At 70.6% G+C, this 57,671-nt stretch carries 53 protein-coding genes and 1 pseudogene (1 of these 54 running past the window's edge); 39 read left to right on the forward strand and 15 right to left on the reverse strand.

Features of this window, described 5'->3' with window-relative positions; genetic code table 11:
• Positions 1-66: 66 nt before the first annotated feature.
• Positions 67-1,098, reverse strand: coding sequence for a helix-turn-helix transcriptional regulator (locus tag FCN18_RS26200; protein WP_112275750.1), 1,032 nt, complete (start codon positions 1,096-1,098; stop codon positions 67-69).
• 86 nt (positions 1,099-1,184) lie between these two features.
• Here FCN18_RS26200 and FCN18_RS26205 point away from each other — a divergent pair, with 86 nt between their 5' ends.
• Positions 1,185-1,640, forward strand: coding sequence for a cupin domain-containing protein (locus FCN18_RS26205; RefSeq protein WP_112275752.1), 456 nt, complete (start codon positions 1,185-1,187; stop codon positions 1,638-1,640).
• Positions 1,628-2,038: a DUF1304 family protein gene (locus FCN18_RS26210; RefSeq protein ID WP_228714139.1), complete on the forward strand. Its 411-nt coding sequence runs from the start codon at positions 1,628-1,630 to the stop codon at positions 2,036-2,038. Before FCN18_RS26205 ends, FCN18_RS26210 begins: the two co-directional genes overlap by 13 nt.
• 104 nt (positions 2,039-2,142) lie before the next feature.
• On the opposite strand, the gene FCN18_RS26215 is transcribed toward FCN18_RS26210, so the two are convergent.
• Positions 2,143-3,573 (reverse strand): Na+/H+ antiporter NhaC family protein, encoded by a 1,431-nt coding sequence (locus FCN18_RS26215; RefSeq protein ID WP_137096365.1) that lies wholly within the window; start codon positions 3,571-3,573, stop codon positions 2,143-2,145.
• A gap of 140 nt (positions 3,574-3,713) precedes the next feature.
• Here FCN18_RS26215 and FCN18_RS26220 point away from each other — a divergent pair, with 140 nt between their 5' ends.
• Positions 3,714-5,156: an amidohydrolase family protein gene (locus tag FCN18_RS26220; protein WP_137096366.1), complete on the forward strand. Its 1,443-nt coding sequence runs from the start codon at positions 3,714-3,716 to the stop codon at positions 5,154-5,156.
• A gap of 186 nt (positions 5,157-5,342) precedes the next feature.
• Here the strand turns inward: FCN18_RS26220 and FCN18_RS26225 are convergent, their stop codons facing one another.
• Positions 5,343-7,019: a bifunctional 3'-5' exonuclease/DNA polymerase gene (locus tag FCN18_RS26225; protein ID WP_112275758.1), complete on the reverse strand. Its 1,677-nt coding sequence runs from the start codon at positions 7,017-7,019 to the stop codon at positions 5,343-5,345.
• 95 nt (positions 7,020-7,114) lie between these two features.
• Here FCN18_RS26225 and FCN18_RS26230 point away from each other — a divergent pair, with 95 nt between their 5' ends.
• Positions 7,115-8,740 (forward strand): acyl-CoA synthetase, encoded by a 1,626-nt coding sequence (locus FCN18_RS26230; RefSeq protein ID WP_137096367.1) that lies wholly within the window; start codon positions 7,115-7,117, stop codon positions 8,738-8,740.
• 19 nt (positions 8,741-8,759) lie between these two features.
• On the opposite strand, the gene FCN18_RS26235 is transcribed toward FCN18_RS26230, so the two are convergent.
• Positions 8,760-9,611 (reverse strand): hypothetical protein, encoded by an 852-nt coding sequence (locus FCN18_RS26235; protein ID WP_112275761.1) that lies wholly within the window; start codon positions 9,609-9,611, stop codon positions 8,760-8,762.
• A gap of 221 nt (positions 9,612-9,832) precedes the next feature.
• Between FCN18_RS26235 and FCN18_RS26240 the strand changes: the two genes are divergently transcribed.
• The 5 genes from FCN18_RS26240 to FCN18_RS26260 all read left to right on the forward strand — a co-directional run bounded on the left by FCN18_RS26240 (position 9,833) and on the right by FCN18_RS26260 (position 15,149).
• Positions 9,833-11,020: a S8 family peptidase gene (locus FCN18_RS26240; protein WP_112275763.1), complete on the forward strand. Its 1,188-nt coding sequence runs from the start codon at positions 9,833-9,835 to the stop codon at positions 11,018-11,020.
• Positions 11,021-11,104: 84 nt separating this feature from the next.
• Complete coding sequence (locus FCN18_RS26245) at positions 11,105-11,857, forward strand: SDR family oxidoreductase (protein WP_112275765.1); 753 nt, start codon at positions 11,105-11,107, stop codon at positions 11,855-11,857.
• Between the two features lies 1 nt (position 11,858).
• Positions 11,859-12,521, forward strand: coding sequence for a histidine phosphatase family protein (locus FCN18_RS26250; protein WP_112275767.1), 663 nt, complete (start codon positions 11,859-11,861; stop codon positions 12,519-12,521).
• Positions 12,522-12,530: 9 nt separating this feature from the next.
• Entirely contained in the window at positions 12,531-13,466 is a 936-nt protein-coding gene (locus FCN18_RS26255; RefSeq protein ID WP_112275768.1) for an SMP-30/gluconolactonase/LRE family protein, read from the forward strand.
• Between the two features lie 135 nt (positions 13,467-13,601).
• Positions 13,602-15,149, forward strand: a complete 1,548-nt coding sequence (locus tag FCN18_RS26260; RefSeq protein ID WP_228714140.1) for a DHA2 family efflux MFS transporter permease subunit — start codon at positions 13,602-13,604, stop codon at positions 15,147-15,149.
• Between the two features lie 83 nt (positions 15,150-15,232).
• On the opposite strand, the gene FCN18_RS26265 is transcribed toward FCN18_RS26260, so the two are convergent.
• Together FCN18_RS26265 and FCN18_RS26270 are read right to left on the reverse strand one after the other, a co-directional pair.
• On the reverse strand, positions 15,233-15,853 hold the full coding sequence (locus tag FCN18_RS26265) for a TetR/AcrR family transcriptional regulator (protein WP_112275772.1): 621 nt from the start codon (positions 15,851-15,853) through the stop codon (positions 15,233-15,235).
• Between the two features lie 13 nt (positions 15,854-15,866).
• Positions 15,867-17,576: a GMC family oxidoreductase N-terminal domain-containing protein gene (locus FCN18_RS26270; protein ID WP_113644076.1), complete on the reverse strand. Its 1,710-nt coding sequence runs from the start codon at positions 17,574-17,576 to the stop codon at positions 15,867-15,869.
• Between the two features lie 125 nt (positions 17,577-17,701).
• Between FCN18_RS26270 and FCN18_RS26275 the strand changes: the two genes are divergently transcribed.
• From FCN18_RS26275 to FCN18_RS26305, 7 genes and pseudogenes are all read left to right on the forward strand, one after another.
• Positions 17,702-18,472, forward strand: a complete 771-nt coding sequence (locus FCN18_RS26275) for an ABC transporter ATP-binding protein (RefSeq protein WP_137096368.1) — start codon at positions 17,702-17,704, stop codon at positions 18,470-18,472.
• A gap of 3 nt (positions 18,473-18,475) precedes the next feature.
• Positions 18,476-20,356: an FtsX-like permease family protein gene (locus tag FCN18_RS26280; RefSeq protein WP_137096369.1), complete on the forward strand. Its 1,881-nt coding sequence runs from the start codon at positions 18,476-18,478 to the stop codon at positions 20,354-20,356.
• A 131-nt stretch (positions 20,357-20,487) separates the two neighbouring features.
• Positions 20,488-21,417 carry a LysR family transcriptional regulator gene (locus FCN18_RS26285; RefSeq protein ID WP_228714141.1) on the forward strand — a complete coding sequence of 310 codons (930 nt, stop codon included), beginning with the start codon at positions 20,488-20,490 and terminating at the stop codon, positions 21,415-21,417.
• Between the two features lie 130 nt (positions 21,418-21,547).
• Entirely contained in the window at positions 21,548-23,062 is a 1,515-nt protein-coding gene (locus FCN18_RS26290) for an APC family permease (RefSeq protein WP_228714142.1), read from the forward strand.
• 105 nt (positions 23,063-23,167) lie between these two features.
• Positions 23,168-24,145, forward strand: a complete 978-nt coding sequence (locus FCN18_RS26295) for an aminotransferase class IV (protein WP_228714143.1) — start codon at positions 23,168-23,170, stop codon at positions 24,143-24,145.
• A 279-nt stretch (positions 24,146-24,424) separates the two neighbouring features.
• Complete coding sequence (locus FCN18_RS26300; protein WP_112275780.1) at positions 24,425-25,249, forward strand: siderophore-interacting protein; 825 nt, start codon at positions 24,425-24,427, stop codon at positions 25,247-25,249.
• 11 nt (positions 25,250-25,260) lie between these two features.
• A pseudogene (locus tag FCN18_RS26305) lies at positions 25,261-26,493 on the forward strand (serine hydrolase domain-containing protein).
• Here FCN18_RS26305 and FCN18_RS26310 read toward each other — a convergent pair.
• Complete coding sequence (locus FCN18_RS26310) at positions 26,490-26,909, reverse strand: Rid family hydrolase (protein WP_113644081.1); 420 nt, start codon at positions 26,907-26,909, stop codon at positions 26,490-26,492. The pseudogene FCN18_RS26305 and the gene FCN18_RS26310 sit on opposite strands and share 4 nt — an antisense overlap.
• A gap of 90 nt (positions 26,910-26,999) precedes the next feature.
• Here FCN18_RS26310 and FCN18_RS26315 point away from each other — a divergent pair, with 90 nt between their 5' ends.
• A complete protein-coding gene (locus FCN18_RS26315) occupies positions 27,000-27,500 on the forward strand; it encodes a MarR family winged helix-turn-helix transcriptional regulator (protein WP_137096370.1) in 501 nt (166 codons plus the stop codon).
• 180 nt (positions 27,501-27,680) lie between these two features.
• Here FCN18_RS26315 and FCN18_RS26320 read toward each other — a convergent pair whose 3' ends face one another.
• The 4 genes from FCN18_RS26320 to FCN18_RS26335 are packed head-to-tail and all read right to left on the reverse strand — an operon-like array spanning position 27,681 to position 32,466.
• Complete coding sequence (locus FCN18_RS26320) at positions 27,681-28,676, reverse strand: TIGR03842 family LLM class F420-dependent oxidoreductase (protein WP_137096371.1); 996 nt, start codon at positions 28,674-28,676, stop codon at positions 27,681-27,683.
• 11 nt (positions 28,677-28,687) lie between these two features.
• Positions 28,688-30,073, reverse strand: a complete 1,386-nt coding sequence (hydA, locus tag FCN18_RS26325) for a dihydropyrimidinase (protein ID WP_137096372.1) — start codon at positions 30,071-30,073, stop codon at positions 28,688-28,690.
• A 13-nt stretch (positions 30,074-30,086) separates the two neighbouring features.
• On the reverse strand, positions 30,087-30,929 hold the full coding sequence (locus tag FCN18_RS26330) for a nitrilase-related carbon-nitrogen hydrolase (RefSeq protein ID WP_112268204.1): 843 nt from the start codon (positions 30,927-30,929) through the stop codon (positions 30,087-30,089).
• Positions 30,880-32,466: an NCS1 family nucleobase:cation symporter-1 gene (locus FCN18_RS26335; RefSeq protein ID WP_137096373.1), complete on the reverse strand. Its 1,587-nt coding sequence runs from the start codon at positions 32,464-32,466 to the stop codon at positions 30,880-30,882. The genes FCN18_RS26330 and FCN18_RS26335 overlap by 50 nt, the downstream gene beginning before the upstream one ends.
• A gap of 148 nt (positions 32,467-32,614) precedes the next feature.
• Between FCN18_RS26335 and FCN18_RS26340 the strand changes: the two genes are divergently transcribed.
• The gene (locus FCN18_RS26340; RefSeq protein ID WP_137096374.1) at positions 32,615-34,861 is read left to right on the forward strand and encodes a tetratricopeptide repeat protein; all 2,247 of its coding nucleotides are present in this window, start codon (positions 32,615-32,617) and stop codon (positions 34,859-34,861) included.
• A gap of 20 nt (positions 34,862-34,881) precedes the next feature.
• Here FCN18_RS26340 and FCN18_RS26345 read toward each other — a convergent pair whose 3' ends face one another.
• Positions 34,882-35,259: an SSI family serine proteinase inhibitor gene (locus FCN18_RS26345; protein WP_112268198.1), complete on the reverse strand. Its 378-nt coding sequence runs from the start codon at positions 35,257-35,259 to the stop codon at positions 34,882-34,884.
• 35 nt (positions 35,260-35,294) lie between these two features.
• On the reverse strand, positions 35,295-36,941 hold the full coding sequence (locus FCN18_RS26350; protein ID WP_113644086.1) for a PucR family transcriptional regulator: 1,647 nt from the start codon (positions 36,939-36,941) through the stop codon (positions 35,295-35,297).
• A 114-nt stretch (positions 36,942-37,055) separates the two neighbouring features.
• Between FCN18_RS26350 and FCN18_RS26355 the strand changes: the two genes are divergently transcribed.
• From FCN18_RS26355 to FCN18_RS26430, 16 genes are all read left to right on the forward strand, one after another.
• A complete protein-coding gene (locus FCN18_RS26355; protein ID WP_137096375.1) occupies positions 37,056-38,351 on the forward strand; it encodes an aspartate aminotransferase family protein in 1,296 nt (431 codons plus the stop codon).
• 17 nt (positions 38,352-38,368) lie between these two features.
• Positions 38,369-39,865 (forward strand): CoA-acylating methylmalonate-semialdehyde dehydrogenase, encoded by a 1,497-nt coding sequence (locus FCN18_RS26360; protein WP_113644087.1) that lies wholly within the window; start codon positions 38,369-38,371, stop codon positions 39,863-39,865.
• Between the two features lie 58 nt (positions 39,866-39,923).
• On the forward strand, positions 39,924-40,949 hold the full coding sequence (gene hrcA, locus FCN18_RS26365; protein ID WP_112268190.1) for a heat-inducible transcriptional repressor HrcA: 1,026 nt from the start codon (positions 39,924-39,926) through the stop codon (positions 40,947-40,949).
• Between the two features lie 213 nt (positions 40,950-41,162).
• Positions 41,163-42,323, forward strand: a complete 1,161-nt coding sequence (gene dnaJ / locus FCN18_RS26370; protein ID WP_112268188.1) for a molecular chaperone DnaJ — start codon at positions 41,163-41,165, stop codon at positions 42,321-42,323.
• Complete coding sequence (locus FCN18_RS26375) at positions 42,320-43,072, forward strand: 16S rRNA (uracil(1498)-N(3))-methyltransferase (RefSeq protein ID WP_137096376.1); 753 nt, start codon at positions 42,320-42,322, stop codon at positions 43,070-43,072. The genes dnaJ and FCN18_RS26375 overlap by 4 nt, the downstream gene beginning before the upstream one ends.
• 554 nt (positions 43,073-43,626) lie before the next feature.
• The gene (locus FCN18_RS26380) at positions 43,627-43,995 is read left to right on the forward strand and encodes a histidine triad nucleotide-binding protein (RefSeq protein WP_112268185.1); all 369 of its coding nucleotides are present in this window, start codon (positions 43,627-43,629) and stop codon (positions 43,993-43,995) included.
• Positions 43,996-44,089: 94 nt separating this feature from the next.
• The gene (locus FCN18_RS26385; protein ID WP_112268183.1) at positions 44,090-45,136 is read left to right on the forward strand and encodes a PhoH family protein; all 1,047 of its coding nucleotides are present in this window, start codon (positions 44,090-44,092) and stop codon (positions 45,134-45,136) included.
• A 204-nt stretch (positions 45,137-45,340) separates the two neighbouring features.
• Positions 45,341-45,892 (forward strand): rRNA maturation RNase YbeY, encoded by a 552-nt coding sequence (gene ybeY / locus FCN18_RS26390; protein WP_112268181.1) that lies wholly within the window; start codon positions 45,341-45,343, stop codon positions 45,890-45,892.
• Positions 45,889-47,217 (forward strand): hemolysin family protein, encoded by a 1,329-nt coding sequence (locus FCN18_RS26395; protein ID WP_112268179.1) that lies wholly within the window; start codon positions 45,889-45,891, stop codon positions 47,215-47,217. Before ybeY ends, FCN18_RS26395 begins: the two co-directional genes overlap by 4 nt.
• Positions 47,210-47,545 (forward strand): cytidine deaminase, encoded by a 336-nt coding sequence (locus FCN18_RS26400; protein ID WP_112268177.1) that lies wholly within the window; start codon positions 47,210-47,212, stop codon positions 47,543-47,545. Before FCN18_RS26395 ends, FCN18_RS26400 begins: the two co-directional genes overlap by 8 nt.
• A complete protein-coding gene (era, locus tag FCN18_RS26405; RefSeq protein WP_112268175.1) occupies positions 47,542-48,441 on the forward strand; it encodes a GTPase Era in 900 nt (299 codons plus the stop codon). The genes FCN18_RS26400 and era overlap by 4 nt, the downstream gene beginning before the upstream one ends.
• A 126-nt stretch (positions 48,442-48,567) precedes the next feature.
• The gene (gene recO / locus FCN18_RS26410) at positions 48,568-49,431 is read left to right on the forward strand and encodes a DNA repair protein RecO (RefSeq protein ID WP_112268332.1); all 864 of its coding nucleotides are present in this window, start codon (positions 48,568-48,570) and stop codon (positions 49,429-49,431) included.
• Complete coding sequence (locus tag FCN18_RS26415; protein WP_199542686.1) at positions 49,364-50,200, forward strand: isoprenyl transferase; 837 nt, start codon at positions 49,364-49,366, stop codon at positions 50,198-50,200. Before recO ends, FCN18_RS26415 begins: the two co-directional genes overlap by 68 nt.
• Positions 50,197-50,613 (forward strand): hypothetical protein, encoded by a 417-nt coding sequence (locus FCN18_RS26420; protein WP_112268173.1) that lies wholly within the window; start codon positions 50,197-50,199, stop codon positions 50,611-50,613. The genes FCN18_RS26415 and FCN18_RS26420 overlap by 4 nt, the downstream gene beginning before the upstream one ends.
• Positions 50,614-51,621 carry a permease gene (locus tag FCN18_RS26425; protein WP_112268171.1) on the forward strand — a complete coding sequence of 336 codons (1,008 nt, stop codon included), beginning with the start codon at positions 50,614-50,616 and terminating at the stop codon, positions 51,619-51,621.
• Positions 51,618-52,343, forward strand: coding sequence for a TIGR03943 family putative permease subunit (locus FCN18_RS26430; protein ID WP_112268169.1), 726 nt, complete (start codon positions 51,618-51,620; stop codon positions 52,341-52,343). Before FCN18_RS26425 ends, FCN18_RS26430 begins: the two co-directional genes overlap by 4 nt.
• 72 nt (positions 52,344-52,415) lie before the next feature.
• Here the strand turns inward: FCN18_RS26430 and FCN18_RS26435 are convergent, their stop codons facing one another.
• Together FCN18_RS26435 and FCN18_RS26440 are read right to left on the reverse strand one after the other, a co-directional pair.
• Positions 52,416-52,847, reverse strand: a complete 432-nt coding sequence (locus FCN18_RS26435) for a Fur family transcriptional regulator (RefSeq protein WP_112268167.1) — start codon at positions 52,845-52,847, stop codon at positions 52,416-52,418.
• Positions 52,844-53,239, reverse strand: a complete 396-nt coding sequence (locus FCN18_RS26440; protein WP_112268165.1) for an ArsR/SmtB family transcription factor — start codon at positions 53,237-53,239, stop codon at positions 52,844-52,846. The genes FCN18_RS26435 and FCN18_RS26440 overlap by 4 nt, the downstream gene beginning before the upstream one ends.
• A gap of 294 nt (positions 53,240-53,533) precedes the next feature.
• On the opposite strand from FCN18_RS26440, the gene FCN18_RS26445 reads away from it, so the two are divergent.
• The 5 genes from FCN18_RS26445 to FCN18_RS26465 all read left to right on the forward strand — a co-directional run.
• Positions 53,534-54,568, forward strand: a complete 1,035-nt coding sequence (locus tag FCN18_RS26445; RefSeq protein ID WP_137096377.1) for a hypothetical protein — start codon at positions 53,534-53,536, stop codon at positions 54,566-54,568.
• A gap of 2 nt (positions 54,569-54,570) precedes the next feature.
• On the forward strand, positions 54,571-55,233 hold the full coding sequence (locus tag FCN18_RS26450) for a class F sortase (RefSeq protein WP_137096378.1): 663 nt from the start codon (positions 54,571-54,573) through the stop codon (positions 55,231-55,233).
• Positions 55,234-55,323: 90 nt separating this feature from the next.
• Positions 55,324-56,712 (forward strand): glycine--tRNA ligase, encoded by a 1,389-nt coding sequence (locus FCN18_RS26455; protein ID WP_112268161.1) that lies wholly within the window; start codon positions 55,324-55,326, stop codon positions 56,710-56,712.
• Between the two features lie 7 nt (positions 56,713-56,719).
• Complete coding sequence (locus FCN18_RS26460) at positions 56,720-57,361, forward strand: YdcF family protein (RefSeq protein WP_137096379.1); 642 nt, start codon at positions 56,720-56,722, stop codon at positions 57,359-57,361.
• Positions 57,362-57,379: 18 nt separating this feature from the next.
• Positions 57,380-57,671, forward strand: partial view of a deoxyguanosinetriphosphate triphosphohydrolase gene (locus FCN18_RS26465; protein WP_137096380.1) — the beginning only. The gene runs 986 nt beyond the window's last position; only the first 292 of its 1,278 coding nucleotides appear in the window; its start codon is at positions 57,380-57,382; the stop codon falls past the right edge of the window.

Consider the following 57,671-nt stretch of genomic DNA (forward strand, 5'->3'; position numbering starts at 1 on the left):
ACACCAAGCCCGCCTCAGCCACTACAAACGCCGCGGCTACCCACTTCCTTAACTGCCGTTGCAGTACTAGCCTGGCTCGGGGCGGAGCTTTGCCACGAGTTCGCCTCTGCTGCGGACGCCTGCCTTGGTGAAGACGGACTTGAGGTGGTCCTGGACGGTGTATGCGGAGATGGCCAGGCGGTCGGCGATGTCCGATGTGGACCTTCCGGCGATCACCTCGTGGCAGATGTCGCGTTCGCGTGCGGTGAGCCCGTACGCGGCGAGCAGCAGGCCCAGCAGTTCCGAGCCGGACGCGCGCTCCACGGTGACCACCGTGTCGGCGGCGTCCTCGCCGGAGAGCAACCTGCTGGCGCGCAAGAGGATCCAGCCGCCCGAGGCGTCGCGCACCCTGGCCCGGAACGTACCCGTGACCGCCGCACGCGCACCCGCCGCGACGGCGCGCAGCAGCACCCCGCACCGGCCTGGCGCGACCTCGTCGAGCTCCACCCGCCAGGACCCGGCCGCGGCCGTCGCCGAGCGCGGCACACCGTCCGCACCGACAACGAAGATCGCCTGCTCGTCAGGACCACGGGAGCTTCCGGTGCGGGCCGCGACGCGCGTGGCCGTGGCCAGCGCGGGAGCCACCGAGGCCACGAACTCCACCTCGCGATCGGTGAAGTCGCCGCGCCGCACCATGCCCGCGCCACCCCAGCAGGTGCCGTCGACGCGGAACACGGCACGCAGCTCGTGGCGCAGTCCCAGCGGCCGCCACACCTCGTTGACCCTGCCACTGCGCTCGCGGTCACGCAGCGGCAGGTCCGACAGCCTCGCCACCGGCGCGGGCCGGGCGGCCAGCTCGGTGAACGTGTGCGGCTCGGTGCCGTCGTACTCGTAGGTCGCCAGCAGCGGCTCGTACCGGCGCGGGATGAGAGCGGGACCGCTGGTCATCGAGCTGATCACCGTGGTGTCCGGGTCCATCGACGCCCAGCAGGTCAGGTCGGTCGGCACGACCCTGCCGACCAGCTCGATGGCCGCTCGGTGCAGTTCGGTGACGCCGAGCCCGGTGGTGGCCAGCGCGGCGATCTCGCGTCGCGCGCCGAGCGCCCGACCCTCCCACATGGCCGAAGTATGCGCCTCGCGCACGCCGCGCGGCACCCCACATTTCCGGGATGGAGCCTTCCCGCCGCGGTTCCTACCGTCGGCCCATGACCACGATGTATCTCTCCGGAGCGGGCGAGGGCGCCGAGCTGGACTCACCCGACGCGACGGTGACCGTGAAGGTGGGTGCCGAGCACACCGGCGGCGCGTACGAGCTGTTCGAGATCGACGCGCCGCGCGGCCCGACGGTGCCGCCCCACCGCACACCCTGGCTCGTCACCCACTACGTCCTGCACGGGCGCATGGGCGTGTTCGTGGACGGCGAGATCCACGACCTCGGCCCGGGCGCCTCCGTCACCATCCCCGCGGGCACGCCGCACACCTTCACCGTGCACACGCCGTCGGTGCGCTTCCTCGCGCTCAGCACGGGCGACGCCATGGGCCGCTTCTTCCGCGACGTCCACGAGACCGTGCCGCGTAACACCCCGCTGGAGAAGGCCGCTGAGCTGCTGGGCGACGTCGTCGCCCGCCACGGCGTGACGCTGGCGGAGTGGTCGCCGTGAACGTCGTCGCGCAGGTCTTCGCGGGGCTCGCCGCGTTCGTGCACGTCCTCGTGTTCGTGTGGGAGGCCCTGCTGTTCCGCCGCCCCTCGGTGCACAGGGGCATCTTCCGGGTCCCCGTCGAGGACGTGCCCGCCGTGCTGCTGTGGTCGTTCGGCGTCGGCTTCTACAACCTCTTCCTCGCCTCGGGCACGGTCCTCGGGCTGGTGCTGCTGAACACCGGCGACGAGGCTGTCGGCCGCGCCCTGGTGTTCTACACCTGCGGGTTCATGGCGCTCTCCGGCGTCGTGCTGTTCGCCGCCGACCGGATGGCGCTCGGCAGGCCGAGGGGAGCGGGGCTGAGCGGCGTCGCCGGACAACTCGGGCCACCGCTCGTCGTCTTCGCGACGGCGTTCCTCTAGTGCCCGCCGCCGGAAGTCTGTTGCTTTCGTCGGTGGATCGAGGTTAACGCAGCCAGCGGGAAGCTGGGCCACCGAATTATGTGGCGAACTTCCGGCGGGGGGCACTAGGAGAGCAGAGCGAGCTGGATGACGTACACGGCCAGCGAGGCGGCCAGCAGGATCCAGCCGCAGTAGATCATCCGCTTGAGCGCCGTTGACCTCGCGAACGCCATCGGCGAGATCATGTTGGGTCCTGGGGACGGACCGAAGGTATCGGCCTGGCAGGAGCACAGCAGCACCACCGCCCACGCCTGCACCGGCACGCCCAGCGCCTCCGCCGTGGGGCCGAACACGCGGTCGATCACGATCACCTGCGCCGCCGACGCGCCGGAGATGCCGAGCCAGCCGATCAGGGCCACCACGATGAGGAAACCCAGCACGCCGAGCGCCTTGAGATCCGAGCCGAACCGCTCCAGCAGCACGTCGTACGGCTTGAGCTCCTCGACCACGGTGAGCAGCGCCGCCAGCATCCAGAACAGCAGGAACATGTCGACGAGCCGGCCGCAGCCCTCGTAGATCGCCTTGAGGATGGCGTTGACGGGCATGCGGGCCGCGACTCCGGTGACCACCGCCATCACGATGAGGGCGACGACGGCGAACGACGTGCCCGCGCGCGTGACGACGCCGTAGGCCACCAGCACCGCGAAGGTCAGCAGGAAGGCGATCGTGCTCCGGCGCGCACTCGGCGGCAGAGCCGTGTCCTGGTCACCGATCTCGCGCTCGTCGTAGTAGTCCTCCGCCGACACGGGGTGCCGCTGGCACCAGCGGATCACCACGAAACCGACCGCGAAGCACACGATCGTCAGCGGGCCGCCCGCGGTGAGCACGTACTCGGGGTAGCTCACGCCGGAGTACTCACGGATGGCGACCATGGAGCCCACGAACGGAGCGACGAACATGCCGCACGCGCCCCCGATGAACATCATCAGCGCGGTGCTGGAGCGGGTGAAGCCCAGCCGGGCCGCGATCGGGATCACGATCGGCGCCGCGATCGCGAACGCGCCGATGAGCGTGCCCAGCGCGATCACCAGGACTCCGGAGGCGATCATGATGCTCAGCTGGGCGCGGACGGGGGTGTCCACACCGAACCGGTCCACGATCATGCGCACCAGGTACGTCGCGCCGCGCGTGCGGGTGAGCACCTCGCCCAGCCCGGCGCCGAGCATGATGATCAGTCCGATCTCGACGATGTCCGAGCCGAGCGCGCCCCCGAGCATGCTTGCCGCGTCGATCGGATCGCTGTGCAGCAGCAGGAAACCCGACACCAGCGCGGCGACGCTGGCGAGCATGATGTCGAGGCCGATGAGCACGAGGATCGCGTAGATCGCGATCGGCGCGAGACCCCACAGCGTCGGTCCGTCCACAGTGAACCCGACCACCAGGCTCATTCCGAGCGAGAGCACGGTCAGCGCGATCTGGGTCGCTCTGCGTGCAGGCGAGACCCGTTCCCCGCTCTCGGGTCGCGGCGGTGCCGCCTGCTGCTGGACGTCGGACATGGGGCGGTCTCCCTCGGTTGGTTCGTTGGCGGGGACGTTAGCTGGCTAAAGTTGCGTCTGCAAGAAGCTACGCAACAGATATTGCATTCGGGTTTCCGGCTGCCGTAGCGTCACCTCGACGCCACAGGAGGGAATCCCGCATGACCCGCACGCTCGACCTGATCGCCCGCAGCGCCCACGTCGTCGACGCCGAAGGGGAGCAGGGGGTGGCCGATGTCGGCGTCGCGGACGGCGTCATCACGGCCGTCGAGCCGGAGCTGCCCGCCACCGCCACCCGTGAGCTCGACGCCGACGGGCTCGTACTGCTGCCGGGCGTGGTGGACAGCCACGTGCACCTCACCGACCTCGCTGGCAGCGACCCGGCAGGCCGCTCGCCCGCGCACGAGCGGCTGGCGCGGGCGGGCGTGACCACGGCGGTGGAGTTCTTCGATTTCCGCACCGTGCTGGACCAGTGGCACGCGTCCGCCGCCGGGCTCACCATCCTCGGCCTGCAGGGCCTGCCCGCCTACAGCGACGGCACGCCGGCAGGCCGCGTTCGCGACGACGTCGGCGCGGCGCTTCGCGACGGCGCCATCGGGATCAAGCTGCTCGGCGGGCACTTCCCGAGCACCCCGGACGCCTCCGCGCGCGCGATCGCGGAGGGCGCCGCCGCGGGCTGCTACGTCGCGTTCCACGCGGGCACCACAGCACACGGCAGCAACCTCGACGGCATGCGCGAGGCGCTGCGGCTCGCCGACGGCAGGCCCCTGCACCTCGCGCACACCAACGCCTACCTGCGCGGCGCGGTCACCGAACTCGTCGAGGAGAACCAGATCGCGCTCGCCCTGTTGCGGGAACATCCCGAGGTGGTCAGCGAGGCACACCTGGCGCCGCTCAACCTGTGCCTCGGCGCGCTCGACGGGGATCGATTCACCGACCACATCGTCGTCAACTGCCTGCGAATGGGCGGCTACTCCACGGACAGGGCCGGGCTGTTGCGGGCCTTCGCCGATGGCTTCGCGCACTGCCTGCGGCAGGAGGCCGGGCAGGCGGTTCCGGTCACGGGCGACGCGGGACGCGAGGTGTGGGAGAGCGACCCCGCTCGCGCGTCGCTGTGCTTCCCGGTGAACCGGCGGCTCTCCGGGTTCATGCAGAGTTGCGCGCGCCGCGACGCGAGCGGGACGCTGCGCTTCGACGGCACCGGTGACTTCGTGGTGGACGCCATCTCCTCCGACGGCGGTTACTGGCGCAACCTCGTGCTGGACCAGGGGCTCGCGCTCGTCCAGTTCGGTGCGCTGAGCCTGCCGCAGCTGGCCCACAAGACGAGCCGCGCGCCCGCCGCGTTGTTCGGCCTGCCCGGCAAGGGCCGGATCGCGCCGGGCTTCGATGCCGACCTCGTCGCCGTCGACAGTGGACGGAGGTCGGTGCGGCTGACGGTCGCGGGTGGCCAGGTGATCTTCGACGGCGAGCGTGTGGTCGGCACCGGCGGCACGGTGCTCACCACCGAGCACGGCACGGCAGCGCTGCGGGCCCGCCGCATCCCGCACCGCGTAATCGACCTCGCGGACAGCGACTTCCTCACGCGCGGCACACCCGTCGCCTGACCGCAGTGAAGGCCACCATGCCTGCGCTCAACGCAGTGAAGGTGGCCTTCACTGCGCCCGCCGGGCTTCCACCGGCACCCAACCGGAGGCTCCGTGCCACTGTGCCGGGTTCCACGCAGTGAAGGCCACCTTGCCTGCGTTCAACGCAGTGAAGGTGGCCTTCACTGCGGTCGGGGCGGGAAACGGCTACTTGGCGTCGGAGTAGGCGTCCACGATCGCCGCGGGCATGGGGAAGCGCACCGGGCAGGACTGGCCGAACACCCGGGCCGTGGTCTCCGCGACCGCGTCGGCCAGGCACGTTCGTACCTGCTCGGCCAGCCCGGCCGGGGCGTGCACCAGCACCTCGTCGTGCTGGAAGAACACCAGGTGCGCGGGCTCGGGAAGGCGCTGGCGCAGGGTGGCCAGCAGCACCGCCGTCCAGTCCGCCGCGCTCGCCTGCACGACGAAGTTGCGCGTGAACCGGCCCCAGTCGCGCGCGGCCCTGCGGGCCTGCTCCTCGTTCGCCGTGCCGCCCGTCAGCGTTCGCCACGCCGCCGAAGGCGGGGGCGAGGTCCGGCCCAGCCGGGACCGGACGATCTCGCCGCGCTCCCCGGCCAGCGCCGCGTGCTCCACATAGGACACCGCGGCCGGAAACCGTTGGCGCAGCAGGGCCAGCAGCGACGCCGCCTCGCCCGCGGTGCCGCCGTACATCGCCGAGAGCATCGCGATCTTGGCCCGGCCGCGGTTCTCGCCGTCGGCGCCCCTGCCGGGGAACATCGCCTCCGCGAGGCTGGTGTAGAGGTCGGCCGAGGCGGAGACGTCGGCGAGCTGCCGGTCGCCGGACAGCGCCGCGAGTATGCGCGGCTCCAGCTGCGCGGCATCGGCGACGACCAGTTTCCAGCCAGGGTCCGCGCGCACGCACGAGCGCAGCACGCGCGGGATCTGCAGCGCGGCTCCGCCCCGGCTGGCCCAGCGCCCCGACACCACGCCGCCGACGACGTACACCGGCCGGAACCGGTCGCCGTGCACCCACTGCTCGAGCCACGCCCACCCGTGCGCCGAGTGCAGCCGAGCCAGCTCCTTGTACTCCAGCAGCGGCGCCACGGCGGGATGCTCGACGTCCCGCAGCACATGGGCTCTCGCCGACGGGATCGAGATCCCGGCCCGGCCGAAAGCGCGCACGACACTGCCGGGGTGGTCGGGGTTGAGCGCCCGCCCGCCGAACGCGTCCTGGACCCGCTCGGCGAGTTCGGCCAGCTTGCGGGGCCGCTGCCCGTTCGGCACGCGCGGGCCGAGCAGCTCGGTGAGCAGCGCGTCGTGCAGGTCGGCGCGCCACGGCAGCCCATCGGCCGACATCTCCGCGGCCGCGAGCGCGCTGGCCGACTCCGCGGCCACGAGCAGGCGGATCCGCTCGGGGTGGGGGAGCAGGCCGATCCGGCGCTGCTGTTCGGCGAGCACCACCTCCATCGCGTCGAGCGCGCTGACCCCGGGTGGCAACCCGGAGCCGCGCGGGTCGAACAGCGTCGGCTGCTCGTCGAGGCCGGGGTGGGCCGCCCTCGGCTCGGCGGGAGGCTCGAGCCCTCGGGCCCTGGCGTAGGCGGCGGCGAGGCTGCGGGACTGCTCGTGGCGGCCCTCGTGGGCCAGCAGGATTCCCTCGATCAGGGAAAGATCATGACAGCGGCGCACCCGGACACCGCCCTCAAGCAGCACCGGGTAGTCGTGCTCGACCGACGCGAACACCCAGCGCGGGCGTAGCTCCCGCTCCCAGCGGGCGGCGTGTTCCACCAGCTCACCGGGGGAGAGCCGGGGCGGGGCGGGAAGTTCTCCTTCGAGCGCGCGCACGGCATGGACACCCTCCGCTTCCCGCGCGACGATCAGCTGCACGGTCCGATTCTGCGTGCGGGCACCGACAGGTTACGGTCGACGGTCGTAGCTACTAGCCGGTAGGTTGTGCTCGTCGAGCTCGAGGAGGTGCCCTGATGAGAAGGCCGCCCACCGTGGCCGAGTTGGTCGGCCGTGTTTCGGAAACGGCTCGCAGCGTCGAAGTGCTGTGGCGCGCGGGACTCGTCCCGATCCCGAGGGTCGACGAGGGCATCCGCTCGCTGTTCGCCACGCGCCGCTACGGCCCGCTCGCCGGCGCCGTGCGCATCGCGGCCCACCGGGACCCGCTGGCCGTCGGCATCGTCGACGAGCGAGGCCCGCTCACGTTCTCCCAGCTCGACCAGCAGTCCAACGCGCTCGCTCGCGCGTGGTCCGAGCGCGGCGTGCGGCCGGGCTCGGCCATCGCAGCGCTCTGCCGCGACCACCGCGGCCTCGTCGTCACCATGCTCGCCGCTGGCAAGCTCGGCGCGCCGCTGCTGCTGATGAACACCGGCTTCGCCAAACCGCAGCTCACCGACGTCGCCGCCCGCGAGAAGGTGGAGGTGCTGGTCTACGACGAGGAGTTCACCGCGCTGCTCGACGGCATCGAGGGCGTCGACCGCTACCTCGCGTGGACCGACTCCGACCTGGCTGGCCACCAGGTCCCCGTGCTCGAGGAGATCATCGCGAGCACCGACGACCGGCCGCCGCCCGCGCCGGAGAAGCCGGGCGGGCTGGTGCTGCTCACCAGCGGCACCACCGGCACCCCGAAGGGCGCGCCGCGGCCCAGGATCTCTCCGCTGCACTCGGCGCAGTTCCTCGACCGCATCCCGCTGCGGGTCGGCGAGGCGACGTTCATGGGCGCGCCGCTGTTCCACGGCACCGGCATCTCGCAGTTCATCCTGTCCCTCGCGCTCGGCTGCAAGGTGGTGCTGCGGCGCAGGTTCAACGCCGAGGAGACGTTGCGCCAGGTCGCCGAGCACAAGTGCACGGCGGTCGTACTGGTGCCGACGATGCTGCAGCGCATCATCGACCTCGGTCCAGAGGTCATCGGCAGGTACGACACCTCCAGCGTGCGGATCATCTTCGTCGCGGGCTCGGCGCTGCCGCCGGACGTGGGCAACCGCGCCACCGAGATCTTCGGCCCGGTGATCCACAATCTCTACGGCTCCACCGAGGTCGCCGTGGCCACCGTGGCCACGCCCGAGGACTGGCGCAAGGCGCCGGGCACGGTCGGCAGGCCCCCGGTCGGCTGCCGCGTCGCGCTCTACGACGAGCAGGGCAATCGCATCACGAAGCCGCACGTCACCGGGCGCGTGTTCGTCGGCAGCGGGCTCGCGTTCGAGGGCTACACCGACGGAAGGCACAAGGAGATCATCGACGGCCTGCTCTCCAGTGGCGACGTCGGGCACTTCGACGAGGACGGTCTGCTGTTCATCGACGGCCGCGACGACGAGATGATCGTCTCCGGTGGCGAGAACGTGTATCCGGTCGAGGTGGAGAACCTGCTGGTCGAGCACGAGAACGTGGCCGAGGCGGCTGTGATCGGCGTGCCCGACGAGGAGTACGGGCAGCGGCTCAAGGCGTTCGTGGTGCTCACGAAGGGCGCTTCGCTGGACGCCGACGCGGTGCGGGACTTCGTCAAGCGGAACCTGGCCCGCTACAAGGTGCCCCGCGACGTCGAGTTCCTCGACGAGCTGCCCCGCAACGCCACGGGCAAGCTGCTGCGGGGTGAGCTGAGCTGAGCGTGCCCGACGAAAGTCGCTAGGCCCAGCCGATCCCGAAGATGCCGGGGCCGAAGTCCAGCGCGATGGCGTGCACGCTGTTGCCCTCGTCGACCTTGAGCGGGCGGGACTCGGGCTCGTCGGCGTCCTCGGGGCGGGCGTACTGCCAGCATTGCGAGGGCGTGGAGCCCATTCCGAAATGCACCTCCAGCAGGTACTCCGGAATGGGGTGCCAGAATTCGCGGAAATGCGCTTTGCGACATTCCGGTCCGGGCGCGTGGTCGTAACGCAGTGCGTATTCGACGAGGTAGGTCTCGCCGGTGTCGATGGGGTGGCCGAAGAGCAGCTCGGCGAGGGTGAGCCCCGCGTCGGCGTCCACCTCGACCCTGCCGATGCTGCAGTTGCGCAGGGGGCGCAGGTTCGGGGCGCGCTCGCCGGAGCCGTCCTGGCGGTAGGCGAGCAGCCAGCGGTCCTGCCCGTCGGCTCCGGCCTTGAATACCGCGGTGGCCGTCACCGCGCTCTGTCCGCCGTCAGCGGAGATCTCGCACCGGTCGTGCAGGCCGACCAGGGTGATGCCGGAGTGCGCGTCGAGGGTCAGCGGGCGTGCGGTGTCCTCGGCGCGCCTGCGGGAGGACGACGTGCCTCGTGGCCGGGGCGGTGGCAGGAGGCCGAGCAGTGCCCCCGAGGGCAGCTCTAGGATCTGCTCGAGCGCGCGGACCGCGGAAATGGAGCTCTGCCGTTCTGGCTGCCGTTTTCCGGACTGCCAGTAGCTCAATGCGGTGACACTCACCGAAATGCCGTGTTCCTGCAGCCGTGCCTGAATACGGTCGAGCCCGAGCCCGCTCGTCGAAATGGCCCCTCTCAGGGCCGACGAGAATGCGGTGCCACCCAATTTCCGGCTCGCCCCCCGACGATAGTGGCCATAACGATATGGACAAGGTTAGCAGCGCTCTGTAACGACCGAGTGCTGGCTGCGCAGGGTGACCGTACATCCTAATGGTCTACCCACGTGTGGGCCAAACGGCCTACAACTGGTAACTGTGAATTATTGCCCAACTGCATCCCACCCAGTTTGCATGGCTCACGTACTGCTGGGGACGAGGAAGGAAGCCAATGGGCAACTCACGGAAGCTACGGCGAAGCCTCACCACGGGAGCGGTGCTCGCGGGCATCACGGGCGTGGTCGCCGTCAACATGGGAGCGGCACAGGCGGCCCCGGCCGAGGGCGCGATCCTGTCGGCCGACACGCCGAACGCGGTCTCGGACAGCTACATCGTGGTCCTGAAGGACAACGTCGTCACTTCCACCGTCTCGGCACTGGCGAACTCCCTCGCCGGTGCCTACGGCGCCGACGTCACGCGCACCTTCGGCAGCGCCCTCGACGGCTTCTCCATCAAGGCGACCGAGGCCGAGGCCAAGCGGCTCGCCGCCGACAGCGACGTCGCCTACGTCGTGCAGAACCAGCGGATCCACACGCAGCAGACGGCCTCGTGGGGGCTCGACCGCATCGACCAGACCGACCTCCCACTGGACGACGCCTACAACGTCACCAACAAGGCCGACAACGTCACCGCGTACGTCATCGACACCGGTGTGACCGCCGACCACCCCGACTTCGGCGGGCGGGTCACCGGCGGCGCCGACTTCATCGACAACGACGACGACCCGACCGACGAGAACGGCCACGGCACCCACGTCGCGGGCACGATCGGCGGCGAGACCTACGGCGTGGCCAAGGGCGTGCAGATCGTCCCGGTCCGTGTGCTCGACGCCAACGGCAGCGGCACCACCGAGCAGGTCGTCGCCGGGATCGACTGGGTCGCGCAGAACGCGAGCGGACCGTCCGTCGCCAACATGAGCCTCGGCGGCACCGCCGACCAGGCGCTCGACGACGCCGTGCGCGGCGCCATCTCCGCGGGCGTCACGTTCGGCATCGCGGCGGGCAACGAGGGCCAGGACGCCGGCAACACCTCGCCCGCCAGGGTCACCGAGGGCATCACGGTCGCCGCGAGCGACAACCAGGACGCCCAGGCCGACTTCTCCAACTTCGGCGAGGTCGTCGACCTGTACGCCCCGGGCGTGGACATCACCTCGGCCTGGCACGACGGCGGCGAGAACACCATCAGCGGCACCTCGATGGCGACGCCGCACGTGGTCGGCGCGGCCGCGCTGTACCTCTCGGGCAACCCGGAGGCCACCCCTGCCGACGTCGAAAGCGCGCTGACCTCGGCCGCCACGCCTGACAAGATCACCAACCCGAGCGCGGGCACGCCGAACCGCCTGCTCTTCGTTGGTGAGTGACCCGGAGGAACGCCTGACGAACGGTGGCCCGGCGCGAGCTTCGCGCCGGGCCACCGTTGTGTTACCAGGCGGTAGGGTCAGCGCATGGTCTACCGGAAGAACATCGTGATCACCGGCGCCAGCGCGGGCCTCGGTGAGGGCATGGCCAGGCGGTTCGCCGCCGACGGCAGGAACCTCGCGCTGTGCGCGCGGCGCACCGAACGGCTCGACGCGCTCGCCGGGGAACTGACCGCCGCCCACCCCGGCATCCGGGTGGTCACCCGCCAGCTCGACGTCAACGACCACGACCGCGTCTTCACGGTGTTCCGCGAGTTCCGCGACGAGCTCGGCTCCCTCGACCGCGTGATCGTCAACGCCGGGCTCGGCAAGGGCCAGCCCATCGGCAGCGGTCATTTCGCCGCGAACCGGCAGACCGTGGAGACCAACCTCGTCGCCGCGCTGGCCCAGTGCGAGGCGGCGCTGGAGACCTTCCGCGAGCAGCGCGCGGGTCACCTCGTCGTGGTGTCGTCGTTCAGCGCGCTGCGGGGTATGCCGCGCAACCTCACCGCCTACGCCGCGTCGAAGGCCGGCGTCGCGACACTCGCCGACGGCATCAGGGCCGACGTGCACGGCACGCCGATCGCCGTCACGACGCTGCTGCCCGGCTACATCGCCTCCGAGATGACGGGCAGGGCCGGCCGGACGCCGCTGCTCGCGAGCGCGGAGCGCGGCGGCGACGCGCTGGTCAAGGCCATCGAGAGCGAGAAGGCGAAGGCGTACGTGCCGACTCTGCCCTGGGCGCCGCTCAGCGTGGTGGTGCGGGTGCTGCCGGCCGGGCTGTTGCGGAGGTTCACCTGACATGGGCGCCATCTACCTGGTGAGGCACGGGCAGGCGTCCTTCGGCGCCGCCGACTACGACGTGCTCTCCGAGCGCGGTCACGAGCAGTCGCGGCTGGCGGGCGCCGAGCTCGGCAGGCGGGGCGTCCGCGCCGACGAGGCGTGGTGCGGCACCCTCTCGCGGCAGCGCGCGACCGCGGCCGAGGCGCTCGCCGGGTTCGCGCCCGGTGTGGTCGCCAAGGAGGACCCGCGCTGGAACGAGTACGACCACGTCGACATCGCCGCCCATCACGGCGGGGGAGCGGCGCAGGACAGCGCCGACCCGAGGGCGTACCAGGCCGCGCTGGAGTCCGCGCTCGCCGCGTGGACCGCCGCGGGCGCCGACAGCGGCGCTGACGAGACGTGGCCCGGCTTCCTCGCGCGGGTGCGCGGCGCCTTCGAGGAGCTGGCCGCACGGGTGGGCAGCGGCGAGCAGGCGGTGGTCTTCACCTCCGGCGGCGTGATCGCCACACTCTGCGGGCTGCTCACCGGTGACCCGGCGGAAGGGCTGATCACGTTCAACCGGGTGGTGGTGAACGCCGGCATCACGAAGTTCGTCACCGGCCGGTCGGGAACGACCCTGCTGTCGTTCAACGAGCACGGGCACTTCGAGGGTGAGGCCAGGAAGCTACTCAGCTACCGCTAGGAGGACGGCATGGCGCGGTTCGGCAAGGTCGAGCTCATCCAGGTCAACGGACGTGGCCCCGAGGACGTGCTGGTGGACGCCGACGGCGGTGTCTACACCGGACTCGACGACGGCCGCATCATCCGCGTGGGTCCCGGCGGCAGGCGGATCGACGCCGTCGCCGACACCGGCGGGCGGCCGCTGGGACTGGAGTTCCTCGGCGACGAGAGCGAGCTGCTCGTCTGCGACGCGCGCAAGGGCGTGCTCGCGGTGGCGGTCGCGGACGGCTCCGTCCGCACGCTGGTGGGCGAGGTCGAGGGCGAGCCCATGCTGTTCTGCAACAACGCGGCCGTGGCCGGCGACGGCACGATCTACTTCACCGACAGCTCCACGGTGTACCCGATCGAGAAGTGGCGCGACGATCTCATCGAGCAGACCGGCACCGGCCGGCTCTTCCGCCGCACGCCGGACGGCGCGGTGGAGCGGATCGCCGACGGGCTGCAGTTCGCCAACGGCGTGGCACTCGCGCCAGACGAGTCGTTCGTGACGGTGGCCGAGACCGGGGCGTTCCGGTTGCGCCGAATTTGGCTGGCCGGACCGAAAACGGGCACGGAGGACATTTTTCTCGACGACGTTCCCGGATATCCGGACAACATCTCCACGGGCAGCGACGGCCTGATCTGGGTGACGCAGGCGAGTCCGAAGGTGGCCTCGCTCGATCGCGTCCGGAAGCTGCCCTCGCCCGCGAGGGCGGTGGTACGCAAGCTCCCCACCTGGCTGCAGCCGTCGCCGACGCGCACGTGCGGCGTGCTCGGAGTGTCCGCCCTCGGCGAAATCGTGCACCGGCTCGAAGGCGAGATCGAGGGCTTCCACATGCTCACCGGGGTGCGGGAGCGCGCCGGTCAGCTGTACTTCGGCAGCCTCGTGCTGCGATGCCTCGCGGTCACGCGCGTGCCCCGGAAGTGATGCCGGAAGTGATCCCGGACACGCCTTGACGCGTTGTAGACCGAATTCCGGCACGGGTACGATTGTCCACTGAAGTGGGGGAATTCTTCTTGGCGCCTCGTGTTTTTGGTGCCTTTTTCACGAGAAACGGTTTTGATGACGACTTCGGAAATGAGTGCCGGTGACAGACCGTCGCCGGCCGATGACAAGCTCGACCGGGGTGTACTGAAGATCGCGAGCGTCGTGGTCGTGGGCGCCATCATGGCGATCCTCGACACGACCGTCGTCAACGTCGCGCTGCAGCAGCTGACGCTGGAGTTCGAGACGTCGTTCGACACCATCCAGTGGGTCGCGACGGGGTACATGCTGGCGCTCGCCACGGTGATCCCGGTGACGGGCTGGGCGGCCGACCGGTTCGGCACCAAACGCCTCTACATGCTCGCGATCGTGTTGTTCCTCGTCGGCTCCGTGGTGGCGGGCATGGCGTGGAGCATCGAGTCGCTGATCGCCTTCCGGGTGGTCCAGGGTCTCGGCGGCGGCATGCTGATGCCGGCGGGCATGACGATCATGACGAGGGCGGCGGGCCCGCAGCGCGTCGGCCGTGTCATGGCGGTGCTCGGGGTGCCGATGCTGCTGGGCCCGATCGCGGGCCCGATCCTCGGCGGCTGGCTGGTCGACTCGGTGAGCTGGCGCTGGATCTTCTACATCAACGTGCCGATCGGTGCGGTCGCGTTGTACCTCGCATGGCGCCTGCTGCCGAAGGACGAGCCGCAGCCAGCGGGCCGGTTCGACTTCCCGGGCATGCTGATGCTCTCGCCCGGCCTGGCCCTGCTGATCTACGGCGTCTCCGACATCCCGGCCGCCGGTGGGATCGGCGAGACGAGCGTGTGGCTGCCGATGTCGCTCGGCATCGTGCTGATCGCCGGGTTCATCGTCCGCGCGCTGCGCGTGGAGAACCCGCTCGTGAACCTGAAGCTCTTCCGCGACCGGACGTTCTCCATCGCGGCGATCACGATGTCGCTGTTCGCGATCGCGTTCTTCGGGGCGATGCTGCTGCTGCCGACGTACTTCATCCTCGTGCGCGGCGAGACGGCACTGCGGGCCGGACTGCTGCTGGCGCCGCAGGGGCTCGGCGCGATGGTGATGATGCCGATCGCGGGCAGGCTCGCCGACCGCACGGGCGCGGGCAAGATCGTGCTGCCGGGCCTCGTGGTGATCCTCGCCGGGCTCGCCGTGTGGGCGCAGGCCGCCGCCGACACGCCGTACTGGCTGCTGATGGTGTCGCTGTTCGTGCTGGGCCTCGGCATGGGCTCGTCGATGATGCCGATCATGTCGGCAGCGCTGCAGACGCTGAGGAAGAAGGACGTGGCGCAGGCGTCGAGTGCGCTGAACATCATCCAGCAGACGGCCGGTGCCGTCGGCGCCGCGGTGATGTCGATCATCCTCGCCGCGCTGCTGGCCGGGAAGTTCGGCGTGGAGACCAGCCAGGGTCAGCTCGCGGCGACAGCGGCGCTGCAGAACCCGCAGACGCACGACGCCGCAGCGGTGCTGGCGGCCGACTCGTTCGCGTCGACGTTCGTGTGGTCGCTGCTGCTGGTGGCGCTCTGCATCATCCCGGCGCTGTTCCTGCCGAAGCGCCCGCCCGCCGCCCCGCCGGTCGGCGACGACGAGGGTGCCCCCACCCCGCCGATGCTCGCCCACTGACCCGTAGCCCACTCGACTGCAGTGAAGGCCACCATGCCTGCGTTCAACGCAGTGAAGGTGGCCTTCACTGCGACTGGGTGGGGTCAGGCGGGGCTGATCTGGGGGAGTACGTCGGTCACCAGGGTCAGCAGCTGGGTGCTCAGCAGCTTGTGGACCTGCTCGCGGCTCAGCGTGCCGCGCACGAGCCATTCGCGTCCCGCGGCCTTCACCATGCCGCCGTAGGCGCGCACCAGCGCGTTGAGCTGTTCCCAGCGCGGGTCGTCCTCGGCGAAGCCCATCGCCTCGAGTACGCGGTCGGCGGAGCGACGGTCGGCCTCGTCGACGATCTGCTCCACCTCCAGGTCCCGTCCGATGCCCTCGGGCGTGATCGCGGCGAGCCACATCTTCTCCTGTTTGCTCACCATGTCGAGGAACCATTCGACCGCGGCATCGGTCCGTTCCTCTACGGAACCGGACGGTAACTGTGCCACCGCGACATGCGGCACGGTGAGTGCCCTTTTGACAACTGCCAGATAAAGTTCGCGCTTCGTCCCGAAATAGTGGTTTATCAGACCACGCGCGACGCCGGCCCTGGCTGCGATGTCCGATGTAGACACCTCGGCATACGGCCGTTCACCGAACAACTGCGCCGCGCACTTGAAGATCTGTTCCCTGCGCTCGTCCGGCTCGAGCCGTCGCCATTTGGGTGCCGATTCCGCGGTCATGTTGTGCAGTTTCTCACGCCGGTTCCGATTTCGCCGGAAAGAGCGGCAGCCGCAGTGCGCCAGGCGCGGAATCGGGCACGACCGGGTGTTTCGGTGCCACCGGAGCGACTCGTCGGTAGCTTTCCCCGAGTGGGGGCCGCGGATCCTCCTCGCCCTTGTTCGGCCACATCGCCACGGCCCGCTCCGCCTGTGCGGTGATGGTCAGCGACGGGTTCACGCCGAGGTTGGCCGTGATCGTGGAGCCGTCCACCACGTGCAGGCCCTCGTAGCCGTACAGCCGCTGGTACGGGTCCACGACGCCGGTCTCGGGGGAGTCGCCGATCGCGCAACCGCCGATGAAGTGCCCGGTGAGCGGGATGTTCGCCAGGTCGTTCCAGCCGCCGCCGGGCAGGCCGCCGATCTTGTCGGCGACCCGGCGCGTGACCTCGTGTCCCGCCGGGATCCACGTCGGGTTCGGCTCGCCGATGCCCTGCTTCGTCTTCAGCCGCCTGCCGAAGAGGCCCCGCTTGGTGTAGGTCGTCACGGAGTTGTCGAGGGTCTGCATCACCAGCAGCGCGATGGTCTGCTCCGACCAGCGCCTCGGGTTGTGCAGCGCGGGCAGCGACCTCCGGTGCTTCCACATCTGCCTGAGCCCGAGCACCCAGCGCCGCTTGCCGGGCACGGGGTCGGTGAGCACCGCGCCGAGCAGGCCGAGGAGGTTGCTGCCCTTGCCGTAGCGCACGGGCTCGACGTGTGTCACCTCGTCGGGATGGATCGAGGACGTGATCGCTACGCCGCGGTGGTACTCCGTGTCCTTGCGCGTGGTGCGGGCGGCGAGGATCGCCTCGGAGTTGGTGCGCGCGAGCACCCCGACCCTCGGCGAGAGCCGGGGCAGCACGCCCCGGTCGCGCATCTTGTGCAGCAGCCGCTGGGTGCCGAGCGCCGCGGCGGAGAAGATCACCTGCTCTGCCGTGAACGTCCGGCGCCGCCAGGGGCGTCCGGTGTGGACGGTGGCTACCGAGTACCCGCCACCGGGCAGGGGCCGGACCTCGGTGACCGTGGTCATCGGGTGCACGCGCGCGCCCGCCTGCTCGGCGAGGTAGAGGTAGTTCTTCACCATCGTGTTCTTCGCGCCGTGGCGGCACCCGGTCATGCACTCGCCGCAGTGGGTGCACGTCCGCCGCTGCGGTCCCACGCCGCCGAAGAACGGGTCGGGCACGCGCACGCCCGGCTTCGTGCCCTCCTCGCCGAAGTACACGCCGACGGGCGTCGGGCCGTACGTGTGGCCGATGCCCATGTCCTCGGCGACCGCGCGCATCACCTCGTCCGCGGGCGAGGTGAGCGGGTAGCGGGTCACGCCGAGCATGCGCTTGGCCTGGTCGTAGTACGGCGCGAGCTCGGCCTTCCAGTCCGTGATGTGCGCCCACTGCCGGTCGGCGTAGAAGGCGTCCGGCGGCTCATAGAGCGTGTTGGCGTAGACGAGCGAGCCACCGCCAACGCCGGCGCCGGTGAGCACGAGCGCGTCCTTGAGCGGGGTCATCCGCAGGATGCCGGTGCAGCCGAGCGCCGGCGCGAAGACATAGTCCCGCAGCCGCCACGACGTCTTCGGCAGTTCCTCGTCGGCGAACCGCCTGCCCATCTCGAGCACGCCGACCCGGTAGCCCTTCTCCGTCAGGCGCAGTGCGCTGACGGAGCCGCCGAAGCCGGAGCCGATGACCAGGACGTCGTAGTCGAACTGCGTCATGCGGACACGTTGACCGCTTGTTGGCAATGTGTCAAGAGGAGTCACTCCCACGGTAGGGCGGCCCCTACCCAGATTCGGGGGCGGACACCGCTGACCTGGGCGCTCGCCGACGGTGAGATGGAGCCATGACAGCACCCGCAGCGACCCGGTGGCAGCAGACGGCGGGCCGCACGCCCGCCGCCGTCGAGCTACGAGGCGTGAGCAGGCACTACGGGGGCAAGCACGCCCAGGTCCGCGCGCTCGACGACGTGAGTGTCGCGTTCGCGCAGGGCTCGTGGACGGCCGTGATGGGCCCGTCCGGCTCGGGCAAGTCGACGCTGCTGCACTGTGCGGCCGGGCTCGAACGCGTGAGCGCGGGGCAGGTGCTGCTCGGCGAACACGACCTCACCGCCGCCGACGACGCGGAGCTGACGGCGTTGCGGCGCAGTGAGATCGGCTTCGTCTTCCAGAGCTTCAACCTCATCGCCTCGCTCACCGCCGAGCAGAACGTGACGCTGCCGCTCAAGCTCGCCGGGCAGCGGGTCTCGGCCAAGGCGGTGCGGCAGGTCCTCGCGAGCGTCGGGCTCGATGAACGCAGGCGGCACCGGCCCCGCGAGCTTTCCGGCGGCCAGCAGCAGCGCGTCGCGATCGCCCGCGCCATGGTGACCCGGCCCCGCGTGCTCTTCGCCGACGAGCCCACCGGCGCGCTCGACTCGACCTCCGCCCGCCAGGTGCTGCGCCTGCTGCGGGAAATGGTCGACGGCGTGGGCCAGACCATCGTCATGGTCACCCACGACCCGGCCGCGGCCGCGAGCGCGGACTCCGTGATGTTCCTGTCCGACGGCCGCATCGTCGACCACGCGCGCGCGCCCAGCGCGGCAGAGGTGGCCGAGCGCCTCGCGCGGCTGGAAGGCTGAGCCGTGCTGCGGTTGTCCTGGAGCACCTTCCGCGAACGCTGGCAGCTCTTCATCGGCGCGATCGTCACCGTGTGCCTCGGCGTGGCGCTGGTGCAGTCCTCGCTCCTGATCCTCGTCACGGCGGCGACGTCCGGGCTCGTCGAGGCGATCGCGCTGCTCGCGATCACCCTGGGCGTCTCGACGTTCCTCGCCGTCTTCATCGTCAGCTCCACCTTCGCGTTCACCGTCGCCCAGCGCAGGCGCGACCTCGCGCTCCTGCGGCTCGTCGGGGCGGGCCGGGGGCAGGTGCGCAGGCTCCTGCTGTCGGAGGCGCTGCTGCTCGGCGTGCTCGGCACGGCGTCGGGCGTGCCGCTCGGCCTCGTCGCGATGGACGTGCAGACGTCGCTGCTGACCTCGCTCGGGTTCGTGCCGCCGGACTTCGCGGCGCGCTGGCGGGACTGGATTCTCGGCGTCTCGGCCGGCGTCGGGGTGGGCGTCGCGCTGGCCGGTGTGCTGGCCGCCTCCCGCAGGGCGGGCAGGGTCCGCCCGCTCGACGCGCTGCGCGACACCGGCGAGGGAGCCAGGGTGATGACCGGGGCCCGGTGGTTCTTCGGACTGCTGTTCCTCGCGGGCACGGTCGCGCTCGTGACCGTCTCCGCGTTCGTCGGCCCGGAGGGCGCCATCCCGCTCACGATCAACGCGGCACTTACCGCCTCTGTGGCGCTCAGCGCGCTGAGTCCCCTGGTGGTGCCGCTCGTGGGCCGCCTGCTCGGGCTCCTGCTGCGCGGCAGCACGCTGGGCACGCTGGCCCAGGCCAACCTCCGCGACGGCGTGCGGCGCAGTGCCTCCACAGCGGCGCCGCTGCTCGTGCTCGTCGCATTGCTCGTCGGCCAGACCGGGGTGCTCGCCTCGATCGACCGGGCCAGCGTGCACGAGCAGCGCCGCGACCTCGCCGGCGACCTCGTGGTCACCTCGACCGGGCCGGGCGCGGCCGGGTTGGAGTCGGTGCCCGGCGTCGCCGTGGCCGCCGAGCGGCTGCGGGTGCCGATGACGGTCACCACGCGCACCGTCGACGACGGCGAAGTCGAGACCGAGACCGAGGACTTCGACGCCGCGGTGGTCGACCCGGCGGCCTACGCGCAGACGTACCGCCGCGCGCCCGAGGCCGGGTCGCTCGCCGACCTGCGTGGCGACACCGTGGCGGTCGGCTCCGGCCGCTACCCGCTCGGTGCCGAGCTGGAGGCGGGAATCGGCGGGCGCACGGTCACCCTGCGCGTGGCCGCGGTCCTGCCGCAGACCATGGGCGGCGGCGAGGAGATCCTGCTGCCACCGGGCCTGGTGCCGGATCCGGTCGCCTCGGCGGCCACGGCGGAGACGATCGTGCGGGTGGAGCCCGGCGCCGACACAAGCGATGTCGCCGAGGCGATCGGGGCGCGCGGGCTCGGCGAGGTCAGCACGCTCGACGAGTGGATCACGGCCTCGGCGAGCAGGCAGCAGGACACCAGCTCCGGGATCATGACGGTCGTGCTCGGCCTTTCGGGCCTGTACGCGCTGATCGCGGTGGTCAACGCCGTGGTGATCGCGGCCGCGGAGCGTCGCCGGGAGTTCGCCGTGGCGAGGGTGAGCGGACTCAGCAGGGGCCAGGTCGTGCGCATGGCGCTTGTGGAGTCGTGGGCCGTCACCGCGGTCGGGCTGCTGCTCGGCGGAGTCGCCGCCGCGGGCACCCTCGCGGGCATCGCGGGCGCCACGGCCCGCATCTCCGGCGTGGCGACGGTCGTGGTGCCGTGGGAATTGCTCGGGCTCACAGTCGCCGGTGCGCTGCTGGTCGTCGGCGGCACCAACGTCTGGACGACGCTGGCGGCCACGCGGTCACGGCCCGTAGCCCTCGTTGGTGCCGGCGAGTGAGTCGACCTGTTCGAAGCCAGGGTGCGTCTCCGGCAGGATCCGCCGAGTGCGCATCGGGGGTTAGGATCAGCTGCTCTAGCGTCGCCAAAAGGCCCTGAACAGGTAATATCCGGCCAATCGGATTTCGAGCCGTGCGGGAGGCAGTCGTCAACAACGCCGCGGTCACGCTGAGGCAGCTGCGATACGCCGTCGTCCTCGGGGAGGAGCTGAACTATCGCCGGGCTGCCGACAGGCTCTTCATCACGCAGCCCGCGCTCTCGACTGCGATCAAACAGCTGGAGCGCCAGCTCGACGTCGTGTTGTTCGCCAGGAACACCAGGGAGGTATCGCTGACGGAAGTCGGCGCGGCGTGGCTGCCGACCGCCCGTGAAGCGCTGCAGCATGTCGACGCCGCCGTCGACCAGCTCGTCGCGCTCGCCCACCCCGGAGCCGGTCGCATCAGGCTCGGCTATCTGATCGGCACCGGAGCGGACCTCCTGTTCCGGATGGTTCGACACTTCGAGATCGCGCATCCCGAGATCACCGTCGAGGCGACGGAGTTCGACTTCTCGGATCCGACGGCGGGTTTGGCGGACGGGACGGTCGAGCTGGCCCTCATCCGTCCGCCGGTGGACCTTCCCCGTCATCGCGTACACGTCGTCGATTCGGAGCACTGGGTGGCGTGCCTGCCCCGCGACCATCGCCTCGCGGGCCGGAACGAGGTCGAGATCGGCGAACTGCTCGACGAACCGATCGTCGCCGCACCGGACACGGCGGGCAGCTGGCGCGAACACTGGCTCGCGATGGATGCCAGGGGCGGGCGCGCGCCCACGATCGCCGCCACGGCGGCGACATACGAGGCGGAGACCACCTACGTCGCCAGGGGCCTTGGCATCAGCTTCACGACCGAGGCATGTGCGCGACTGTACGAAAGACCGGGTGTGGTCTACGTGCCCATCACGGGACGGCCCCCGAGCGACACGGCTTTGGTCTGGGATCCGGGCCTGCTGACCCGGGAAGGTGACTTGTTCGTGCGACACGTTCAGCAGAACTGGGGCAGCGACGGGCTCGAAGAGCACTGAGGCCGATAAACCCAGGCTATTGATCCCATGAGAAGAAGGAACTTCCCTCACGCCCGAGTCTCCGGTGTGCTGGCTCCAGTCAGCAGACGCGGCCGCCCGACGCGGTCCGCCCGTCCGAACCGGAGCGACCATGAGCAACGCCGAGATGTTCCGGGCAGGCGCGCCGTCCTCCAGCGCCGATGGCGCTGACGACGAAGACGCCCGCCTCGCGGAGTTCGGCTACACACAGAAGCTCGATCGGTCCGTCGGTCCCCTGGCCTCCTTCGCCATCGGGTTTGCCACGATCAGCGCCACGACCGCGGTCTTCACCGGCTTCGGCGCCGGATACACCAGCGCGGGCGCGCCCTTCGTCTGGACGCTCCTGATCGCGGGCGTGGTGTTCGCGGTCTGGGCCGCCATCGCAGCCGACCTGGCGGCGAAGATCCCGCTTGCCGGCTACGCCTACCAGTGGACGAGCAGGATCAACGGCCCGACCCTCGGGTGGTTCACCGGATCCATCGCGCTCGCCGGATGGATCTGTGGCATGACCGGCGTCGGCTATGTCCTTTCGGGATACCTCGGCGGTCTGTTCGGTTGGAACATGAGCCAGGCGGCGCAGATCCTGGTGGCCATCGGCGTCGTCGCGGTCTGCGTCCTGATCAACATCTACGGTGTGCGTTTCGCGACGATGGTCAACAACATCGGCGTCAGTCTCGAACTCGCCGTCACCATCGGCGCGACGATCCTGGTCGGGGTGCTCGCGTTCTCGGCCCCGGACCGGCATCAACCGCTGTCGGTCCTGTTCACCGCCGGCGGTTCCGGCGAGGAGGGCAGCTACGCGGTCGCCTGGCTGGCTGCCGCGCTCGGGCCGTTCTTTGGGCTGCTGGGCGTCGAGTCGTGCGCCGACGTCGCCGAGGAGACGAAGAACAGCCGGCGTGTCATCCCCAGGACGATGTTCTACGCGCTGGCCTCGTCCATCGTTATCGAGCTGCTGATGTACATCGTCTACGTGTTGGCCATCCGGGACAGCGACGCGGTGCTCGCCCGCCCCTCGGCCCCGATCGAGGAGATCATCACCCAGCAGGCCGGACCGGTGGTCACCAAGATCGTCGTAGCGGTTGCGCTGACCAACATCCTGGCGTGCCTGCTGGCGAACATTCTGGTCGCCACCCGGCTGACCTACTCGATGGCCCGCGACAACATGCTGCCCTTCTCGCGGGTCTGGCGGCACGTGTCGCCGACCAGTCTCACGCCGACCAACGCGGTCATCGGTCTCGGCTGCCTTTCCACACTGCTGCTGCTGTCAGCGTTGATCAACGAGACCGCGTTCACCTACATCATCGGGATCGCATCGCTGGCCTTCTTCACGGTCTTCATCCTGCAGACCATCGGCCTGATCATCGGGGCGCGCCGCGGCACGATCCCCGCTGGTGACCCCGGCACCTTCGACCTGGGTCGCCTCCGGATGCCGCTGTACGTGGTGAGCCTGGTCGTGTTCCTGGTCGTCGCCGCGGTCCTGATCTTTCTTCCGCAGTTCGCGGGCAACGGTTGGGTTTTCCTCGGCGTCGTGGCCGTCGCGGCGGCGTGGTGGGCGTTCGGGCTGCGCGGCCGGCTGCGTCGCCGCTTGGCCGGCGCCGGTGTCGTCCGCGACGACCAGGCCACCTGACCCCCACGATCTCCTTGTTCGCTGATATCCGCACGTTTCAGGAAAGGACTCATCATGGCGATCACCGACTCCGCAAGCGATTCCGCCACAACCAACCTCGTAAGCGTGGAACCCGGAGCCATCCGCGAGGACACCCCCGCGGGTTCGGTCATCCAGTACAGCGACTACGCACTGGACACCTCCAGCCGGTTCGCCGGGGGAGCGGCGTGGATCGAGGGCGAGTACGTCCCGGCCTCGGAGGCGCGAATCTCGATCTTCGACACGGGATTCGGCCATTCCGACCTGACCTATACCGTGGCGCACGTCTGGCACGGCAACATTTTCCGTCTCGGCGACCACATCGACCGGCTGCTCGACGGCGCACGGAAGCTTCGGCTGCCATCGCCGCTGACCAAGGCGGAGCTGGCGAGCATCGCGAAGCGTTGCGTCGCGCTGTCCCAGCTTCGTGAGTCCTATGTGAACATCACGCTGACTCGCGGCTTCGGCGCGCGCAAGGGCGAGAAGGACCTGTCCAAGCTGACCACGCAGGTGTACGTCTACGCGATCCCGTACCTGTGGGCCTTCCCGCCACATGAGCAGATCTTCGGGACATCGGCCATCGTTCCCCGGCACGTGCGACGGGCGGGCCGCAACACGATCGACCCGACCGTGAAGAACTACCAGTGGGGTGATCTGACCGCCGCCAGCTTCGAGGCCAAGGATCGTGGTGCGCGGACCGCGATCCTCCTCGACGCGGACGGCTGCGTTGCCGAGGGGCCGGGTTTCAACGTCGTGATCGTGAAGGACGGCCGGCTCGTGTCGCCGTCGCGTAACGCGCTCCCCGGTATCACGCGCCGAACCGTGTTCGAGATCGCGAACGCCATGGGCATCGACGCCGAACTGCGTGACGTGACCAGCCAGGAGCTCTACGACGCGGACGAGCTGATCGCCGTCACAACCGCGGGAGGCGTCACCCCGATCACGTCCCTGGACGGCGCGCCGGTGTCGGACGGCACCCCTGGCTCCATCACCGTCGCGTTGCGAGACCGGTTCTGGGCCCTCATGGACGAGCCGTCGCCGCTCGTCGAGGCGATCGACTACTGACGGCTCGCGGCGCGGACGGGTGTCCGCCGGCTCAGTGCTCGCCGCGGAGCCCGTATCGGTCCGGGACGCTCGGCTTCAACCCGGCCGCCGCGTAGCGTCACGGGGTGCCGGCCGCGCGGCCGGACACGCCACGAGCACACAGGAGCCGCGGCACCGCCTGGTGACCCAACCGCGCAGGTGGGAGCCAGCTACGACAGCAGACCAGACGGGCTCGTGGTGGTAGATGTTAGGCTAGCCTTATCTACATAAGCTTTTTTCCGCGCTGCAGAGGAGTCACGCATGGCGGACCCACGCGATCGCAACCGCCCGGTGATCCGGTTGCGGGTGCTGCGCACCGAGCGCATCACACCCCACATGATCAGGGTCGTCTCGGGTGGTGAGGGTCTTGCCGCTTTCCGGCCGAACGAGTTCACCGACGCCTACGTCAAGGTCGCCTTCCCGTCGCCCGGCGTGACCTACCCGGAGCCGCTGGACATGCGGACCATCAAGGCGGAGCTGCCGAGCGAGCACTGGCCCCGCCTGCGGACATACACGGTGCGTTACTACGACGCTGCCGCCGGCGAGCTGACCATCGACTTCGTGCACCACGGCGACGAGGGCCTCGCGGGGCCGTGGGCGGCGAGCCTGCGGCCCGGCGACGAGGTGTGGCTGCTCGGACCCGGCGGCGCCTACGCCCCCTCGGCCGACGCCGACTGGCACCTGCTCGTCGGCGACGAGAGCGCGTTGCCCGCGATCGGCGCCGCGCTGGAGGCGATGCCGGCGGGCGCTCCCGTGCGCGCGTTCGTGCTCGTGGAGGACGCCGCCGAGGAGCAGCCCCTGGCGACCAAGGGCGACGCCCAGATCCGCTGGCTGCGCCGCGCCGAGGGGGACGACCTCGTCGCCGCCGTGCGGGAGCTGGAGTTCCCGGAGGGCGACGTGCACGCGTTCGTCCACGGCGAGGCCGGGTTCGTCAAGGAGCTGCGCAGGCACCTGCTCGACGAGCGCGGCGTGCGGAAGGACCGGCTCTCGATCTCCGGCTACTGGCGCCGCGGCCGCACCGACGAGGTGTGGCGGCAGGAGAAAGCAGCCGAACGGGCGCAGGAGGAAGCCGCCGCCGTCCGGTAGAACCTTCAGACATGACGGATCTCAAGGTCGAGGCAGACCCCGCCGAGCTCGGGTTCGACGCGGACCGGCTTCTCCGCGTCGACCGCCGGATGTCCCGCTACGTCGACGACGGCCTGCTGCCCGGCTGGCTCACCGTGGTCGCGCGGCGCGGCAAGATCGTCCACCTGTCCGCGTGCGGGCGGCGCGACCTGGAGGCCGGGCTCCCGGTCGAGGTCGGCACCCGCTGGCGCATCTTCTCGATGACCAAGCCGATCACGTCGGTCGCGGCGATGATGCTGTTCGAGGAGGGCGCCTTCGACCTCACCGACCCCATTCACCGCTGGCTGCCCGAGTTCACCGAGATGCGGGTCTACACCAAGGGCTCGTCGCTGCGGCCCGTCACCGAACCCGCGACCGAGCCGATCCGCGCGTGGCACCTGCTCACCCACACCGCCGGGCTCACCTACGGCTTCCACCACGCGCACCCGGTCGACGCGCTCTACCGCGCGGCCGGGTTCGAGTGGAGCACACCGCCCGGCAAGGACCTCGCCGCGTGCTGCGAGGCGTGGGCGAGCATGCCGCTGGTGTTCCAGCCGGGTTCGGAGTGAAACTACTCCGTCGCCACCGACGTGCTCGGCAGGCTCGTCGAGGTCGTGTCGGGACAGCCGCTCGACGAGTTCTTCGCCGAGCGGATCTTCGGCCCGCTCGGCATGACCGACACGGCGTTCGCCGTCGAGGGCCAGGCGCAGGAGCAGCTGGCCGCGCTCTACGTGCCCGAGCCCGGCACCCGCCGCGCGGTCCGCAACGACGCCTTCGGCGACGGCATCAAGCGCAAGCCCGTGTGCCTGCAGGGCGGAGCGGGGCTCGCGTCGACCGCCGCCGACTACCACCGCTTCACGCAGTTCCTGCTGCGCGGCGGCGAGCTGGACGGCGTGCGGCTGCTCGCCCCGCGCACGGTGCGCGCCATGGCGAGCAACCACCTGCCCGGCGGGGCGGACCTGGAGCAGTTCGGACGCCCGCTGTTCGCCGAGATCCCGTTCGACGGCTTCGGCTTCGGGCTCGGCTTCTCGGTGCTGCAGGACCCGGTGAAGGCGAAGACCCTCTCCAGCGCCGGAGAGTACGCGTGGGGCGGCGCGGCCAGCACGGCGTTCTGGGTGGATCCCGTCGAGGAGCTGACCGTGCTGTTCTTCACCCAGCTGCTGCCCTCCAGCACCCACCCGCTGCGCCAGCAACTGCGCCAGCTCGTGTACCAGGCACTGGTCTAGGCCGAGCCGACGATGGCCGTGGCGCGGATCTCCACGCGCATCTTCGGGGCGCCGAGGGCCGCGACGCCGATCTCCGTCCAGATGGGTGCGCGGTCGCCCATCCGCTTGCGCAGCTGCTCCACCATGACGCGGTTGTGGACCTCGCCGATGAAGTCGGCGGACTCGGGGATGTGGTAGGAGTCCACGGCGATCACGTCCCGCCACGTGGCGCCCGCCTGGGCGAGTGTCCGCTCGACGTTGTCGAAGGCGCGCACGATCTCGTCCTCGAGCGACTCCGGGAAGTTCCAGTCGTCGTCCCAGCCACCCTGCCCGGAGATCTCGACGCGGTCGCCGATGCGCACGGCCTGGTTGTAGTGCATGTTCGCCAGCTGCGTCTCACCGTATCCGGGCGTGGCGAAGAACTCCGGCTCACTCATCGCAATCCTTTCGATTCACTTCATGCGTGAAGTCAGCCTAGCACACTTCACTTCATGCATGAAGTCATGACCCCTGGGTATGGTGCCCCCATGGCCAGTACCGCGATCCCGGACTCCGGCGACGACGCCGCGGACGAGCCGTTGTGGCTGACCCCGGACGAGAAGGAGGCGTGGACCGGGTTGGTCTCGCTGGTCCTGCTGTTGCCGGGGCGGCTGGAGTCGCCGCTGCAGCACGCGGCAGGCCTGACCCTCTTCGAGTACCTGGTGCTCAGCCACATCTCCGAGGCGCGGCAGCGCCGCCTGCGGATGAGCGAGCTGGCCTACCTGGCCAGCGGCTCGCTCTCGCGCCTGTCCAACGTCGTCAAGCGGTTCGAGCAGCGGGGCTGGGTGGAGCGGTCGCCGGACCCGGACGACGGCCGCTACACCGTCGCCACGCTCACCGACAGCGGTTACGAGGTGGTGGTCGCCGCCGCGCCCACGCACGTCCGCTCGGTGCGGAAGTTCGTGCTCGACCCGCTCACCGCCGCCGACCAGAAGGCGCTCGCCCGCATCGCCGCCAAGCTCCGCATCCGCCCGAGCGACCTGCAGTGAAGGCCACCATGCCTGCGTTCAACGCAGTGAAGGCCACCATGCCTGCGCCCGCCCGTCTCCCACCGCCACCCAAACGGAGACGCTGCGCGCCACTGTGTTGGTTCAACGCAGTGAAGGTGGCCTTCACTGCAGCTGGGACGGACTTGCCGGCAGCGTCGTCCGAACCGGGCGCTCAGGTGATCACCCCAGTTTCCCGATGATCTCCTCGCCGTAGGCGGTGAGCGTCTGCTCGCGCTGGTCGTGCATCAGGTACACGGCGAACTGGTCGACCCCCAGGGCGGCCAGTTCCTCCAGTCGCGCGACGTGCGCGACCGCCGGGCCCAGCAGGCAGAACCGGTCGACGATCTCGTCGGGCACGAAGTCGGTCGACGGATTGCCCGGCTTGCCGTGGTGGGCGTAGTCATAGCCGTGCCTGCCCGCGATGTAGTCGGTCAGCTCGTGCGGCACGGGCCCCGAGTCGCCGTAGCGCGCCACCAGGTCCGCGACGTGGTTGCCGACCATCCCGCCGAACCAGCGCAGCTGCTCGCGCTGGTGCGGCAGGTCGTCGCCGACGTAGGCGGGCGCGGCGACACACACCGTGATCCCGGCAGGGTCCCGTCCCGCCGCACGGGCCGCCTCCCGCACGGAGCCGATCGTCCAGCGGGCGATCGCCGGGTCCGCGCACTGCAGGATGAACCCGTCAGCCTGCTCACCGGCCAGCTTCAGCGCCTTCGGGCCGTAGCCGGCCATCCACATCTCCAGCCGCCCGTCGCGCACCCACGGGATCCGCACCGGAGTGTCGCCGAACGCGACCTCCCGGCCCTCGGCCAGCTCCTTGACCGCGTGCATGCACTCCCTGAGCGTGGCCAATGTGGACGGTGGCTTGCCGACTACCCGGTGTGCGGAGTCACCCCTCCCGATCCCGCACACAGTGCGGTTGCCGTACATGTCGTTGAGCGTCGCGAAGAGCGAGGCCAGCACCGACCAATCGCGCGTGCCGGGGCTGGTCACCATCGGCCCCACCACCATCGACGACGTCGCAGCGAGGATCCGCGAGTAGACCACGAACGGTTCCTGCCACAGCACCACCGAGTCGAACGTCCAGCCGTAGCCGAAGCCCTGCTCCTCGGCCGCCGTCATCAGCCGCACGACCTCGCTCGCGGGCGGGTCGGTCTGCAGCACCACACCGAAGTCCACTGTCCCGCCCCCTAGTTGAGGTACTGGCACAGGTCGCGGGAGAGGAACCGGCCGTGCCCCGCCGATCCGTGGTACTCGCCGCCGTCGACCACCACGCGGCCACGGGAGAGCACCGTCGACACCGCGCCGGTGATGCGCATGCCCTCGTACGCCGAGTAGTCCACGGCCATGTGGTGCGTCGCCGCCGAGATCGTCTGCTCCGCCTTCGGGTCGTAGACGACGATGTCGGCGTCGGAGCCCGGCGCGATCACCCCCTTGCGCGGGTAGAGCCCGAACATCCGCGCCGGCGTGGTCGAGCACGTCTCCACCCAGCGCGCCAGCGAGATCTCCCCGGCCACCACGCCCTGGTGCAGCAGGTCCATCCGGTGCTCGACGCCCGGCATCCCGTTGGGAATCTTGGAGAAGTCGCCCCGGCCGAGCTCCTTCTGGTCCTTGAAGCAGAACGGGCAGTGGTCGGTGGACACCACCGACAGGTCGTTGGTGCGCAGCCCCCGCCACAGGTCCGTCTGGTGCGACTTCTCGCGCAGCGGGGGAGAGGCCACGTACTTCGCGCCTTCGAAACCCGGTTTCGCGAGGTCCTCGATGGACAGGTAGAGATACTGCGGGCACGTCTCGGCGAAGACGTTCTGCCCCTCGTCGCGCGCACCCGCGACGGCCGCGAGCGCCTGCGCGGCCGAGAGGTGCACGATGTAGAGCGGCGCGCCGGTGACCTTCGCGAGCGTGATGGCCCGCGACGTGGCCTCGCCCTCCAGCTCCGGCGGCCTGGTGTAGCCGTGTTGCACGGGCTCGCCCCTGCCCTCGGCCAGCGCCTGCGCGACGAGCTGGTCGATCGCGATGCCGTTCTCGGCGTGCATCATGATCGTCGAGCCGGTTTCGGTCGCCTTGCGCATGGCGCGCAGGATCTCGCCGTCGGTGGAGTAGAACACGCCCGGGTAGGCCATGAACATCTTGAAGCTGCTCACCCCGGCGTCCACACAGGACTCCATCTCCTTGAGCGTCGCGTCGTTGACGTCGGAGACGATCATGTGGAAGCCGTAGTCGACGGCGCAGTCGCCTTCGGCCTTCTCGTGCCACTTGTCCAGTGTGGACAGCAACGAGGTTCCCTTGACCTGAACGGCGAAGTCGATGATCGTGGTGGTTCCGCCGAAAGCGGCCGCGCGCGTACCCGTCTCGAACGTGTCGGCCGAGAACGTCCCGCCGAAGGGCATCTCCATGTGCGTGTGGGCGTCGATCCCGCCCGGCAGCACGTACTTCCCTGTCGCGTCAAGCACCGTTTCGGCCTCGGTGAACACGCCGGGCGCGGTGACCGCGGCGATCGTTTCGCCGTCCACCAGCACGTCGGCGGCCACGGCGCCCGTGGAGCTGAGCACTGTGCCGCCCTTGATCAGTGTCCGCATCCCACTCACCGCCTCACGGGTTGACGAGCGTGGTGTAGGAGTCGGGCCTGCGGTCGCGGTAGAACGCCCACAGCTGCCGCACCTCGGCCAGCTTGTCCATGTCGAGGTCGCGGACCACGACCTCGTCCTCGGTGTCCGAGGCCGCGTCGCCGACGAGCTCGCCGCGCGGGTCCACGAAGTAGGTCTGGCCGTAGAAGTCGTTGTCGCCCAAGGGTTCCACGCCTACGCGGTTGATCGCGCCGACGTAGTACTCGTTGGCGACCGCCGCTGCGGGCTGCTCAAGCCGCCACAGGTACTGCGAGAGGCCCCGGCTGGTGGCCGACGGGTTGAAGACGATCTTCGCTCCGGCCAGCCCGAACGCGCGCCAGCCCTCGGGGAAGTGCCGGTCGTAGCAGATGTAGACGCCGATCCGGCCGACCGCGGTGTCGAAAACGGGGTAGCCCATGTTGCCGGGCCGGAAGTAGAACTTCTCCCAGAACCCCTTCACCTGTGGGATGTGGTTCTTGCGGTACTTGCCGAGGTAGGTGCCGTCGGCGTCGATCACGGCGGCGGTGTTGTACAGGACGCCGGGCTGTTCCTGCTCGTACATCGGCACCACGAGCACCACGCCGTGCCGCTCGGCGACCTCCTGCATGAGCTTCGTCGTCGGGCCGTCCGGGATGCCCTCGGTGTAGGAGTAGTACTCGGTGTCCTGCACCTGGCAGAAGTAGGGGCCGTAGAACAGCTCCTGCAGGCACACCACCTGCGCTCCCTGCGACGCCGCCTTCGCGATCGCGTCGACCGCGCCGGCGATCATGGAGTCCTTGTCACCCGTCCACCGCTGCTGGACCAAGCCGGCTCTCACCAGTTCGCTCACTTGTCTCCTCCTCCGGAACGGGAACGTGCGCCTGCCGCATGTTCGGCAGCGACAGCGCCAGGTACACCACGAGCGCGCCGGCCAGGCCGACCGCCCAGCTGTAGTCGTAGAGCGCCTTGATCGGCGGGATCAGCCCGTCCTCGGGGAACGGGCCCGCGCCCGGCGCGGAGTACGCGCCGCCGACCGCGAGCAGCGCGCCAACCGCGGTGGCCACGAGCGCACGCCAGTTCCAGCCGCCGTCGAACCAGTACCGCCCGCCGCGGTCGGCGAAGAGGTCGGCCAGCGCGAGCCTGGTCCGCGTCTGCACCCAGTAGCCCGCGACGAGCACGCCGGCAACCGCGGCGAGGATGCCGCCGTAGAAGTTCAGCCACGCGAAGATGTAGATGTTGGGGTCCGAGATGAGGTTCCACGGCTGGATCGCGATGCCGATGACCCCGGTGATCAGGCCACCCACCCGGAAGCTGATCTTCTTCGGGAAGGCGTTGGAGAAGTCGTAGGACGGGCTCACGACGTTCGCGGCGAGGTTGGCGGACACCGTGGCCAGCGTCAGTCCCACGAGCGCGATCACGATCACGACCGGCGAGGAGAACCGCGCCGCGAGCAGCACCGGATCCCAGATCGCTTCACCGTAGATCACGATGCCGCCCGAGGTGATCATGATCGACACGATCGCCATGAACGACATCGTGGTCGGCAGGCCCAGCACCTGCCCCCACGCCTGCTTGCGCTGGCTCATGCCGAAGCGCGTGAAGTCGGGCATGTTCAGTGACAGCGTCGCCCAGAACGCGATCATGCCCATGAGCGACGGTGCGAAGACCGACCAGAACTCGGTGCCCCAGCCCAGCTCGCTCGGCTGCGAGAAGATCGGCCCGAAGCCGCCCGCCTCCACCAGCACCCAGCCGAGCAGGATCAGGAACCCCACCGTCACCAGTGGTGCGGTCCAGTTCTCGAACCGGCGCACCGCGTCGATCCCGCGCCAGATGATGAGCATCTGGAACGCCCAGAACGCGAGGAAGCCGAGCCACATCGTCCACGGCTGGCCCAGCACCGCTGGCGCGGTGGTCCAGCCGTCGCCGACCAGCTCACCGAGGATCACGAAGATCGCCTGCCCGCCGACCCAGGTCTGGATGCCGAACCAGCCGCAGGCGACGAAGCCGCGCAGCAGCGCGGCGAGGTTGGCGCCGCGCACGCCGTAGAACGCGCGGGCGAACACGGGGAAAGGAATGCCGTACTTCGTGCCCGCGTGGCTGTTCAGCAGCATGGGAATGAGCACGATCAGGTTGCCGAGGGTGATCGTCAGAAAGGCCTGGACCCAGTTCATCCCGATGGCGATCAGGCCGGAGGCGAGCAGGTACGAGGGAATGTTGTGGGCCATTCCCATCCACAGCGCGAAATAGTTGTAGGTGGTCCAGGTTCGTCGCTCGACGGGCACCGGGGCGAGTTCGGCGTTGAAATACCGGCTGCCGTGGAGAGACGACACATCGCGTAGTTCCACCCGGCCGTCCGGGTGCCGAAGCTGTGCGGTGGTCGGCTCCATTGCGGCATCCTGCTCGCCTCGCGCACGCGCCCGGCACTGGCAGAGTGTTCACTCTTCCCGGTGCCGGATGACAGTGTGTCGATTGCGCCGCCGTCGCCGTGGTGGTTGTAGTGCCCGTGCAATATCGCCGAAACAATGAGATGAAGAAGTGGTGGCGACTGGCGGCGAGGGCGGCACCCACTACGAACGCCTCCGGCGCGCTGGGCACGAGGCCCTCGCAACGGGGAATGTCGAGCAGGCGGCCGAGGCGTTCGGCCAGGCCGCGCGGCTGGCCCCATGGCGGCCGGAGGCCCATTGCGACCTCGGGCTCGCCTTCCGCGCCGGGGGTCGGTTCGAGGCCGCGCGCTTCGCCTACCGCGGAGCGCTCGAGATCGATCGGGTGAACTCGACGGCACTCGCCGGGCTGGAGGCGCTGCCGCCGGAGCCGCCCGGAAGGGCCAACTTCAGGGCCGGCCAGCGGCTGCGCGGAGGGCGTGACGGCCACTGGCTCGTGCACGGCGTGAAGCAGGGTGGTTTCGGCGTCGTCTACGCCGTCACGGAGGAGGGCAGCGGGCAGCTGCGCGCGCTCAAGACGTTCGACGCGAGACTGCTGTGGAGCGACGAGGACCGCAGGCGGTTCGAACGCGAGGCCGTCACGTGGCTCATGCTCGATCCGCATCCCAACATCGTCACCGCGCGCTGGCTGGAGTACATCGAGGGTTTTCCGTGCCTGGTGATGGACTTCGCCGAGGGCGGCGACCTCGGCACCCTGCTCGAGGGCGGGCCGCTGGAGCCGCACCTGGCCATGCAGCTCGGCCTGCAGTTCTGCGACGGTATGCGGCACGCCCACGACCAGCTCGGTCTGGTCCACCGCGACATCAAGCCCGCCAACTGCCTGCTCTCCCGTGACGGCATGCTGATGATCACCGACTTCGGGCTGGCCCGCGTGTTCGGCCACGCCGACGGTCCGACGGTGCCCACGGCCGCGGCGGGCGCCGACACCACCATCGTCGGAACCCCGTCCTACATGGCGCCCGAGCAGTTCCGGCCCGGCGCCCGGCTCGATACGCGCACCGACGTCCACGCGTTCGGCGTGTTGCTGCTGTGCCTGCTCACCGCCACCACCCCGCCGAAACGGGCTGCGGAGTACGTCGAGGAGTGCGCGCTGCCCGGTCCGCTGCGGGAGCTGATCGGAGGCTGCGTCCAGCCGGACCCCGGCGACCGGCCTGCCGGCTTCGCCGAGGTGCGGGCGTGGCTGCAGGATGTTTACCGGTCGGTGGTGGGCATGCCTGCGCCGCCGCCCGCGCGTGCGAGCGGGCCGGTGCCGCAGGACTGGGTGGACAAGAGCCTCGGCTTCCGGCACCTGGGGCGGTTCGACGACGCGGTGGCCTGCGCCGTGCGTGGCCTGCGGGCGGTGCCCGGCGACCGGCCGGAGGTGGAGTCGCAGCTGTGGCACGTGCTCGGTCTCGCGCAGACCGACCGGGGCACGCACGCCGACGCGATGGTGAGCTTCGACCGCGCGCTGCGGCTCGACCCGGCAGAGCCCAGGCTATGGCTGTCGCGGGGAGCGGCGTTGCACCGCGCGGGGCGGACCGAGGAGGCGCTGCGCTGCTACGAGAGCGGTCTCGCCCACGCTCCGAAGGACGGTCACCTGTGGCTGGCCCGGGGCCGGCTGCTGCGGGTGTTCGGCAGGTACGACGAGGCGGAGCGGGTCCTGCGCCGCGCGGCCCGGTTGCTGCCGGCCGACGCCGAGGTGGTGTATGAACAGGCCGTCCTGTGGTACACCATCGGCGCCCACCGCGAGGCGCTCGACGGGGCGAGGGCGGTGCTGCGGGTCTCGCCCCGGCACACCGCGGCGTGGGTATTGCGGGGCGACGTCCTGTTCACGCTCGGCGACCTCGTCGAGGCCGTGGCCGCCTATGACCGGGCGCTGGAGATCGAGCCGCTGCGGCACCTGGTGCTGGTGTCGAAGGCGCGGGCGCTGGGTGAGCTGGGGCGCCACGACGAGGCGATGGCGTGCTTCGACCGGTCGTTGCGGATCGAGGAAACCGGCGCCGCGTGGAACGGCAAGGGGCTCACGTACTCGGGCATCGGCAGGCCGGCCGAGGCGCTCGCGTGTCACGACCGGGCGATAGAGCTGGCGCACACGGGCGAGAACTGGAACCACCGGGGCGTCGCACTGTGCGAGCTGGGCCGATTCGACGAGGCGCTCGCGTGCTTCACGCGCTCGCTTCAGCTCGGACCGGGGCAGGCGTTCGTGTGGCGCAACAAGGGGCTGGTCCTCACGCGGCTCGGCAGCCCGGGCGCCGCGCTCGCGTGTTACGAGACGGCGTTGCGCCTGGAACCGCAGGACGCGGGCGCGCGCGAAGCGAAGGAGCACCTGCAGAGGCGGTTGAGCGGCGGCCAGCCACAGTGACACCGCGGACCGGGTGAAACTCAGAAGGCGAAGACACCTGCCGACTCGGCGTCGGCGACGCAGCTGTTGGAGTACTCGGTGCGGAAGTCGACGCGCTCACCGCGCCAGTGGCCGTGCGCGCGGGCGTCCAGCGGCGCGTAGATCATCGGGCACGGCTGGTTCTTCGGGGCGAGACGCTCGAAGTCGCCGTCGGCGCCCTCCAGCGCCTCGCACGCGTCGCGGGCCTTCGGGTGTGTGCCCGAGTCGGGGTCGCACACCAGCTGCACGGCACGCGCGGCGCCGTCGGCGGTGTGGAGCGTGAGCGTCAGTGACGATTCGGGGGTGACCGGCGCGGGCCCTCCGGCGCACAGCATCGTGAGCGTGCAGGCGGCGAGCGATCCGGCAGCGAACATGGGCATGCTTCGGATATCGGCAGGGCCGCGCACGACATGTGTTACTCGGCCGGGTGATCGGGGTCGCTCGATCGGGCGAGCACGTCGTGCACCAGGAGTGCCATATGGAGCGACAACATCGATTCCGGATCCTCCAGTTGGACGCCGAGCACCTGCTCGACACGGGCCAGCTGCTGGTAGTAGGCGGTGCGCGAGGTGTGCGCCGCCGCGGCGGCCGCCGACTTGTTGCCGCCGTGCTCGCAGAAGTGCCGCAGCGCCTGCAACAGCCTGCTGCCCGACGCGGCGTCGCGCGCCAGCAGCGGGCCCAGCTCACGCGCGGCGAACGCCGCCAGGCGGTCGTCGTCGCCGAGCAGGTGCAGCAGGCCGCGAAGCCGCACGTCCTCCAGCCGGTGGTAGCCGCAGCGGGGCTCGTCGTCGCGTTGCAGTGCCGCGGCCGCGACGTGGGCGGCCTCGGTGAGGCTGCGGCCCGCGTCGGTGGCCGACTCGACGGGGGTGCCGACCGCGATCACCACCGGCACCGTCGGCTTGGCCTGCTGGATCTCCCTCGCCAGGCGCCGCACCACCGCATCCGTGTTGGCCTGCGGGGACAGCGACAGCAGCGCGCGCACGCTCGTGTCGTCGACGCTGCCCACCAGCGCCGAAACGCGAGCCCGCCGGGTGGCCAGCGCGGTCGCCTCGGCGAGCTCCCGCAGCAGCGGCTGGCTCGACGCCGAGGCCGGCGGGCCAGCGGATCCGGTGAGCCGGGGCCGGATCGCGGCGCCGACGAGCCTGCGGCCCGTCAGCGGCACCCGCAGCGCCGACGCGCGCGCGGCCAGCTCCGCCGGGGTCGTCGGGGAGGCCAGCAGCTCGGCGAGCACGCCCCGGTGGGCCTGCCGTTCGAGGGTGTCGCCCTCGCGTGCGAGCAGGTGGTGCACGGCGAGTGCCGACGCGGCCCGCTCGGCCACCACCACGTACCGGTGTGGTGGCGGCTCCGCGCACGCCACCACCAGCCGTCCCCAGTCGTGGCCGCGCGCGCCGACGATCGTCACCAGCCAGCCCGCCTTCGCGTCGTACCCGGTGCGCTCGCCGAGCCGCACCGCGCGCGAGCGCGGCTGCCAGTCGGTCAGCAGCTCCGCCGGGTCGGCTCCGGTCGCGTCGTAGGCGAGCACCTCGTGCGACAGGGTCTCCAGCACCACCGGCTGCCCGGTCAGCCTCGCCACCTCGCGCAGCACGACGTGCGGCTCGGCGCCGGACACGGTGAGCGCCGTGAAGGTCTCGTGCACCTGTTCGGCGGCCTTCAGCTCGGCGACCTGCGCGTCGACGATCAGCCCGTTGACGGCCTCGGTCACCGTGACGTACCTGGTCTCGCGGGAGAGCGTCACCAGCGGCAGGCCGTGTTTGTCGGCGGCCTCGACGAGTGCGGCAGGCAGCCGGTCGTTCCAGTGCCGCACCAGCTCGACGACGAGCCCGGTGACCCCGACCCCGGCCAGCTCCTCGACGTAGCGGGCGAGCGCGGCGTCGTCGTCGGGCAGGGCGATGCCCGTGGTGAGCACCAGCTCGCCCCCCTTGAGCAGGTGCGCGATGTCGGCGACCTCGGCCACGTGCACCCAGCGCACCCGCCCGTCGAGCCCGGCCGCGCCCGCGACCACCCGCGGACCACCGTGGCGCACCACCGGCAGTGCGAGCACCTCCGCGACGGTCGGGTACATCCCGCTCCTGTCCTCGCCGAACACCAGCCGAAAAGCAGACTGTACGGCGATGAGCGGTACTCGGTACATATTGTCGGTGGCGTTCTCACCGGCACCCCCGTGAGACTCGGACGCATGACGGAACCGGACCTCCTCCGCCGCCACCGGGCCGTGCTGCCGGACTGGCTCGCGCTGTACTACTCCGACCCGATCGAGATCGTCAGCGCCGAAGGCAGGCACGTCACCGACTCGCAGGGACGCACCTACCTCGACTTCTTCGCGGGCATCCTCACCAACGCGATCGGCTACGACGTCCCGGAGATCTCCGACGCGATCCGCCGCCAGCTCGACACCGGCGTGCTGCACACGTCCACGCTGTACCTCATTCGCAAGCAGGTGGAGCTCGCCGAGCAGATCGCGGAGCTGTCCGGGATTCCCGACGCGAAGGTGTTCTTCACCAACTCCGGCACCGAGGCCAACGAGACCGCGCTGTTGCTGGCCACGCAGTACCGGCGAAGCAACCAGATCCTGGCCCTGCGCAACTCCTACCACGGCCGGGCTTTCGGCACCGTCGGCATCACCGGCAACCGCGGCTGGTCGGCCAGCTCGCTGTCGCCGGTGAAGGTGAGCTACGTGCACGGCGGCTACCGCTACCGGGGCCCGTTCGCGCACCTGTCCGACGCCGGCTACATCGCCGCGTGCGCCGACGACCTGCGCGACGTACTCCAGACCACCACCTCCGGCGACGTCGCCGCGCTCATCGCCGAGCCGATCCAGGGCGTCGGCGGGTTCTGCACACCGCCGGACGGGCTTTTCGCGTCGTTCAAGGAGATTCTGGACGAGCAGGGCATCCTGCTGATCTCCGACGAGGTGCAGACCGGCTGGGGCCGAACGGGCGAGCACTTCTGGGGCATGGACGCGCACGGTGTGAAGCCCGACATCATGACGTTCGCCAAGGGCGTGGGCAACGGTCTCGCCATCGGCGGCGTGATCGCGCGCGGTGAGATCATGGACTGCCTCAAGGCGAACTCGATCTCGACCTTCGGCGGCAACCCGGTCGCCACCGCGGGCGCCAAGGCCACTGTGGACTATCTGCTCGAGCACGACCTGCAGGGCAACGCCGCGAAGCTGGGCGACCGGCTGCTGTCCGGCCTGCGTCAGATCGGTGCCCGGCACGACATCGTCGGCGACGTCAGGGGCAAGGGCCTGATGATCGGCATCGAGCTCGTGCGGCCGGGCGGCACGGAGCCGAACCCGCCGGCCGCGACGGAGGTGCTGGAGGAGACGAGGAGCAGGGGGCTGCTCGTCGGCAAGGGCGGCCTGTACAACAACGTCATCCGGCTCGCCCCGCCGATGACCCTCACCGGCGACGAGGCGGAACAGGCACTGGACATCCTCGGCGAGGCCATCACCGCCGCCGACCACCGCTGACGAAGGAGAACGCTCGCGTGACGAACCGGATCAGTCATTGGATCGACGGCAAGAGCTGGGCTGGGGTCGCTGAACGGACCGGGGAGGTGTTCGATCCCGCCACCGGCGAAGTCCGCGCATTGGTGGACTTCGCCGGTGACGGGCAGGTCGCCGAGGCCGTGAACGCCGCTGCCGCCGCCTTTCCCGGCTGGCGCGACACCTCGCTCGCCGCGCGCACGAAGATCATGTTCGCGTTCCGCGAGCTGCTCGTGGCGCGCAAGGAGGAGCTCGCCGCGATCGTGACGAGCGAGCACGGCAAGGTGCTCTCGGACGCCGCGGGCGAGGTGCAGCGGGCGATCGAGAACGTCGAGTACGCGTGCGGTGCGCCGCAGCTGCTCAAGGGCGGGTACAGCGAGAACGCGTCGCGCGGGGTCGACGTGTACTCGCTCGCCCAGCCGCTCGGGGTCGTCGGCGTGATCTCGCCGTTCAACTTCCCGGCGATGGTGCCGCTGTGGTTCGTGCCCAACGCGATCGCGTGCGGCAACACCGTGGTGCTCAAGCCGAGCGAGAAGGATCCGTCGGCCGCCAACTTCATCGCTGAGCTGTTCGCCGAGGCCGGCCTGCCGAGCGGCGTGCTGAACGTGCTGCACGGCGACAAGGTCGCGGTGGACGGTCTGCTGAAGCACCCTGAGGTGAAGGCGATCTCGTTCGTCGGCTCCACACCGATCGCGCGCTACGTCTACGAGACCGGCACGGCGGCGGGCAAGCGCGTGCAGGCGCTCGGCGGCGCGAAGAACCACATGGTGGTGCTGCCCGACGCCGACCTCGACCTCGCCGCGGACGCCGCGGTGTCGGCCGGGTTCGGCTCGGCGGGGGAGCGGTGCATGGCCGTGTCGGTCGTGGTGGCCGTGGAACCGGTCGGCGACGAGCTGGTGAGCAAGATCACCGAGCGGATGGGCAGGCTGCGGGTCGGCGACGGCCGCAGGCCCGACTCGGAGATGGGACCACTCGTCACGGCGGCCCACCGCGAGCGCGTCGCGTCATATCTCGACGCCGGTGTCGAGGCCGGGGCGCGGCTCGTGGTGGACGGCAGGGAGGCGGGCGTCGACGGCGACTCGGGCGGCTTCTGGCTCGGCCCCACGCTGTTCGACCAGGTCGAGCCCGGCATGTCGATCTACACCGACGAGATCTTCGGGCCCGTGCTGTGCGTCGCCCGCGCCCACAGCTACGACGCCGCGCTGGCGTTGATCAACGCCAACCCGTACGGCAACGGCACGGCGATCTTCACCAATGACGGCGGGGCTTCTCGGCGGTTCCAGAACGAGGTCGAGGTGGGCATGGTCGGCGTCAACGTGCCGATCCCCGTGCCCGTTGGCTACTACTCGTTCGGCGGCTGGAAGAACTCGCTGTTCGGCGACAGCCACGCGTACGGTCCGGAGGGTTTCCACTTCTTCACCCGCACCAAGGTCGTCACCTCGCGCTGGCTCGACCCCTCCCATGGAGGCGTCAACCTGGGCTTCCCGCGCAACGTCTAGGCGACAACACGTTCGGGCACCGTAAACTCGTTGTCAAAAGGCGACGGAGGAGGTGCCGGTGGCCATCGCGGACGAGCGACGTTTCGAGGTGCTACGCGCCATCGTGGCCGACTACGTGTCGAACCAGGAGCCCGTCGGCTCCAAGGCACTGGTCGATCGCCACAACCTCGGTGTGTCGAGCGCCACTGTGCGCAACGACATGGCCGCGCTGGAGGAGGACGGCTACATCACGCAGCCGCACACCAGCGCCGGCCGCATCCCCACGGACAAGGGTTACCGGCTCTTCGTCGACCGGCTCTCCGAGATCAAGCCGCTGTCATCCGCCGAGCGCAGGGCGATCAGGCAGTTCCTGGAGGGCGCGATCGACCTCGACGACGTCCTGCGCCGCTCGGTGCGGCTGCTCGCGCAGCTCACCCGCCAGGTCGCCGTCATCCAGTACCCGACGCTGACCAACTCGACGGTGCGCCACGTCGAGGTGGTCCCGCTGACGCCCGCTCGGCTCATGCTCGTGCTGATCACCGACACGGGCCGGGTCGACCAGCGCACCGTCGACCTCGGCGACGTGGTCACCGACGACGCCGTGGCCAGGCTGCGCGACGTCCTCAACGGCACGCTCGCCGGGCACAAGCTCGCCGAGGCCGCCGCGAAGGTCTCCGAGCTGCCCGAGTCGAGCCCGAGCGAGCTGCGGGACGTGATGACCAGGGTGTGCACGGTGCTGGTCGAGTCGCTGGTCGAGCACCCCGAGGAGCGGCTGGTCCTCGGCGGCACGGCCAACCTCACACGCAACGTCGCCGACTTCCCCGGCTCGCTGCGGCAGGTGCTCGAGGCGCTGGAGGAACAGGTCGTGGTGCTCAAACTGCTCGCCGCCGCCCGCAACCCCGGTGCGGTCACCGTGAGTATCGGTGAGGAGAATGAGGACGAGCAGATGCGGAGCACCTCGATCGTGTCGATCGGGTACGGCTCCGACCAGCTGCTGCTGGGGGGCATGGGTGTGGTCGGTCCGACCAGGATGGACTACCCGGGCACGATCGCCGCGGTACGCGCGGTGGCCAACTACGTGGGCCAGATCCTGTCCGGCAAGTAGCCGGACCGTTGTGGCTCGTTACTAGGAGGACGAGTGTCAACGAACTGCCGGCTGGCGAGGCGAGCACAGGTCGCGCTCCAGCCGAAGGCCCCGCGATCGTGGCGGCGGGGCGCCGAGGCGGCGCGAACGGACACCGCGTAACCAGGTCAGAGCCCCGGCGGCGCGATCGCGTCGCGCGCGGGGTCGGCAAGAACACAGGAGGACGTCAAGACGGTGGCGAGGGACTACTACGGCATTCTGGGCGTGCCGAAGAACGCGAGCGACCAGGAGATCAAGCGCGCGTACCGCAAGCTCGCCCGCGAGCTGCACCCCGATGTCAACCCGTCCGAGGACGCGCAGCACAAGTTCAGCGAGGTCACCACCGCCTACGAGGTCCTCTCCGACCCGCAGAAGCGCAAGATCGTCGACCTCGGTGGGGACCCCATGGACAACGGGGCCGGCCGCGGCGGTGGCGGTGATCCCTTCGCGGGCTTCGGCGGGCTCGGCGACATCATGGACGCCTTCTTCGGCGCCGCCGCGGGCGGCGGCAGGGGCCGTGGGCCGCGCAGCCGCGTGCAGCCGGGCTCCGACGCGCTCATCCGGCTGAGCCTCTCGCTCGAGGAGTGCGCCACCGGCGTCGACAAGGAGATCACCGTCGACACCGCGATCCTGTGCGACCGCTGCCGTGGCGCCGGAACGGCGGAGGGCGGCTCCGTCACCACGTGTGACACCTGCAACGGGCAGGGTGAGATCCAGTCCGTGCAGCGCTCGTTCCTCGGCCAGGTGGTCACCGCCCGTCCGTGCCCGGTGTGCCGCGGCTTCGGCGAGGTCATCACCGACCCCTGCCAGCAGTGTGGGGGCGACGGCCGCGTGCGCGCGCGCCGCAACGTCACCGCCAAGATCCCGCCCGGCGTCGGCGACGGCATGCGCATCCGGCTCTCCGGCCAGGGCGAGGTCGGCGCGGGCGGCGGCCCGGCGGGCGACCTCTACGTCGAGATCGACGAGGAGCCGCACGACGTCTTCGTCCGCCAGGGCAACGACCTGCACTGCCACCTGCGCATCCCGATGACCAGCGCCGCGCTCGGCGCCGTCGTGCCGCTGGAGACGCTGATCGACGGCGAGCAGGAGATCGACATCGAGCCCGGTACGCAGCCGAACACCGAACTCGTGCTCACCGGAAAGGGCATGCCGAGACTGCGCTCCTCCGGCCGCGTTGACGGCAGGGGCGACCTGCACGTCCACGTCGAGGTGGTCGTGCCGACCAAGCTCGATGACGAGCAGTCCGGGCTCCTGCGCGAGCTGGCCCAGCTGCGTGGCGAGGAGGCGCCGATGCTCGCGGGCAACGGCACCAAGCACGGCGGGCTGTTCTCGAAGCTGCGCGCCAAGAGCCGGTGACCGAGACCACCCCACCGGTCTTCCTGGTCGAGGCGCTGCCACCCGGCGGCCACGTCGTTCTCGACGGCGAGGAGGCCCGCCACGCCGTCACCGTCCGCCGCACGCGGGTCGGCGAGCGGCTGACCCTGTCCGACGGGAACGGCGGCGTCGCCGACTGCGTGGTGGACGCCGTCCACCCCGGCAGGGACGCCCGGCTGGAGCTCACCGTCGAGACCCGCCGCGACGAGCCCGAGCCCGCGCTGCACGTCACGATCGTGCAGGCGCTCGCGAAGGGCGATCGCGGCGAGCTGGCCGTCGAGCTCGCCACCGAGGCCGGAGCCGATGCCGTGCTGCCCTGGCGCGCCGCGCGCAGCATCGCGCGCTGGGACGACGGGCCCCGCGGCGCCAAGGCGCTCGCGCGCTGGCGCGGCACGGCCCGCGCTGCCGCCAAGCAGGCCCGCAGGGGCCGGGTGCCCGAGGTCGGCGACCCGGTGAGCACCCGGCAGCTCGCGGCGTTGCTCGCCGACGCCGACGGCGCGCTCGTGCTGGAGGCGGGCGCCGAGCACCTCCTCACCGAGGTATCCCTCCCACAGCAAGGGAAGCTGTACGTCGTCGTGGGCCCGGAGGGCGGCGTCACGGCCGAGGAGCTCGCCGCGTTCCGCACCGCGGGCGCCGTCGAGGTGCGGCTCGGGCCCACGGTGTTGCGCACGTCCACGGCAGGCGCGGTCGCGCTCGGTGCACTCGGTGCCCTGACTGCGCGGTGGCGGTAGCCCGAATGGACGCGGGCAATCCTGCCCACACGGCTGTTTGGACCCTTTTTCTCGGTGATTTCTGGCGCATCTCGGCAACCAGCCGTTACTGTTGTTAACGATCGGACACACACGGATGGCCGTGTGCTGACGACCCCGCCGGACACCTCCCCCCTCGGTCCGGCGGCGCCGCGGTGGCGAGTGGAGCGACCCCCAGGCTTCACCGCCCCGCGGCTTCTTAGTCGGGTGGCCTCCGGCCACCCTCCCCCTTGGCGGTGTCGCTGTGTTCTCTGGGGGGACACCCCCCAGACCCCCCGAACCGCCCCGCGGCTTCTTAGTCGGGTGGCCTCCGGCCACCCTCCCCCTTGGCGGTGTCGCTGTGTTCTCTGGGGGGACACCCCCCAGACCCCCCGAACCGCCCCGCGGCTTCTTAGTCGCTCCGGGCCTTTGGCCCTCCGCTCCCTCTTCGCGGTGTCGCTGTGTTTTCTGGGCGGCATGTGGTCGTGGGGTTGCCCTTCTTGCGGTCGGCGGTCCGGTGGTCGGCCTTCGGGTGTGGTGGACGTTAGGGTTTGGCCATGAGTGATGCCGATACCTTGTTCGAGCGGATCATTGCTCGAGAGATTCCCGCCGACATCGTGCACGAGACCGAGACGACGCTGGCCTTTCGCGACATTCAGCCGCAGGCCGCCACGCACGTGCTGGTGGTGCCGAAGAAGCGGTATCGGAACGTCGCCGAGCTCGCCGCGGCCGACCCGCAGTTGCTCGCCGACGTGATCGCCACCGCGGCCAAGGTCGCCGAACTGGAAGGCCTCACCGAAAACGGCTACCGGGTGGTCTTCAACACCGACTCCCACGCAGGTCAGACCGTTTTCCACGTGCACGCGCACGTGCTCGGAGGGGAACAGCTCGGCCACTTCGGGCGTTACTCGGGTGAGGCCGGGTAATCTAGCCGCCCTGATGTGTCGATGCCGTTAACATCGACAGGGCAAGCAGCAACGACGAGTGGCACGTACGTGCAGAAAGCAGGCCAGAGGCCACGTGGCCGGAACCGTTCCGCAGCAACCAGCAGACGCCGTCTCGCAACCAGCGGCTCAGTCGGCACAGTCGAAGTTCCCGATTCCCGACGCCGCCGCGCTCGTTCTGCTCGGCTCTCGTGACGAGAACCTCCGCGCCGCGGAAGACCTCCTCGATGCCGACGTGCACGTCAGGGGCAATGAGGTCACCCTCACCGGCGCGCCGTCCGACGTCGCCTTCGCCGAGCGCGTCTTCGCCGAGCTCGTCACCCTTGCCACCCGCGGCCAGCAGGTCGGGCCCGACACCGTCCGGCGCACCGTCGCGATGCTGTCCACGGGCACGTCGGAGTCGCCGGCCGACGTGCTGAGCATGGACATCCTGTCCCGCAGGGGACGGACGATCCGGCCCAAGACGCTGAACCAGAAGCGGTACGTCGACGCCATCGACAAGCACACGATCGTGTTCGGCATCGGCCCCGCCGGCACCGGCAAGACATACCTCGCCATGGCGAAGGCGGTGCAGGCCCTGCAGGCCAAGCAGGTCAACCGCATCATCCTCACCAGGCCGGCTGTCGAGGCGGGGGAGCGGCTCGGCTTCCTGCCCGGCACGCTCTACGAGAAGATCGACCCCTACCTGCGCCCCCTGTACGACGCGCTGCACGACATGGTCGACCCCGACTCGATCCCGCGCCTGATGCAGGCGGGCACGATCGAGATCGCGCCGCTGGCCTACATGCGCGGTCGCACGCTCAACGACGCGTTCATCATCCTCGACGAGGCGCAGAACACCACGCCCGAGCAGATGAAGATGTTCCTGACCCGCCTCGGCTTCGGCTCGAAGGTCGTGGTCACCGGTGACATCACGCAGGTCGATCTGCCGAGCGGGCAGCGCAGCGGGCTGCGGATCGTGCGCGACATCCTCGAGGGCGTCGACGACCTGCACTTCGCCAGCCTGAACAGCCAGGACGTGGTGCGGCACAAGCTGGTCGGCGACATCGTCGACGCGTACGAGAAGTGGCAGGCCACCCAGGACGCCGCCACGGGCAACGGAAGGGCCGTCAGCGGTCGATGAGCGATGACGAGCGCAGCGAGGAATTGCTCCGTTGGACACAGTGCGTTCGTGCCTCGCGGGTGTTCTCGCCGGGTGAGGGACGAAGGAGGCGGGGACGCCCGTGAGCATTGGCGAGCGCAGCGAGGAATCGCTCCGTTGGACACAGTGCGTTCGTGCCTCGCGGGTGTTCTCGCCGGGTGAGGGACGAAGGAGGCGAGAACGCCCGTGAGCATCGAGATCGCCAATGAGTCCGGCGTCGGGGTCGACGAGGCGTCGATCGTGTCGGCCGCCCGGTTCGCGCTGGACCGGATGGAGGTCAGCCCGCTCGCGGAGCTGTCCGTGCTGCTGGTGACCCTCGACGTGATGGAGGACCTGCACGAGCGCTGGATGGACCTTCCCGGCCCCACCGACGTCATGGCGTTTCCCATGGACGAACTGGAGTCCACGCGGCGGCCCGACGCGCCAGAGGCCTCGCCCGCGCTGCTGGGTGACATCGTGCTGTGCCCCGCGTTCGCCAAGGACCAGGCACGCACGGCCGGGCACTCGCTCATCGAGGAGCTGCACCTGCTGACCGTCCACGGCGTGCTCCACCTGCTCGGCTACGACCACGCCGAGCCGGCCGAGGAGCGCGAGATGTTCGCGCTGCAGAGGCGGATCCTGGCCGACTTCCGCGCCGCGGCACTCGCCGCGCAGCGGCAGGACGTCCAGCGCAGCAACGACGACCGTCTGCTCGGGGCGGCCGGGCTCGACCGGGGGCACGACCAGGAGGCGCCGTGACCGGCTCGGCCGTCCTGCTGGTCATCGCCACGCTGCTGGTGCTGCTCGGCGGTGTCTTCGCCGCCGCCGACGCCGCCGTGAGCACCGTCTCGCAGGCCCGCGTCGAGGGGCTCGTCCGCCTCGGCCGCGTCGGTGCGCGCCAGTTGCTCGCCGTGGTCGGTGAGCGCAGCAGACACATCAACCTGCTGTTGCTGCTGCGCATGAGCTGCGAGCTGACCGCGACCGTGCTGGTCACCATCGTCAGTGTGCGCTGGTTCCAGCCGGTGCCGCTCGCCGTGCTCGCCGCCGGGCTGATCATGGTGCTCGTCAGCTACGTCCTCGTCGGAGTCGGCCCGCGCACCATCGGCAGGCAGCACCCGTACCGCGTCGGCACGATGGTCGCCGGGCCCGTGCGCGTGCTCGGCACCATCCTCGGCCCGCTCAGCAAACTGCTCATCGTGCTGGGCAACGCGATCACGCCCGGCAAGGGCTTCCGCGAGGGCCCGTTCACCACCGAGACCGAGCTGCGCGAGCTGGTCGACCTCGCAGGCGAGCGCGGCGTCGTGGGCACCGACGAGCGCGAGATGATCCACTCGGTGTTCGAGCTGGGGGACACCGTCGCGCGCGAGGTGATGGTGCCGCGCACCGAGATCGTGTGGATCGAGCAGGGCAAGACCGTGCGCCAGGCGCTCGCGCTGTCCATGCGCACCGGGTTCACGCGGCTGCCGGTGATCGGCGAGTCCGTGGACGACATCGTCGGCGTCGTGAACCTCAAGGACCTGGTGCGGGCGTCGATGGCGGAGAGCGGCACGGCCCGTCAGGTGAGCGAGCTGATGAACCCCGCCAGCTTCGTGCCCGACTCCAAACGGCTCGACAGCCTGCTCAAGGAGATGCAGATGTCGCGCCACCACATGGCGATCGCCGTCGACGAGTACGGCGGCACGGCCGGCCTGCTCACGATCGAGGACATCCTGGAGGAGATCGTCGGCGAGATCACCGACGAGTCCGACACCGGCGAGCGCCCGCCCGTCGAGCACCTCGACGAGCGCGTGGTGCGCGTGTCGGCGCGCCTCGGCATCGACGACCTCGGCGAGCTGTTCCACGTCGACCTCACCGACCACGACGTGGAGACGGTCGGCGGCCTGCTCGCGCAGCGACTCGGCCGGGTCCCGCTGCCCGGCGCGGAGGCCGAGGTCGAGGGTCTGCGGCTGCGGGCAGAGGGCGGCAAGGACCGGCGCGGCAGGATGCGCATCACGACGGTGGTGGTGCGTCCCGCCGACGAGGAGTGGGTGCCGCCCCGGCAGAACGGAACCGACGAGCGCGATAGGAGCGTCGAACATGCCTGACCTTGACCCGGAGGACGAGAAGATCATCGTCCTCGCGCGCTCCACCCGAGCCCGCATCCAGGCGGAGGAGGGGGCCGCCGTGCGCGACACCGACGGCCGCACCTACGCCGCCGCCACGGTCGACCTGCCCTCGTTCAAGCTGACCGCGTTGCAGGCCGCCGTGGCCGCCGCCGTGTCCAGCGGTGCGGAGGGCCTCGAGGCCGCCGCCGTGGTCACGAACCAGGTCATGGTCAAGGGCGCGTCCGTGCAGGCCGTGCACGACCTCACGCCGAGCGCGCCGATCCTGCGGGCCGATCCGTCCGGGGCCGTGCAGGAGATCCTTCGGTGACCGACGAGCACCGGTCCGGGTTCGCCTGCTTCGTCGGGCGGCCCAACGCGGGGAAGTCGACGCTCACCAACGCACTCGTCGGCACCAAGATCGCCATCACGTCGAGCAAGCCGCAGACCACGCGGCACGCGATCCGCGGCATCGTGCATCGCGACGACGCGCAGCTGATCATCATCGACACCCCCGGCCTGCACCGCCCGCGCACGCTGCTCGGCCAGCGGCTCAACGACGTCGTGCGCTCGACGTGGTCCGAAGTGGACGTCGTGGGGTTCTGCGTGCCCGCCAACGAGAAGGTGGGCCCCGGTGACAAGTTCATCGCGGGTGAGCTCGCCAAGATCGCCCGGCACACACCGGTGATCGGCATCGTCACCAAGACCGATCTAGCTTCGCCGGACCAGGTCGCGCAGCAACTGCTGGCGCTGCAGGACGTCATGGAGTTCGCCGACCTCGTCCCGGTGTCCGCTGTGGATGGTTACCAGGTGGGCACCCTCGCCGACGTGCTCGTGCGGCGGCTGCCGGAAGGACCCCAGCTCTACCCCGGCGGCGACCTCACCGACGAGCCCGAGCAGACGCTGGTCGCCGAGCTGATCAGGGAGGCCGCGCTGGAGGGCGTGCGCGACGAGCTGCCGCACTCGATCGCGGTGGTCGTGGAGGAGATGCAGCCCCGCGAGGGCCGCGACGACCTCATCGACGTCTACGCGCACGTGTTCGTGGAGCGGCCGAGCCAGAAGGGCATCGTGCTGGGCCACCGGGGCAGCAGGCTCAAGCAGGTCGGCGCGGACGCGCGCAAGCACATCGAGGCCCTGCTGGGCACGAAGGTGTACCTCGACCTGCACGTCAAGGTGGCGAAGGACTGGCAGCGCGACCCGAAACAGCTGGGCCGCCTCGGCTTCTGAACCCGTTGTTCGTGGCACCCAACCGCAGTGAAGGCCACCTTCACTGCGTTGAACGCAGTGAAGGTGGCCTTCACTGCGGTCGACGCAGGCAAGTGGCCTTCACTGCTGACGTGGGACCATGGACACGTGAGTCTGTATCGGGACACCGGTGTGGTGCTGCGGTTGCACAAGCTCGGAGAGGCCGACCGCATCGTCACCATGCTCACCCGGCGGCACGGCAAGGTCCGCGCGGTCGCCAAGGGCGTACGGCGCACCACGTCCCGCTTCGGGGCCCGGCTGGAGCCGTTCAACCACGTCGACACGCAGTTCTACACGGGCCGCACGCTCGATGTGATCACGCAGGTCGAGACGGTCGACGCGTTCGCGCTGCCGATCGTCGGCGACTACCCGCGCTACACCTCGGCCGTCGCGATCACCGAGACCGCCGACCGGCTCAGTGCGGAGGAGGGCGAGCCTGCGCTGAAGCTGTACCTGCTGGTCACGGGCGCGCTGCGGGCGCTGGCCGACGGGCAGCGCGACGCGTCGCTGGTGCTCGACGCGTTCTTCCTGCGCGCGATGGCGTTCGCGGGCTGGGAGCCCGCCATCACCGAGTGCGCCCGCTGCGGCGAGCCCGGCCCGCACACCGCGTTCAACGTCCAGGCGGGCGGCTCCCTGTGCGGTCGCTGCCGCACGCCGGGTTCGGTGCACCCCGCGCCCGAGGTGCTGGTGCTGCTCGCGGCGCTGCTGCACGGCAACTGGCCCGTCGCCGAGGAGACCACGGCCGGCGTGCGGCGCGACGCGAGTGGACTGGTCGCGGCGCACCTGCAGTGGCATCTGGAGCGGCAGCTGCGCTCCCTGCCCTTCGTCGAACGCCGTGCCCGCGAGGCCCCGATCACCGGCGCGTTAGGGTCGGACGCGATGTCCGGCGACACGGAGGTGACAGGTGCGGCGCAGGGGACGCGAGGAGGCGGCGTCACTGAGGGCGTCGCAGGGGGCGGTGCGGGCGCCTGACCCGCACCCTTCCGGCGAGCGTCCGCCGCGGATCCCGGCCGAGCTGGTACCGAACCACGTCGCGCTGGTGATGGACGGCAACGGCCGGTGGGCCAACCAGCGCGGGCTGCCCCGCATCGAGGGGCACAAGCGCGGCGAGGCCGTCATGATCGACGTGGCGAGCGGTGCCGTCGAGCTCGGCGTCAAATGGCTGTCGGTGTACGCCTTCTCCACCGAGAACTGGAAGCGCAGCCCCGACGAGGTGCGTTTCCTCATGGGCTTCAACCGCGACACCATCCGCCGCCAGGTCGACTACCTCGGCTCGATCGGAGTGCGGATCCGCTGGGCGGGGCGTACGCCCAGGTTGTGGCGCAGCGTGATCAAGGAGCTGCAGGCGGCCGAGGAGAAGACCAGGCACAACACGCTGCTCAACATGACCATGTGCGTCAACTACGGCGGCAGGGCCGAGATCGGCGACGCCGCGCGGCGGATCGCGCAGCTCGCCGTGGAGGGCAAGATCAACCCCGACAAGGTGGACGAGCGCACGCTCGCGAAGTACCTGTACCAGCCGGAGATGCCCGACGTGGACCTGTTCCTGCGGCCCTCCGGGGAGCTGCGGACGTCGAACTTCATGCTGTGGCAGTCGGCCTACGCCGAGTTCGTCTTCCAGGACACCCTCTTCCCCGACTTCGACCGCCGCAAGCTCTGGGAGGCGTGCCTCGAGTACGCCAAGCGCGACCGCCGCTTCGGCGGGGCGGTCGACGCCGCGGCGAAGGAGGCTCACTCATGACATCGGAGGCCGCCGACACGGCGGAGCTGCTCACCGCCGCCAAGCGGGCGCTGGAGCGCTACCTCGAGGTCAAGGTCGACGACGACGGCACACTGACGTTCTCGCACTCCGACGTGCCGTGCGTGGTGCAGGCGATGCGGCTGGCCGACGGGCTCGCCGTACTCAGCATGACGTGCGTGGTGGGCTGGGACCTGCCCGACGACCCCGGCCTCGCCGTCGCGGTCGCCGAACGCGCGGGCCAGGGGCTTTTCGGCACGCTGGGGCTGGTGCACTCGGAACGCGGCATGGACCTCACGCTGCGTTACGCCTTCCCCGCGCAGGGGCTCGACGTCGCACCGCTCGGGACGTTGCTGATGCTCGTGGTGTCCACCGCGTCGCAGGTGCGCTCCGAGCTCCTCGGCACGGGAGCGTGAGTGGGTAGCCGCACGCAGGCGCGGAACGGCTTCGGGCGCCTGCGGATCACCTCCGTCGAGGTGCTCTGCGTGGTGCTGGTCGTGGCGATCCTCGGCCAGTCGTGGCTGCGGTCGGTGCTCGACGTGCCCGCGCTGCGGACCGGCGCGACGGTGTTCGTCGCGGTGTGTGTGCAGGCGCTGCCGTTCCTGGTGCTCGGCGTGCTCATCAGCGGCGCGATCGCGGCATTCGTCCCGGCTCGTGTGCTGCGGAGGGTGCTGCCACGCAGGGACAGCGCCGCGGTGGGCGTGGCCGGGCTCTCCGGTGTCGCGCTCGCCGGCTGCGAGTGCGCGTCCGTGCCGGTGGCGCGCAGGCTCATCGGACAGGGCGTCGCCCCGGCGGCGGCGCTGACGTTCCTGCTCGCCGCGCCCGCCGTGAACCCGGTGGTGGTCGTCTCCACGGCGGTGGCGTTCCCCGGCGAGCCCGGCATGGTGCTCGCGCGGTTCGTCGGCTCGCTGTTCACCGCGATGATCATGGGCTGGCTGTGGATCCGCTGGGGCAAGCTCGAGTGGATCGCCGAGCGCGCGCTGCGCAGGCTCCCCGAGGTCGAGGGCAGGGACCGGTGGAAGGTCTTCGCCGAGACGGCTCGGGCCGACCTGGTGGAGGCGGGCGGGTTCCTCGTGCTCGGCGCGCTGGTGTCGGCCGCGCTCGGCGTGCTGGTGCCGGGGGAGTGGTTCGGGGTGCTCGGCGACCAGCTGGTGCTGGGGATCCTGGTGATGGCGGTGCTGGCCGTGGTGCTGTCGCTGTGCAGTGAGGCGGACGCGTTCGTGGCGGCGTCGCTCTCGGCACTGCCGCTGCTGCCGAGACTGGTGTTCCTGGTGGTGGGGCCCGCCATCGACCTGAAGCTGTTCGCGCTGCAGGCAGGGACGTTCGGCAGGCCCTTCGCGCTGCGGTTCGCGCCGGTGACGTTCGTCGTGGCGATCCTGTGCGCGGTCGGGGCGGGGCTGCTCTTCCTCGGGGGTGCGCGATGAGGCGGGAGACGCAGAACATCCTTTTGCTGCTGCTCGGCGGGGCGCTGCTCAAGATCGCCATCACGGGCGACTACCTGCGCTACGTCAAGCCCGCGCACCAGCCGTGGCTGCTCGCCGGCGGCGCGGTGACCGTGGCGCTCGGGGCGGTCGCGATCGTGCGCGACGTGCTCGCCGCGCGCAGGCGGGCCGTCGAGGAGCCGGGACACGAGCACCACCACCCGGCGCGCTCGGCGTGGCTTCTGATGGTGCCGGTGCTCGCGGTGTTCCTGGTGGCGCCGCCGGCGCTCGGCTCGGACTCGGTGACGCGCACGCGTGGCGGCACGGCCGAGGGCTTCGCACCCGCCGGGCCTGGCGCGAGCTTCCCCCCGCTGCCGCAGGGAGACCCGCTGCCCCTGACCGTCACCGACTTCGTCAGCAGGGCCGGCTGGGACGAGGCGCGGTCGGTCGACGGGCGCACGGTGTCGCTCACGGGCTTCGTGGTGCACGACGAGCGAGAGACGTTGCTGGCGCGGCTGGTGATCGGCTGCTGCGCCGCGGACGCCTACCCGGTGCGGGTGCGCCTCGACGGCGGCCACGCGGCCGCCCTGCCTGCCGACACGTGGGTGCGGGTGACGGGGAAGGTGGTGCCGGGGCTGAACACGGCCGACAGCGGCTACATCCCCGCGCTGACGGTCGGAACCCTCCAGGAGGTCCCCGCCCCGAAGGACCCGTACGAGTACTAGCCGCGGCTGTCCGCAGTGAAGGCCACCTTCACTGCGTTCAACGCAGTGAAGGTGGCCTTCACTGCAGTCGGGTCAGGCGCCGTTGCGCTGGGCGCAGGTGGAGCAGGTGCCGACGATCTCGATGGTGTGGCTGATGTCGGAGAAGCCGTTGCCCGCGGCGATCTTCTCGGCCCACCGCTCGACCGCGGGGCCCTCGACCTCGACGGTGAACCCGCAGCGGCGGCACACGAGGTGATGGTGGTGGTGCTCGGAGCAGCGGCGGTAGAGCGCCTCGCCGGAGTCGGTGCGCAGCACGTCGATCTCGTCGGCCTCCGACAGCGACTGCAGCGTGCGGTACACCGTGGTCAGCCCGATGCCCTCGCCGCGCCTGCGCAGCTCGTCGTAGAGTTCCTGCGCCGAGCGGAAGTCGTCGATCTCGGCCAGCAGCTCGACCACCGCGGCACGCTGCTTCGTCGCCCTGCGCCCCGGCATCGGCGCGCGGCCGCGAGTCGCCGATGAGCTCATGCCTGACCCTCCTCCTGCACGTGGGCGACGGCGTCGACCACGATATGCGCCAGGTGATCGTCCACCAGCCGGTAGACGACCTCCCGGCCACGTCGTTCACCATTTACCACACCCGCGGCCTTGAGCACCCGTAGGTGCTGGCTGATCAGCGGCTGGGCGACGTGCAGAGCGTCGACGAGCTCGTGCACGCACCGGTCGGCGGCGCGCAGCTGCAGCACGATCGCGATCCGGACCGGTGCGGCGAGCGCGCGCAGCAGCTCACCGGCGTCGGCGAGCGTCGCCGCGGGCAGTGGCGGCGGGGCGGGCTGGTTCTCCCTCGACGGCGAGTGTTCGTGCGACTCGGCGCCGCCGGGAAGGCCCGAGGGAGCCGCGTTCGAACTCACCGTCGACATGTGCTCTCCAGCCTTGGTCGTCACGGGTGGCCAGCGGATGCATACCATCCTAGGCCGTGTCTTCCGGTCCTCTGCCGGGCGAGCGGGGACAGAGTGGTGCCTCGCGGGGCGGCGGAAGGCCCGCACTGGACCGTACTTGCGTCTTCCGACACGTGACCTGATGCGCTGGCGCGGGTGACCCGGGCCTCATGATCGACTACTCCGATCGAGTGACTTGGGTGCCGGTCCGCCCGATTCGACCGGGTTCGTGGGCAAAGGTGAATCGCCGTCGCGTTGACCTGGCTGAGGGGAAGCATGAGTCGTTTCGTCACCAAGCTGGCTGTCTGTGGTGCCGTGGTGGCCGCGTTCGCGGCAGTGCCCGGTCTGGCACAGGCGCAGGAAAGAGCCGTCGACGAGAACACGGGACCGGTCGCGTTCGCCAACGTCGCCGCCGTGCGGATCGGCGAGGACGGCGGGTCCGTGATCAGCGAGACACAGCGCTCGCCGCTGTTGCCCGGCACGTCCCGGCTCGCGCAGAGCCGCTCCGCGCTACCCGGATCCGACGGAGAGCGCGAGGCCGTGGGCCCGCACTACCTGCTGCATCTCGGCACGTTCGCCGACGGCGAGAGCCCCTTCCCCGACGGCGTCGCCAGCCGGGAGCACGACGTCACGGCGACGCTGAAGGACACCACCGTGCCCACCGCCACCGCCGAGGCCAACTACGCGTTGCGCGACCTCGCCTCCGGCACCACCGTCGTGGCGTTCGAGGACGCCAGGAGCACCGTCGAGTGCGCCGCGCCGGACGCGCTCACCGCCGAGACCACCACCGGCCGCCTGTGGGTGCTCGGCGAGGAGCGGGCGGCGCCCACGGGAGACGAGCCGCTGCGGATCGAGAACCTGCCCTTCGGTCCGCCGGTCGAGGTCGAGGGAGCCGACCCGGAGCAGACGGTCTCCGACATCACGATCGGCAAGGTGACGTCGTTCGACCAGCTCGTCCGCCAGGACCAGTGGCGCTCCGGCCCGGTCACCACCGCCGCGGGCTGGCGGCTGGAGATCGTCACGCACGTGCGCGACGCCGACGGCGCCGACCTTCGCGACGTGACCACCCGCTTCGTGCTGGGCGGCGTCAGCTGCTCGCTGCCGGAGGCCTTCACGCCGGTGACGTCGGACCCCGGTGAGGACCGCGCGGACCCCGTGGTGCCGGTGAAGATCCCCGCCGGGGCACAGGTGAACACGGGTGCGGGCGAGCCGTTCGGCTGGGCGCTCGTGGGCGGCGGGGTCGTGCTCGGCGCCGCCGCGCTGCTGCTGGCCAGAGGCCGCAGGCCCGCCACCGCCCGCGCGGAGGAGTAGCCGTGCCGCGAAGAGGCCTCGCCGCGGCGCTCGGGCTGCTCGCCGTCGCGGCCGTCGTGGCGGGCACGCTCGTGCTGACCAACGGTGGCGGGCCCGCCGCCGCACCGCCGCCGCCGGTGGTCACCACCACGCACGGCCCGCCGCCGTCGAGCACGACGACGCCCTCGAGCACCGAGCTGCGGCCCGAGGCGGTGCCCCTGCGCCATACCCCGGCGGCGCAGCGGCCCGGCACGGTGCGGCTGCCCGAGGGCGGCACGGCGACGCTCGTGCGCCGCGAGGTGACCCCTGACGGCACGCTGCCGATCCCGGACGGGCTTCAGGAGGCGACCTGGTGGGGTGCCGAGCTCGGTGCCGGGCGCGGCGTCGCCCTGCTGTCCGGGCACGTCAACTGGGCGGGCCGGACGGGGCCGTTCGAGCAGCTGTGGCGCTCGCACGCGGGCCAGGACGTGACGGTCGTGGACGCGGGCGGCGGCAAGTGGGTCTACCGCGTCACCGACGTGCTGACGCTGCACAAGGACGACCTGCCCGCGCACGCGCCCCGGCTCTTCGCGCAGGACGGCCCGCACCGGCTCGTGCTGGTCACGTGCGGTGGCGACTACGTGGGCGGCACCGACGGTTACGAGGACAACCGGATCGTCGTCGCGGAGCTCGTCACCCGTCCGTGAACGGTCCATCCCCGGGGACGTGCGGTGCGACACGCGGGCTACGCTGGTAGCTCACTGTCATAGCCGATTCCGCATGCCCCGGAGCGTTGAGTGCCCGCCAACACCATCGAGACCGTCGTCAATCTGTGCAAGCGTCGTGGCTTCGTCTTCCCCTCCGGGGAGATCTACGGCGGTACCCGGTCGGCGTGGGACTACGGACCGCTCGGTGTGGAGCTCAAGGAGAACATCAAGCGCCAGTGGTGGAAGACCATGGTGCAGAACCGGGACGACGTCGTCGGCCTGGACTCCTCGGTGATCCTGCCGCGCCAGGTCTGGGTGGCCTCTGGCCACGTCAACGCGTTCCACGACCCGCTCGTCGAGTGCCTGTCGTGCCACCGCCGGTTCCGGTCGGACCAGCTGGCCGAGGAGTACGCCGAGCGCACGGGCACGCCGGTGAACGAGGACGACCTCTCCGAGGTGCCGTGCCCCAACTGCGGCAACCGCGGCCAGTACACCGAGCCGCGTGAGTTCAACATGATGCTCAAGACCTTCCTCGGTCCGGTGGAGTCCGAGGAGGGCCTGCACTACCTGCGCCCGGAGACCGCGCAGGGCATCTTCGTGAACTTCCTGAACGTGCAGACCACCTCGCGCAAGAAGCCGCCGTTCGGCATCGGCCAGATCGGCAAGTCCTTCCGCAACGAGATCACGCCGGGCAACTTCATCTTCCGCACGCGCGAGTTCGAGCAGATGGAGATGGAGTTCTTCGTCGAGCCGGGCGAGGACGAGAAGTGGCACCAGTACTGGATCGACCTGCGCATGGACTGGTACGCCGACCTCGGCATCGCGCGGGAGAACCTGCGGACCTACGAGCACCCCAAGGAAAAGCTCTCCCACTACGCCAAGCGCACGGTGGACATCGAGTACCGGTTCCAGTTCTCGGCAGGCCAGGAGTGGGGTGAGCTTGAGGGCATCGCCAACCGCACCGACTTCGACCTCACCACGCACTCCAACCACTCCGGTGTGGATCTGTCCTATTTCGACCAGGCGTCCGGCCAGCGGTACCGCCCGTTCGTCATCGAGCCGGCGGCGGGTGTGGGCAGGCCGATGATGGCGTTCCTGCTCGACGCCTACACCGAGGACGAGGTGCCCAACGCCAAGGGCGGCGTGGACAAGCGGACCGTGCTCAAGCTCGACCCGCGCCTCGCGCCGTTCAAGGTCGCGGTGCTGCCGCTGTCGCGCAACGCCGACCTCACCCCGAAGGCCCGCGACATCGCCGCGATGCTGCGCAAGCACTGGAACGTCGACTTCGACGACGCTCAGTCGATCGGCAAGCGTTACCGCCGCCAGGAGGAGATCGGCACGCCGTTCTGCGTGACGGTCGACTTCGACTCGCTGGACGACCAGGCCGTCACCGTCCGCGAGCGGGACTCGATGGCGCAGGAGCGGATCGCGATCGACAAGCTGGAGTCCTACCTGGCCGCGCGTCTCATCGGCTGCTGAGGCGCCCATGACCTCCCACGTGTCGGCGGCGAGCTGGATCCGGAGGGCGGTCCTCGGTGTCGTGCTCGTGGCGCTGCTCGTGCTCGGCGGGACCGCGTTCCGGGTCTGGTACGTGGCGCGTGCCGACGACCGGCCCCAGGTCGACGCGATCGTCGTGCTCGGTGCGGCGCAGTACAACGGCGTGCCCTCGAAGATCTTCGAGGCCAGGCTGTCCCACGCCAAGGACCTGTACGACGAGGGCGTCGCCGGGCACATCGTCACCTCCGGCGGCAACCGGGAGGGCGACGCCTACACCGAGGCGGAGGCCGGGGCGAACTGGCTCGTGGAGAACGGTGTGCCGAGCGCGAGCACGATCGCGGTGGGGGAGGGCAGCGACACGCTGCGTTCCCTGCAGGCCGTGGCCGACGCGATCCACGCCAGGGGCTGGAGCACGGTGGTGATCGTGAGCGACCCGTGGCACTCGCTGCGCGCGGGCACGATGGCCGAGGACGTGGGGCTGGAGGCGTTCACGTCGCCGACCCACACGGGCCCCATCGTGCAGACCCGCGAGACGCAGGCCCGCTACATCTTCCGCGAGACCGGGGCGCTGCTGTACTACCGGTTGTCGAAGAACCCTGCGGACAACATCGGCGGCACCGGCCTGCGGTAACGCATAAAGTGGCGTTCGATGAACGCCGTCTACAGCGAGCACGACCGCGAGCGCAGGCACGCCGAGCCGCCGAAACGGGCCGCGCTGCCCGGCGCCCGCGGTGACGGGCGCAGCCCGTTCGCGCGCGACCGGGCCAGGGTGCTGCACTCGGCCGCCCTGCGCAGGCTCGCCGGGAAGACGCAGGTCGTCGGGCCGGGGGAGGGCGCCGAGGTCAGCGGTGTCCCGCGCACGCGGCTGACCCACTCGCTCGAGGTCGCCCAGATCGGCAGGGGCATCGCCGCCGAGCTGGGCGCCGATCCCGACCTGGTCG

It is taken from the genome of Prauserella endophytica (assembly GCF_005146945.1).
GTDB classification, from domain to species: domain Bacteria; phylum Actinomycetota; class Actinomycetes; order Mycobacteriales; family Pseudonocardiaceae; genus Prauserella_A; species Prauserella_A endophytica.

Bases quoted from the DNA above. Each gene is read 5' to 3' on its own strand.
- FCN18_RS26250 (WP_112275767.1), top strand. From the start codon at position 11,859: ATGGGCGCCATCTACCTGGTGAGGCACGGGCAGGCGTCCTTCGGCGCC.
- FCN18_RS26265 (WP_112275772.1), bottom strand. From the start codon at position 15,853: ATGACCGCGGAATCGGCACCCAAATGGCGACGGCTCGAGCCGGACGAG.
- FCN18_RS26270 (WP_113644076.1), bottom strand. From the start codon at position 17,576: ATGACGCAGTTCGACTACGACGTCCTGGTCATCGGCTCCGGCTTCGGC.
- FCN18_RS26345 (WP_112268198.1), bottom strand. From the start codon at position 35,259: ATGCCCATGTTCGCTGCCGGATCGCTCGCCGCCTGCACGCTCACGATG.
- FCN18_RS26200 (WP_112275750.1), bottom strand. From the start codon at position 1,098: ATGTGGGAGGGTCGGGCGCTCGGCGCGCGACGCGAGATCGCCGCGCTG.
- FCN18_RS26430 (WP_112268169.1), top strand. From the start codon at position 51,618: ATGAGGCGGGAGACGCAGAACATCCTTTTGCTGCTGCTCGGCGGGGCG.
- FCN18_RS26220 (WP_137096366.1), top strand. From the start codon at position 3,714: ATGACCCGCACGCTCGACCTGATCGCCCGCAGCGCCCACGTCGTCGAC.
- FCN18_RS26255 (WP_112275768.1), top strand. From the start codon at position 12,531: ATGGCGCGGTTCGGCAAGGTCGAGCTCATCCAGGTCAACGGACGTGGC.
- FCN18_RS26215 (WP_137096365.1), bottom strand. From the start codon at position 3,573: ATGTCCGACGTCCAGCAGCAGGCGGCACCGCCGCGACCCGAGAGCGGG.
- FCN18_RS26240 (WP_112275763.1), top strand. From the start codon at position 9,833: ATGGGCAACTCACGGAAGCTACGGCGAAGCCTCACCACGGGAGCGGTG.
- FCN18_RS26380 (WP_112268185.1), top strand. From the start codon at position 43,627: ATGAGTGATGCCGATACCTTGTTCGAGCGGATCATTGCTCGAGAGATT.
- FCN18_RS26445 (WP_137096377.1), top strand. From the start codon at position 53,534: ATGAGTCGTTTCGTCACCAAGCTGGCTGTCTGTGGTGCCGTGGTGGCC.
- FCN18_RS26300 (WP_112275780.1), top strand. From the start codon at position 24,425: ATGGCGGACCCACGCGATCGCAACCGCCCGGTGATCCGGTTGCGGGTG.
- FCN18_RS26315 (WP_137096370.1), top strand. From the start codon at position 27,000: ATGGCCAGTACCGCGATCCCGGACTCCGGCGACGACGCCGCGGACGAG.
- FCN18_RS26205 (WP_112275752.1), top strand. From the start codon at position 1,185: ATGACCACGATGTATCTCTCCGGAGCGGGCGAGGGCGCCGAGCTGGAC.
- FCN18_RS26245 (WP_112275765.1), top strand. From the start codon at position 11,105: ATGGTCTACCGGAAGAACATCGTGATCACCGGCGCCAGCGCGGGCCTC.
- FCN18_RS26310 (WP_113644081.1), bottom strand. From the start codon at position 26,909: ATGAGTGAGCCGGAGTTCTTCGCCACGCCCGGATACGGTGAGACGCAG.
- FCN18_RS26260 (WP_228714140.1), top strand. From the start codon at position 13,602: ATGACGACTTCGGAAATGAGTGCCGGTGACAGACCGTCGCCGGCCGAT.
- FCN18_RS26400 (WP_112268177.1), top strand. From the start codon at position 47,210: ATGCCTGACCTTGACCCGGAGGACGAGAAGATCATCGTCCTCGCGCGC.
- hydA (WP_137096372.1), bottom strand. From the start codon at position 30,073: ATGCGGACACTGATCAAGGGCGGCACAGTGCTCAGCTCCACGGGCGCC.
- FCN18_RS26460 (WP_137096379.1), top strand. From the start codon at position 56,720: ATGACCTCCCACGTGTCGGCGGCGAGCTGGATCCGGAGGGCGGTCCTC.
- FCN18_RS26350 (WP_113644086.1), bottom strand. From the start codon at position 36,941: ATGTACCCGACCGTCGCGGAGGTGCTCGCACTGCCGGTGGTGCGCCAC.
- FCN18_RS26275 (WP_137096368.1), top strand. From the start codon at position 17,702: ATGACAGCACCCGCAGCGACCCGGTGGCAGCAGACGGCGGGCCGCACG.
- FCN18_RS26435 (WP_112268167.1), bottom strand. From the start codon at position 52,847: ATGAGCTCATCGGCGACTCGCGGCCGCGCGCCGATGCCGGGGCGCAGG.
- FCN18_RS26230 (WP_137096367.1), top strand. From the start codon at position 7,115: ATGAGAAGGCCGCCCACCGTGGCCGAGTTGGTCGGCCGTGTTTCGGAA.
- FCN18_RS26335 (WP_137096373.1), bottom strand. From the start codon at position 32,466: ATGGAGCCGACCACCGCACAGCTTCGGCACCCGGACGGCCGGGTGGAA.
- FCN18_RS26440 (WP_112268165.1), bottom strand. From the start codon at position 53,239: ATGTCGACGGTGAGTTCGAACGCGGCTCCCTCGGGCCTTCCCGGCGGC.
- FCN18_RS26420 (WP_112268173.1), top strand. From the start codon at position 50,197: ATGACATCGGAGGCCGCCGACACGGCGGAGCTGCTCACCGCCGCCAAG.
- FCN18_RS26355 (WP_137096375.1), top strand. From the start codon at position 37,056: ATGACGGAACCGGACCTCCTCCGCCGCCACCGGGCCGTGCTGCCGGAC.
- FCN18_RS26290 (WP_228714142.1), top strand. From the start codon at position 21,548: ATGAGCAACGCCGAGATGTTCCGGGCAGGCGCGCCGTCCTCCAGCGCC.